Raw genomic sequence first — 56666 nt, forward strand, 5'->3', positions numbered from 1 at the left:
CGCGCCTCGCGTTCGTCTCGCCGCAATCTTCGCTCCGGAACACGGTCTCGCAACAGACCGCGACGCACCGATCGGCGACATGCGGGATGCGGCGACCGGCATAGCCGTATACAGCCTGCACGGGGCCACGAGACATTTCGATGCGGCGATACTGCAGCACATCGATGCGCTCGTCTTCGACCTGCAGGACGCGGGCGTGCGCTTCTTTACGTACGAAACAACCCTCGGATACGCGCTTGAGGCCGCTGCCGCGAATCATATTCCGCTGTTCGTGCTCGATCGCCCCGATCCGCTCGGGGCCGACCGCGTCGGTGGACCGATGCTCGACCCGGGACATGAGTCGTTCACCGGCTATTTTCCGTTGCCGCTGCAGCCCGGCATGACGATGGGCGAACTTGCCTCGTTGTTCAATCGCGAACGGGCGATAGGTGCGGACTTACGCGTGATCGCGATGCAGCGCTACGTCCGCTCGATGGGTTACGTCGATACCGGCCTCGCGTGGACGCCGCCGTCGCCGAACTTGCGCACGCTTTCGCAGCTCGATCTGTATCCCGACGTGGCGCTGATCGAAGGCGCAAACGTCAGTGTAGGCAGAGGCACGGCCCATCCGTTCGAATGGATCGGCGCGCCCTGGATCGATGCAGTCGCGCTGGCCGATGCGCTCAACGCGCAATCGGCCGGCGCCCACTTCGCGCCCGTGGACTTCGTTCCGACCGAATCGACATATCGCGGCGTTCAGTGTCACGGCGTCAGCATCGTGCGCGATAGCGGCTCGACCTCGGTCGGGCGGCTCGGTATCGCCTTGTTGATGGCCCTGCATACGCTTTATCCGAGCCAGTTCGATATGGCGGCAACGCGTGATTCGGTCGGCTCTGCCGAAGTTTGGCGGGCGATCGCGGACGGCGCGGACATCCGCGCGATCGAGGAGATCGAAGCGCGTCAACTGGCACCGTTCAGCGTACTGCGGCAGCGCTATTTGTCATATTGATCGGGGCAATCATGCGGGTGTCGCGGTCACGCCCGCGCTTGATGCAGGTCATGATCATCCGGCGTTCGAACGATAACCTGCATACATCGAAGGCTCATTGAACGAAGCCAGTGGTGAAACTCGAGAGCGACGCGTTGCCGCCGATCAGCGATCTGGTGCTGGCAGACCGATATCTGGCCGCCGGCGAGACAACGCGCAATCAGGTGTTCGAGCGCGTCGCAAGTGCGCTCGCGGCGATCGAACCTCCGGCTCGTCGAGGGAAGGTGGCGCGCCAGTTTTACGCGAACATGCTGCGCGGCACGATCGGCGCCGGACGCATCATGGCCAACGCGGGTACCGGCCGGAACGCGACGATGATCAATTGCTTCGTGCATCCGATCGGCTCGCCTTCGACCGGCGTGGCTGCACCGTCCCAGGCCGACATCGAGCGCGCACTCGAAGCGGCCCGTGTCACGCTCGCGATGGGCGGCGGCGTAGGGTACGACTTTTCGCCGATTGCGCCGGCCGAGTCCTGGGTCGAAGACCCATCGAACCGCACTCGCGACGTGTGCCGCTGGATCGACAGGTTCGACGACGCCTGCGTCGCGCTCTCGCGTCAGGGCACACGGCGCGGCGCACAAATGGCCGTCCTACGCTGCGATCACCCGGATCTGCCGGCCTTCGTCGAAGCGAAGCGCGGCCGCCGTCGATGGACGACCTTCAATACGTCGGTAGCCGTGACGGACGCATTCATGCGTGCGGTCGAAGACGATGGTCTGTGGTTGCTCCGCCATCGAGCGATGCCCGCCGCCGCATGCCTTGCGGCCGGCGCGCACCGGCTCGACGATGGCACCTGGTGCTACGCGGCGCTTCCAGCGCGGCAACTGTGGTGCAGAATCGTCGAATGCGCGTGCGACAGCGCCGAACCAGGCCTGTTGTTTATCGATGAAATCAATCGGTCGAACGATCTGGCTTCGATCGAAACGATCTGCGCGACCAACCCATGCGGTGAGCAGCCGTTGCCGCCGTGGGGGAGTTGCGTACTGGGGCCGATCGACTTGTCGCGGCTCGTGCGCCATCCGTTCGGCGTGGGCGGCTCGCCTCGATTCGATTTCGTCAAGCTCGGCCATTGCGTGCGCATTCAGGTTCGGCTGCTCGACAACGTGCTCGAGACGACACGCTGGCCGCTCGCCGAGCACGAGCGCGAAGCGCGCCAGAAGCGCCGTATCGGCGTGGGCGTCACCGGGCTTGCGGACATGCTGGCGATGATGCGTCTGGCTTACTCTGACGATGGCGCACGGCATCTCGCAGCCGCGATTGCCCGGTCGATGCGCGATCACGCGTTCGCGGCGTCTGCCGCGTTGGCTCGCGAACGCGGTGCTTATCCGGCGTTCAATCTGGATCGATGTTTCGCCCCAGGCGCCTTTGCGGCGCGTCTGCCGGAGACGGTGCGCGACGCCATCGCAGCCCAGGGGCTGCGCAACAGCCATCTGCTTTCGTTCGCGCCGACGGGCAGCGTGAGCCTCGCATTCGCGGGCAATTGCTCGAGCGGCGTGGAGCCTGCCTTCGACTGGGTGTATCGAAGGACCGCACGCATCGGCAAAAATCCTCCGCTTGTTTATCGCCTCGAAAACCGCGCCTATCGTCTGTTTCGCGAACTGCATGGCGCAAACGCACCGCTGCCCGCTTACTTCGTCAGAGCGAACGAGGTAGCGCCGGCAGATCACATTGGGATGCTCAGCGTAATGCAGCCCTTCGTCGACGCCGCAATTTCGAAGACCATCATCGTTTCATCGCGCACCGCGGCGGGCGAAATCGACGCGTTGTTCTTCCGCGCCTGGCGCGCGCGGTTGAAGGGCATCACCGTATTCAGGCCCGACGAAGCGCTCGATACGGTGCTCCTTGCGAAGGCGGACAAGCAACCCGAGGGCGGCGTGCGTTGTTTCGGGTGCTAGGGCGCCGTTGATGAAGGCAGCCGATGCACAACCGTACCGCTCCGACATTCAACCGCCCACCGCCGGCGCCAATTCGTATGAATCGCGATAAAGACGAATGACGTCGGCCGTATCGCAGAGCGCGGTCCCGGCTCTCAGCACAGCGGCGCTGCCGGCGGCAATTGCATAACGCAACGCCTGCTCGTGACTGGCTTCGTGATCGAGTGCCCAGATTATCGCGGCAAGAAAGCTGTCACCCGCACCGACAGCGCTGACGACGGTCACGGGTGGCGCAGGCAGCGCCACAACATGGCCCGCCGTTGCAAAGAACGCACCGCGGCTGCCGAGCGAAAGCGCAACGATGCGGGCGGCGCCGCGCTCTACCAGATGCTGCGCGGCTTCGCGCCACTGCGGCGGCTCAGCCAGCGGCGCATGGGCCAGAGCCCGCAACTCATCGAGGCTTGGCTTGACGAGAAAGACGCCAACGTCGAGCGCGGCGGCAAGCGCATCGCCCGACGCATCGAGCGCCATCCTTACCCCGTTCGTATGAGCCCAGCGCGCGACACGCGCATAGAAATCGTGCGGTACGCCCGGTGGCAGACTGCCGCTTGCCACAACATAGCGGGGCGCGGGATCGAGCGCCTCCAACTCATTGAGACAGCGACGCCATTCGAGCTCCGTCAGGGTCGGCCCCGGCATCACGAAGCGATACTCCTTGCGCGTCGAAGTCTCCAGCACCGTGACGTTTTCTCTCGTGCCGCCTTCGATGGCGATGCACTTTCCGTCCACCCGCTCGGCATCGAGCAGTTCGGCAAGACACGCACCGACCGCCCCACCGGCAAGATAAACCGCAAGGCAATTGCTTCCCAGACGCTTGAGAACGCGCGCCACATTGACGCCGCCACCGCCCGCGTCCTTGCGCGGCTCGCTGCATCGCAGCTTTACCGTATCGACGACATGGTCCACCGAAAGCGAAAGGTCGACGCTGGGATTGAGCGTGAGCGTGACGATATCGACCATGTTCGTTCTCTGGCTCGAACGCTAAGCGAGCGCCGAGTCGGCCTTGTCGCTCTGCCCGCCCGACGCCGGTGCGGGCCCGGCCGTGGGCTGCCCCTCGACGGGCTCTTCCATCAACCCGAGCAACGTGGCGTGGTCGATCACCTCGGATTCGAGCAAACGGCGCGCGATGCGTTCGAGCAATACGCGGCGTTCGGTCAACGTCTTCACCACACGATCGTGCGCATCGCTGAGCAGACGCCTGACTTCCTCGTCGACAAGCTGCGCCGTGTTTTCGCTATAGCGAATGCCTTCGACGCCGAGCGGTGTCGTCGCCGAGTTGACCGTTGCAAGCCCGAGCCTTTCATTCATGCCGCAGCGCTCGACCATATGACGCGCCATCAGCGTCGCTCGTTCGAGATCGTTCTCTGCCCCCGTGGAGACATCGTCGAACACGATCTCTTCGGCGACACGGCCACCCAACAGCGCATCGAGCCGATCGAGCAATTCGCTCTTGCGCAGAACATAGCGGTCTTCGGTGGGAACCTGCTGCGTGTAGCCGAGCGCCGCGACGCCGCGCGGAATGATCGACACCTTCTTGACCGGATCGCAATGCACACGGCTCTGCGCAACGAGCGCGTGTCCGGCTTCGTGATACGCAATCGTGATCTTCTCCTGCTCGTTCATCACGCGACTCTTGCGTTCCATCCCGGCCATCGCGCGATCGATGGCCTCGTCGAAGTCGGACATCTCGATCGCATCCTTGTCGAGCTCTGCCGCATGCAGCGCCGCTTCGTTGACGACGTTGGCCAGATCGGCGCCGACGAACCCCGGCGTACGCGATGCGAGCTCGCCGAGATCGACGTCCGCGGCGAGCTTCACATGCTTGGCGTGAACGGCGAGTATCTGCCGACGCCCGATGAGATCGGGCCGGTCGATCGCAATGTGCCGATCGAAACGGCCCGGCCGCAGCAACGCCGGATCGAGAATTTCCGGGCGATTCGTCGCCGCCATGATGATGACGCCCGAATTGGGCTCGAAGCCGTCCATCTCGACGAGCAGTTGATTGAGCGTCTGTTCACGTTCGTCGTTGCCGGAGGTCACGCTGGCGCCGCGCACCTTACCAAGCGCATCGAGTTCGTCGATGAAGACGATGCACGGCGCCGATTGCTGAGCCTGCCGGAACAGATCGCGCACGCGCGCCGCGCCCACACCGACGAACATCTCGACGAAAGCCGAACCGCTGATCGAATAGAACGGCACCGACGCTTCGCCGGCCACCGCCTTCGCAAGCAGCGTCTTACCGGTTCCGGGCGCGCCGACGATCAATACCCCCTTCGGGATCTTTCCACCGAGGCGGCGATAACGCTCGGCATTGCGCAGAAATTCGACGATTTGTTGTAACTCGGCTTTGGCTTCGTCGATACCCGCGATATCGCCGAACGTCACGCCCGTTTCCTTTTGCACGTACACCTGAGGTCGGCTTTTGCCGATGCCCATGAAGTCTTGGGCGGGGCCGCCGCGCTTCAGAAAGAAATTCCACGCCACGACGAGGATCAGCACAGGCGCGATCCACGATAGCAGCGTCGAAAGCCAGGTCGACTCGACGAGGCCACGGTAGCGAATACCGGCGCTGGACAATTGTTCGACGAGTCGGTCGTCGGCCACGCGCGTCGTCGTGAACCGGCGCGGCGGGGTTTGCTTGTCCAGCGCCGCCGCGTCCGAGGCACTCAGAATCTTCGCCGCGGCAGGCATCTTCACCGTGCCTTCTATTTGAGTCGAACCGATCTCGAGATCGTCGACCGCGCGCGCGGCCACGAGACGCTGAAAATCGCTGTAGCCGATCGTCACGGTTGATGCATGCAGCGCCACCATCATCACTTGCAGGACGATGAGCGCGAAGAGCGCCATCGTGATGATGGTGCCGACGGAGTCGGGCTTTCGTTCCATCAGAGCGCTCGATATTGGATCAGGGGCAGGCGATTCGCGCTCGAAGTCATTGGACGTCGAGATCGTCGATCACCGCATGCACGCCACGCGCCGCCCATGCTGCGCCGCGCACAGCCGCACGCTCGGCCAGCGAACCCACCTTGCCGGTCAGCGTCACCGTACCGTCGCGCACTTTAATGTCGATGTGCTTCGCCTCCCGCTCGGCGTGACGTTGCAGCGCGCGACTGATTTTTTCGGCGAGATCCTGCTGCGAATGCCCCGCGCTGACATCGATGAGGTTGGAGACGCCCAACACGCCACGCATATGGCCGACAGTCCGCTCGGCAAGGTGGGAGAGATGCGCGCTCGGCACGTTGCCGCGCAGCGTGACCCATCCCTTCTCCACCTGGACTTTGACGGCTTCCTCGGAAAGTCCCACCATCCAACGCAACATCGAACGCACTGCGCTGGCCGTGTCTTCGTCCGTATGGATGTCCGCTTGCGGTAGCCGCACTTCCATTTCGATCACAACGGCCTTGACGCCCGACACACGCTGCGCCGCTTGCTCGGCGGCCAATTTTTCGGCGTAGCTCGTCGGGTGCCCGGACAGCGTCACGATGCGGTCGTTGACCTGGACGCCGATATCGGCGATATCGATCGCGGGGTCGTATTCCAGTTCTTCCTCGACGTCCTGCTTCAGTTGCTTGTCCGTCTTCATCGCACACCTCGCCTTGTCTGGACAGCGTCGCTTTGCGCTGCATTCGGTTCATCATCATCGATCGCAATGGCGCGTACTCTGACCTGCGTCAAGAACGGCAGCCGGCGCACGGCAGCGTGTTCACGAGCGAGCGTTTCGATACCTGCGTTACCCCTTTTTCCGCTATGAGGCGATCAAGCGATTCACGACGTCGCGCACGCCGCACGTATTCCAGGCAACGCCTTCGGCCGCCCGCCGTTCAGCTAACGAGTCGACTGTTCCGCTGAGCGTGACGACGCCTTCGCGCACATCGATATCGATCTTCCCGGCCTCGGACTGCGCACGCCGCTTCAACGCCGCGTCTATCCTTGTTCGAATTTCCGTGGGATCTGCCTCGGCCCGCAGGGCGATCTTGTTGACGATGCCGACGACACCACGCGCGCGCCCCGCCGCGATTTCGGCTGCGCGGCGCTGGTGTCCCCAATCGAGCGTGCCTGTCAGCGTGACGCAGCCGCGCTGAACCGTGACGTGGATCGCGTTGCGAGGCAAACCGTCAGTCGAATCGAGCATCGCGCGCACAGCGTTCGCAGTGGCATCGTCGGACTGCGCCTCATGTGCAGGCGCTTTCACTGCGAGATCGATGGCGAATGCCCGGACGCCTTTCATCCGCTGAATGGCTTTTTCGACGGCGATTTTCTTGGCATAACTCGGCACGCTGCCGCTCAGGGTCACGACGCGGTCATGCACGGCGACATTGATCTGCGATGAGTCGACGGCCGGGTCCCAATGGAGTTCGTCAATTGCGTCCTGCTTCAGTTGCGCGTCGGTTTTCATCGTTGCTCCCATTCAGGCATCGGGTGATGCGGGCTGCAGACATTGCGATGATGAAATCTTGGAAGATCGCGGTGCGGGCGCATTGACGCTGATCAAAGCGCACGTGCTTCGGGCGCAGGCATCGGGGGAAGGTTCGAACGGAACGTTAAACGAGCCGCGGGAGGAACCACCCGGTTGCGAGCCGCGCCGCTTCGTCGAGCTTGCCTGGTTCTTCGAACAAATGGGTGGCGCCGGGCACGATCACGGTTTCGTGTTCGCACAGCAACTGCGCTGCTGCGAGTTGGTTCAGACGAATCACTTCCGTATCGAGCTCCCCGACGATCAACAGCGTCGGTGCCTTGACGAGCGGCAAAGCATCGCGCGCAAGGTCGGGCCGCCCGCCGCGCGATACGACGGCGTGGACCTCGCCGGGACGCTCGGCCGCCGCACACAGCGCCGCGGCCGCACCGGTGCTGGCGCCGAACAGGCCGACGCGAAGCGGTGCCAGCGCCGGCTGCGTGCGGAGCCAGTCGAGCGCGCCCGACAAGCGTCGTCCGAGCAATGGAATGTTGAAGCGGTATTCGGCGGTGATCGCATCGTGTGCATGCTCTTCGCCCGTCAGGAGATCGAAGAGCAGGGTTGCGAGGCCCGCGCGTTGCAAAATGTTTGCCACGTCTTGGTTACGCGGGCTCAACCGGCTGCTGCCGCTTCCGTGCGCGAACACGACAATGCCGCGCGCGCCGTCCGGCACGCAGACCAAACCCTGAAGCGCGACGAAGTCGCTCGCAATCGTCATCTCGGTAGTGCGCATTTGTTGCTCCTTGACACGCTTAAGGCATCGCGGCGCGTGGCTTGCTCGTCGAAAGATGCAACCGTAGTCTAGGATTCGTTCGATGCGGCCGGTTGATGCGGATCAAGCAGGGATGAACACTGATGAAGATCGCACGGCGTCTTTTCCTGCCGCCCACGACAACGAACGAAGCCCTCGTCGCGCTGCCAGCCCTATCGGCCGGCGCCATTGGGTCGATCGCCACGCTGGTTAGCGTGGCCAAAGATGCCTGCCAATCTCCGCTGATCCCCGTCGCCGTCACAACTCATGCGCCCTTGGCACTGACTGACGTCGATAGCTTCAACTTCACTTACGTCGAACCAGGGTATCAACAGATCGAGCGCAGCACCCCCCCATCGACGCGCAATGCTGCGCCCGTCGTCGCCGACGCCTGTTCCGAAGCAACGTAGACCACCATGTTCGCAACTTCCTGGGTTGTGGCGAAGCGCTGGATCAGCGTGGTCGGGCGCATCGTCTTCAAAAATTCCTGTTCGGCCTGTGCGGGCGTGATGCCTTGTTCCTGCGCGGTCGCCTTCATCCAGTTGGACAGAATTTCAGAGTCCGTCGGACCAGGCAGCACCGCGTTGACGGTGACGCCGCTGCCGGCCACCAGTTCAGCCAATCCGCGCGACACCGCGAGTAGCGCGGTCTTGGTGACGCCGTAGTCGATCATTTCCTTCGGGATGTTCACCGCCGATTCGCTGCTGATGAACACCACGCGACCCCAGCCGCGCGCCGTCATTTTCGGAATGTAATGCCGCGACAAACGCACGCCGCTCAACACGTTGAGCTGGAGCAGGTCGAGCCATTCCTGGTCGGTTTGGTCGAAGAAATTGTTTGGGTGCGCGGTGCCGGCGTTGTTGATCAGGACGTCGGCGTCCGGAGCGTGCGCGATCAACTTCGCACAGCCTTCCGCCGTGGCGACGTCGGCGGCGACGCCGGTCAATTCGGCGTTCGGCAGCCGCGCACGCATCTCGCGCAGCGCGGCGTCCACGCGTTCCTGCGTGCGGCCGTTGACCACGACTGACGCGCCCGCGTACGCCAGTCCTTCGGCGATCGCATGGCCGATGCCGGCGGTGGAACCGGTCACGATCGCCTTGCGGCCTTTGAGTTCAATATGCATGTCGTTCGTCTCCTGATCAATCGATGGATTGCATCAACCTGCCTTTTCCGCCACTTCCGCTTCCGCTGCGCGGGCGAGGCGTTCGACCCAATCCTGGTGATAGCGATACAACGCGCCGGGATATTTGTGCCCAATCACGTCGAGGAAAAACCCGCCTTGCTGCGTCTCTTCGGTCAGCACGTGACAGCCATCTTCCGTCGGCGTGATGACCCAGCCGTGATACGCACTCGAACCTGTCTCGTCGCCATCGACGGTCGTTGCCCACGCAAGCCGGCGATCCTGCACGCATTCGGTCACGGTCAAGCTCATCGGATAACCGACCGTGACGCGGTGAAAGCGCGTGCCCAGCTTCAGTTCCGTTTCGCCGGACAGGATTTTCACCTGACCTTCAGGCGGAAAATAACTCGACCACCGTTCAGCAAAGACGAGCAGTTTCCACACCACTTCCGCAGGCGCTTTCACGTCGATGTCGTTGAGCGCGTAGATGGCCGAGACGCGCGGGTCGTACTGCTCGGGCCAGATGACTTTGTCGATCATATTCTTGAGTTCCTGGTTAACCGAAAATGATCAGGCGCGAGAACGCTCTCGAGTGACTGCAACTTCGGCCAGATCCTCGAGCAGTTTTTCGTGGGTGAGCCAGAAGATGTCTGGCGCTTTCTTCGCCAGTTCGATCCAATGCGGACCTTGCATCGTTTCTTCCGTCCACAGATGGCAGCCGGCGGCGGTGGGCGTGATGATCCAAGCGTGATAGGCCCTGGAATGCTCGGCAATCTTCGGATAGCCGCCCCAGGCGATGCGCGTCATCGGTTCGAATTCCTGTACCGAGGCATAGACATCCTGCCCGGCCAGGTTCGTCTCGAAACGCGTGCCGGCGCCGAAGCGCGTGTGTCCATCGAGCAACTGCACCTGCTGCACGCCGGGATAGAAGCTGGGCCACGCGGCGGGATCGGTGAGCAACTTCCAGATCGTTTCCGGCGAAGCCGCGACCTCGAGTTCGTTGGTGAAGTGGATTGGGGAACGGCTGGGCGCCATTTCCTGCGGCCATTTGATGGCTTCGTACATGATGTTTCTCTTCGTATTTGCGTGTTCGATCGAATTCGACGGATGCCCCCGTCGCCTCAGTCCGGCTTGACCAGGTCCTGAAAAATCAGCGGTGCCCAGTTGCGTCCACGTGCCTGCACCAGCGCGCCGCCTTCATCCAGTGTCCCCAGCCACACCGGCGCGAAACCGAGGCGTTCGCACAGGGCAGCGACGAGCGGCACTGCGCTGTCGTCATCGCTGGCAAGAAACACGACCCGGCGCCCGCCTTTGACGCTCGGGTCGGCGGCCAGCAGACCGGCGGCCAGATGATTGAAGCCCTTCACGAACTTGGCGCCAGTGAAAGCCCTGGCGGTGACGGCGGAAGACGGTAAGCCGCCCAACTCGTCGACGGGCACACCGTAGGCGTTGGTCGCATCGACGAGCGTCTTGCCCTGCCAGTTCGGCAGCGCCCTGGCGATCGTCCGGTGCTCCCAGAACGGCACAGCAAGGAAGATGACGTCGGCTCGCAGCGCGTCCTGCAAGGTCTTGGGAATGACCGCCGGGCCGATGGCTTGCGCCTGTGTCGCCAGCGCTTCGGGCGCGCGACGGCTGGCGACGGCCACTTCAATGCCTTTGCGGGCGAAGGCCCGGGCGAGGGCCTGGCCGACCGCGCCGAAGCCGATGATCGAGTAAGACATAGAATTTCTCCCGCACGGGTGCTTGTGTGAGGAGTCATGCTATTTATTAACTCTTCAAATGTTAATCTAGCGATTCTTGATAAGACTTATTCCAAATCGACATGGATCGCTTCCACGAATTGAACGCCTTTATCGCCGTGGTCGAAACTGGCGGGTTTTCCGCGGCCGCGCGCAAGACTGGCGGATCGCAGTCCGCGATCAGTAAGGCGGTAAGCACGCTGGAAAAACGCCTCGGTGTGGCACTACTTCACCGCAGCACGCGAAAGGTGACGCTGACCGATCAAGGCCAGAAGTATTACGAGCGCACCAAGCCGCTAATCGACGAAATCCAGGTCGCGGACGGCGAACTGACCAGCAGTACGCTGGACGTTTCCGGTCTTGTCCGCATCGCCGCGCCTTCGACGTTCGGGCGCCTGCACGTGCTGCCGCTGATTCCCGAATTGCTGTCGCGCCATCCGGGCTTGCGCATCGATCTGGTGCTCTCCGACGCACTACGAGACATGGTGGAAGATCGGATCGATCTCGCGATTCGCTTGAGTGCGGTCAGCGACCCGGAGTCCGTTGTCCGACGCGTGGCCGGCACTGCGTTGATCTGCGCGGGCTCCCGTCGCTATTTCGAACAACACGGAACGCCGCAGACGCCCACGGATCTCGCCAATCACAATTGCCTGATCTACGGCGAGATGACCGAGTGGAACTTCACCGGGCCGGAAGGCCGCTTCAGCGTGCCGGTGCACGGTAATCTCGCCTCCAACAGTGCAGAAACGATCCTGGCCGGCGTGGTGGCCGGCGTCGGCATCGGCTTGTTCCATCGCGCTTCGCTGGTCGAGGAATTCCGTAATGCGGATGTTGTCACCGTGCTCGACGATTTCGTCAACGAACCACGCGACGTCAGCCTCGTCTGGCCCAAGCGCCGCTTCGTATCGACGCGCGTGCGCCGCGCGACAGATTTTCTGGCAACGGCACTCTCAGCGCGTATCTAGCAAAGCATTTAGATTCCCACCACGCAGATCGTGCCGCGTCGGGGTAGCCCCCGAAGCACCGCTGTTAAGCTCTGCTGCGTTGAACCGCCGCCGCAAACTCACGGCGAAATGCATCAAAGGGGTGCGTGATACGTTCGGGCGTATGACCGCCAGGGGTGTACGGGGGAACCAAGGCGGGGAATATCTGATGAAGGTTCCTCTTGCTTATACCCAGCAAGCATCTGTCTCGCAAGATCGTTCAGGCCCGACTGAATAGCGTGAGCCAGATTTATCGCCAACCAAGGGACATGCATTTGATTCGCCGCTCGCCCCGCGTCGCTGACGCCTGAAAGCGCTCACCTGCTGCGCTTGCCAGCAGTATTCTCACAGCTTTCCTGCCTCCTGAAAGTCCTCACCATCCTGAAAAAGCTCACCTATCCGCAAAATTTTGAGACGGCGAACGGATACCAGTTGAGCCGTCCACCGAAGTGAGTTTCGTATCTCCCGTTGATGCGTCCAAGCCAGATGACTTCATCGACCGAAAGGCAGACGAATGTGCAGTTGAGTTGAGCTGCGCCGACATCACGTACGGATCACCTCGGGAGCCTTATGCGACAAGCAAAGTCGCAACTTTCAATTGCGGATAACGAATTAAATATGCCACCGCAGAATGTAGATCTTGCCGAGTTCGTTGAGGTGATTTTCTAAAAGTCGCATCTTTTTTGTACTGCGATAAAACTTCAAAACCCGACCTTCAACTGAAACCCAACGGTGAACGGCAGGTTATCGGACGGAATGGGCGGTACGAGAATGAAGTTCATCCCCACGCGCTTATACGTGACCATCACGATTGGCGCGGCCACCGGTCCAATCGAATGATCGTGGCCGAAGCCGTAACTCCCGTAGTTGTAGCCGGAGATCAGGCCGCCCATGACAGCCAGGCGCACAAAGCCCCAATGCGCGAATTCGGGCGCCCAGACACCACCGCCGTACCATGACGGGTGAGAGAGCGAATTGCGGAATCCCCCCGCCGTCAACGCCCACTGGCCATTGAGCCAGCATTCCACCCCAAGGCCGGGATTGACGTCTTCGAACGATTTCTTCGGGTGGATGTGATGTGAGGCCAACATCGCGTCGACCCAGACTCCGCCGCCACACCAATTTGCCGCATAGGCCTGGGTCGAACCCATGGCAAAAAGACTCGCGCCGACCATGAGAGCTGACGCCGCCTTAACCGCGCGCAGGCCCGATCTGCGCGCCGCCCGTATCCTCAAACGCATGCCCGCTCCGTTTGCCGGCCGCCCGCCGGCATAGGTTGTTATTCATCGAGACTTTCGGCGTTCGCCGTTCGTCGCGCACTGTACTACAGCAATCCGCGTACGTGACGAATAGAGGCACGACTCGGGCGAAGAGGGCCGCCGCGCGCCGCACACCGGCATCAACGTCTCATTGCGAGCATGCAACGACTTCGGGCAACGCACGGCGCGATACGGCAATGCATCGCGTATCAAAGCCCCAGATCGGAGAGCCCCGGGTGATCGTCGGGCCGGCGGCCGAGTGGCCAACGGTACAACCGATCGCTTTCGCGAATAGGCAAATCGTTGATGCAGGCGAAGCGCCGGGCCATCAACCCGTGTTCATCGAACTCCCAGTTCTCGTTGCCATACGAGCGGAACCAATTGCCCGAATCGTCGTGCCACTCGTAGGCGAAGCGCACCGCGATACGGTTGCCGTCATGCGCCCATAGCTCCTTGATGAGGCGATAGTCGAGCTCTTTCGCCCATTTGCGGCTTAGGAATGCGACGATCCCTGCGCGCCCTGTCACGAATTCGGCGCGATTGCGCCAGACGCTTTGCGGTGTATACGCCAAGGCGACGCGCTCGGGATCGCGCGTATTCCAGCCGTCCTCGGCCGCTCGCACTTTCTGCTTTGCCGTCTCGAGCGTGAAGGGCGGCAACGGCGGCCGCGTTTCGTTAGGACTCCTATCGGACATGACGCTTCTCCTGGTTCGACGTTGATGCGCGCTTCGGTTTCGAAGCCGGGGGGTGCGGCGATGATGCCGCGAAATCGAGCAACTGCCGCGCGACTGCTTGCGCATCGCCCGCTGCATCGGCACAGCCGCTGACGAGCGCAACGCCGATTGCGCCGTCGACGAGCACCAGCCATTGGCGCGCGAGCGCCTCGGCCTGCCGCGCGTCGAGCCCGTGCTCTTCCGCAAATGCATTGCAGCGCTGCATGATGAAATGCAGCAGTGCCGCCTTATGCTCCCGGGCGACGACGCGGATCGGATCGTCAGGCGATGCAATTTCACCGGACGCATTCAAGAACGCACAGCCGTGAAAGCCCGGCATGCCAAACCACTCTCGTAGCAGGTCGAACATGCCGAGCAACTGCGTCCGCGGCGTTTTGCCGTTGCGCAGCGTACCTTCGACGAACCACGCCATCCAACGCCCGTGCCGCCGCTCGAGTGCCGCGGCCACGAGCGCATCTTTCGATTCAAAGTAGGTGTAAAAGCTTTTGCGCGTAGCCTGTGCGGCTCGCACGATGGCGTCGACGCCGGTCGCGTGAATGCCGCCCGCGTAGATCAACGCCTCCGTCGCATCGAGCAGTCGATCGCGTGCGCCGGGCGGTTTCACGTCCGGGTCGAGGTCGCGTTCTGCGCTGACGCCCGCGGTGGCGCGGGTAGACATGGCGTCGTGTGTCTTCATGGTCGCAAAGGTAGAACGATCATTCTCCTTTGTCAATTCGATTCGCGCATATAAGCTGTCGGACGAAAGGTGAGAACTTGCGGGACCCTACGCGAAACGGCGTGCGGACCGTTTCGAACAGAATCCAACAAGGGAACGGAAAGATGACACAGCTTCTGAAGTGGGGTGGCGCGTCGCGCACGCTGCTGCTGGCGGCCGTCTCGGCCAGCGTGCTTTCGATCGCAGCTTGCACGCCGCTACGCGTCGTGACACATACGGTCGGGACCGACGAAGCACAAGTGCCCATCGGCGCTTATGCCATGGACGCTGACCATTGGAGCATCACCTTCGATGTCGAACACCTGCAATACTCGCGCTACGTGATGCGGTTCGATCGCGCGCATGCACAGCTCCAGTGGAATAAGGGTGGACTTGAAGCGAGCACGGCCGACGTGACGATCGACGCAGCCAGCGTCGATACGAAAATCCCGTTGCTCGACAAGATGGTCAATGGGCCGGACATGTTCGACACAGCGACCTATCCGACCATTCATTTTGCCGGGAAGCGTTTCGTCCGCACGGGCCCCGCACGCGGCACATTGGAAGGCGACCTCACGATCCGCAACGTGACGCGCCCCGTGACATTGAACGTCACGTTCAACGGTTACGGCCGCAACCCGCTGACAAAGGCGGACACGCTGGGTTTTTCGGCCGTAGGTGCATTCAGCCGCGCGCAGTTTGGCTTGGCGACATGGTATCCGGCTGTCGGCAACGACGTTCACGTGCGAATCGAGGCGGAATTCGAGCGAACGCAGCAGCCGGCTTCCTAGCGCATGCGGGATTGCCCGCCCGAGCATCAGGCGGGCATGATTCGTTAGTAGAACTCACTCACTGTCGATCAAACGGTCCAGTCGAGAATCACCTTGCCGCTTTCTCCCGAGAGCATGGTTGCAAAGCCCTTCTGGAAGTCGTCCACGGCGAAGTGATGGGTGATGATCGGCGAAAGATCGAGCCCGCTTTGCAACATGGCCACCATCTTGTACCAGGTCTCGAACATCTCGCGGCCGTAGATGCCTTTGATCTCGAGCCCCTTGAAGATCACCTGATTCCAGTCGATGGCCGTTTGCGCAGGTGGGATGCCGAGCAGTGCCACCTTGCCGCCGTGATTCATCGCTTCGAGCATGCCGGTGAATGCGCTCGGCACGCCCGACATTTCGAGGCCCACGTCGAAGCCTTCGGTCATGTGCAGCTCGCTCATGACGTCGCGCAACGACTCTTTGGCGATGTTGACCGCGCGCGTCGCTCCCATTTTGCGAGCCAGGCCAAGCCGATATTCGTTGACGTCCGTGATCACCACATTGCGGGCTCCCACATGCCGTGCGATGGCCACCGCCATGATGCCGATAGGCCCGGCGCCGGTGATGAGCACGTCTTCGCCGACCAGATTGAACGACAGCGCAGTATGCGTGGCATTGCCGAACGGGTCGAAGATCGCGGCCAGATCGTCGGAGATTTCGTCGGGGATCTTGAACGCGTTGAAAGCCGGAATCACGAGGTACTCGGCAAACGCCCCTTCGCGGTTCACGCCGACGCCGACCGTGTTGCGACACAAGTGCCGTCGTCCTGCCCGGCAGTTGCGACAGAAACCGCACGTGATGTGGCCTTCGCCCGACACGCGATCGCCGATCGCGAAACCGCGCACTTCCTGCCCCATCTCGACGATTTCGCCGACATACTCGTGGCCCACATGCATCGGCACGGGAATCGTCTTCTGCGCCCAGTCGTCCCACTTCCAGATATGGATGTCAGTGCCGCAAATCGCCGTGCGCTTGATGCGGATCATGACGTCGTTGTGGCCGACTTCAGGCTTGTCCACTTGCGTCAGCGTCAATCCCGGCGCGCGTTCGAGTTTCGCGAGTGCTTTCATTTTCAAGTTCTCCTTAGACGATGCCGAGCGCGCGTCCTACGCGCGTGAATGCATCGACAGCGCGATCGATCTGTTCCGACGTATGCGCAGCGCTCATCTGCGTGCGGATGCGCGCGCGCCCCTTCGGAACGACCGGATACGAGAACCCGATCACATAGACGCCCTCTTTCAGCAGCGCATCGGCCATGCGCGAAGCGACGGAAGCATCGCCGAGCATGACGGGAATGATCGGATGCTGCCCCGGCACCAGCGTAAAGCCGGCCGCGCTCATCGCCTCCCGGAAATGCTCACCGTTCGCGCGCACACGGCGGCGCAGGCGATCGCCCTCGTCGCTCGTGAGCAGTTCGAGCACCTTGAGCGAAGCCGCTGCGATGCTCGGCGTCAACGTGTTCGAGAACAGGTAAGGCCGCGAACGTTGACGCAGCAGTTCGACGATTTCGCGACGTGCTGCCACGTAGCCGCCCGAAGCGCCGCCGAGCGCTTTGCCGAGCGTGCCCGTGATGATGTCGACGCGACCTTCGACGCCGCAAAACTCCGGCGTGCCGCGCCCGTGTTCGCCAATGACACCGACGGCGTGCGAATCGTCCACCATGACGAGCGCGCCGTAGCGGTCCGCCAGATCGCAGATGCCGGCGAGATTCGCGATGATGCCGTCCATCGAAAAAACGCCGTCGGTTGCGATGAGCTTGAAGCGTGCCCCGGCTGCATCGGCTTCTTTCAGCTTCGCTTCGAGATCGGCAAGATCGTTGTTCTTATATCGATAGCGCTTCGCCTTCGACAACCGGATGCCGTCGATGATGCTCGCGTGGTTGAGTTCGTCGCTGATGATGGCGTCGGCTTCGTCGGTCAACGTTTCGAATAATCCCCCGTTCGCGTCGAAGCAGCTCGAGTAGAGAATGCAGTCCTCCGTGCGCAGAAATGCAGACAACTCGCGCTCGAGATCCTTATGGACCGTTTGCGTGCCGCAGATGAAACGCACCGACGCCATGCCGAAGCCATCTTTGTCGAGACCTTCCTTCGCCGCCGCAATGAGGCGGGCGTCGTCGGCAAGGCCCAGATAGTTGTTCGCGCAAAAGTTGAGCACATCGTCACCGGCGGCCAAATGCACCATGGCCGATTGCGGGCTCGCGATCACGCGTTCGGATTTGTAAAAGCCGTCGGCTCGGATCTGGTCGACCGTGCCGCGCACGTGGGCGAGAAAGGAATCGCGCATGGGTTCGCTCCTGGCGGGAAAAAGCCGCTCGCGCCGGATAGCGGGCGATGCGGGCGTCTATTGCTGTTATAGTCGGTTGTCCGGTTATGCCGAACAATTCCAGTTTTTCGAACCAAAGTTCGATATAGCGAACAACTTTAAACGATCGAAATTCGAATGGCAAGTTCCGCCACCCGGCGCACCACGCCCCCGTCGCAGTCCCCGTCGCAGTCCCCGTCCCAGCCGCAGGCCGTTTCCGGCGCACCCTCGTCGATATCGGCGCCGCCGCGGGTCGGCGAGCAGATTCAACGATTGCGCACGGAACGGAAACTGACGCTCGACGACCTGTCGCGCGCAGCAGGCGTATCGAAATCGATGCTCTCGGAGATCGAGCGCGACAAGGCGAACCCGACGATTGCCGTTGCCTGGCGGCTGACCAACGCGCTCGGCGTGAGTCTCGATCAATTGTTTGCCGCACAGCGCGCGCCCGAGACGATTGCCGTCTCGGGGCCGCACGACATTCCGACGCTGGACGGGCACGACGCCAAATATCAGCTTCGCGTCTGGGGGCCGATCGAGCTGGCCGGAAAATTCGAATGGTACGAACTCACCCTGCAACCGGGCGGCGCGCTCGTGTCCAATGCGCACGAGCCTGGCACGCGCGAGCATTTGACGGTGCTCGCCGGGTCGATCGAAATCGAGGCGGACTCGGAAGTCAGGCGGCTCAAGCCCGCCGACACGGCACGCTATCAGGCCGACGTGCCGCATGCGATCCGTAACGCGGGAAAGAACGAAGCGAAGGCGTTGCTCGTCGTCATTCACGGCTGACGCCCGCTCGGAAGACGTGGTCGTCTACCTGTCCGCGTCCAGCGAAGTACTGTATATTTCCACAGTATCTCGATATCCTGGTGAGCGGCCATGAACGAACATGATCTTGCCGCGCTGCGCTTTCAGGCCGCGGCGCGCGACCTCGAACACATCGTCCGTCATATTGCGGGGCGCTATATCGTGCAAGGCGTCCCGCTCAGTTGGCGTCTTTTGCACGCCATCGAAGCCGAGGCTCTCGCAGACCTGGGTTTCGCCGGTCGGCATGATGCGTACGTGCTCGATCTGTTCAGGCGGCCCGAGCATATGACCTATCCGGAAACAGACGACCCGGCCACGTTCGGTAAATCGAACGCATTGCCCGCGGCATTCGCGTTCGCCGTTGCCGCATACGAGGAAGCGCAGATCGCCCAAGCGGCGGATGCGCCTCGTCGGCATGGCGGCCACCCACCGGGGGCCGGCTGGCGCGACTGAAGTCGACGCTCCCGAAAAAGCTCACGTCTGCGCTCCCGAAACATCTCACCTCTGTGACATTTGGCGCGACATTTGCGCCAACAATCAGACAATCATGCAGTCAGGTCCGGCGAATCGGTGCGGGTGGACGCGAGAAAGCGCGTCACCGCTTCGAGCCGCGACCGCTTGACGCCTGATGAGTGGTCGCATTCCGGGCACACCAGCTCGAAGCCATTGCCGGCTATCGCGAGTTCGGGCTCGCCGTCTTCGCACTTGGGGCAATGGGCGGGAACGTCGACGTGCGCGTCGAGGGCGGTGCCAAGTGTGGCCAGGTCAGAATCGTCGAAACGACCGCCCTTCGCCCACGACCGGATGAGACTTTCGAGTTCGGGCGACAATGCGCCTCTTTCTCGCGCAGCCGTCAGCTCGCCCGTCAATGCGTCGATCTCGTCGGACAGCTCGCGGACCTGAGCTTCGAGGCGATCGCCTCGGCCTTTGGCCGCACTCAGTTGTTGAATGAAATCGAACTCTTTGCGGCTGGCATCGCGAATGCCGGTTTGATAGGTGCTCGCCATGCTGCGCAACGAATCAAGTTCGACGAGCATTGGCTTGACGCGACGTTCCGCTTCTGCGATGGCATCTTTGATCTGGTCGGCGTAGTGCTCGGTGCTCTGGCGCAGCTCTTGATGCAATGCGTCGATACGTTCGCGCAACGATGCATTTGTCGCCTGCTCTGCTTCGAGCCGTTCTTCGAGCCGAAGCTTCTCGGTCTCGAGCCGCGCGACCGTTCCCTGTAGCGCTTCATTCGAACTCAGACCCAGTGCCGCCGACGCGCTCAACTGGCTTTCAAGTTCCCGTACGCGCGCGAGCGCAGCATCTGCGCGTGCCTCGCTGCGCTGCCACGCCTCGAGCGCCGCTTCCCGGCGAATCTCAGCCTCTTGAAGCGCGCTCTTGCCTTGGTCGAGCGATTGGGCCACCTGCTGGCGTTCGTCGTCGAGCGTCTGCCGGGCCTCGGCCATGGCATATTCGAACAAAGCACCGAGTAATTCGCCGGCTTTGTCTTCGAGCGATTGCGGGATAACGCCAGCGCCGACCCGGACGCGCGATGCATCGCGGATACGCTCCCAGAAATAATCGATGTCTTTCGGGATATCGCTTGCGCTACCTGTCTGGGTCAGATCTCGGACAGCTGCGCTCGATGGCCGAATCCCCAAATCGAAAAACAAGCGCTTGCAGGCGTGTAGCGATAACTCCCGACGGTGGGTGCCGCTCGCACGGAGCGATTCGAGTTCCTTTCGGATGGCGTTGCGCTCTTCGTCGATGGTCATGGTCGCTTCTGTTTGTTTGAAATGTAGTGATAATAACGAAATACGTGTCATATGGTACGGTTTTCGTTTATTGCTAGTTTGCAGCCTGAAGCAGTCCGGTCGGCGGTTATCTTGTGCCGTTTGAGCGTTGCAGAGGGTGCTTTTTCCGTGAAACAAAGCGAAGAACTGGATATAAATGATTGATTTGTTTACGAATTGTGGTTTCAACCTGGGTTCGCGACTTGTTTCACGGGACTGATCCGTTTTTGTGCGGTGTATTTTTCGGGGCTCGCGGGTCATGTCTTGAGAGTCATTGAAGTAAACACCCTTGAACCCTTGTTAAAGACGTTAACGCCACGGCAATCCCTTGCCCAGCAAGGCTTTCAGCCTGATCGAGTGAAGCTTTACGGGAGTCGAGGTGAGCTTGGGCGGGATGCGACCGTGATGGGGTTCGGGGACGAGCGTGAGCCATGACGGGAAGCGATGTGAGGGGATTCAGGAGGCATCGCTTTAGCGCTATGTCGTCACGGTGAGTATTTGCGGGAGCGGAGCGGCGCTCGAGCCTCACGTGCTGGTGGGGGGCGTCGACCGCAGTATTTGCAGCCGGTGAGATTTTTCGGGAGCCGCTAAAACGGTCCAATTGCATCCCCTTTCATGCGCCGGAAGGGGTGTGGTGAGTTCTTCCAGGAAAGAAGATGCGCCGGAAGTGAGTTTTTTCGGGAAAACCCTGGTCTTCCGGAGCCCGAATCGCGTCAAGGTGAGCTTTCTCGGGAGCATAAACATGGATGAGCAAAAGCCTGGGAAGCCGTTTCCTGGCTCGTCCCGCGCTGCTTGGTGTTTCAGGTGAGACTTTCCGGGATGAGTCCAGACGGTGTTGATTCCGGCCTCGAACCATTGGCACCGGGGTCTCATCGGTGAGCCTTTTCGGGATCTCGATTGGCGGCCGAAAGCGCGTGCCGCGCGAAGTTAGTCTCCACTTTCTCGGAAAGCTACGCCAATTCGGGTTGGTGAGTTGAGTGGGCTGCGTCGGGGTAAGGCAAAAGGTGAGTGTTTTCGGGGAGTACCGGAGCGCCGATTCCGCAAAGGCGACACTGCTGTGCGACCGGGTTCAGGTGAGGTAATTCGGGACCTGATTTGTGCGTGCAGCGTAAGAGGGGTTGCATCGCTAAGTATCGGATCCAGTTGAGAAATATCGGGGCGCTCTGGTTCAGGTGAGCCTTTGCGGGATGTGCGACGCGTGACGCGCGCGGCGAGGGGGCATCGTGATCTCCGCCTCTTGCGGTGAGGCTTTACGGGATGGACCGGCGGTTGACGATGTAGCTGGATCGTCTCTGTGGCCGGCGGCGCGGCGGCCTGGTTGGATCGACGGTGAGCCTTTTCGGGACTTCCTTGACCTGCGCGTGGAGCGAGGCGAAGTACCCCGATGAGGGTCTGGGCTGCGACGACGTCTTGAGAATCAGTTATGTGGCCGGCTGTTTGCCGGCCGCCGTCGCGGGGTCGATGGTGAAGATGAGGCCCGGTGCCGATCCTTCAGTGATCGTCGATCGACCACAGCTGAATTTATCGCCGAATCCCGTCGCGAAATCGCTACATCGGTGGCGGTGAGCGAATACGGGAGCGTGCCCGGAGCTGCCGGCAGCCATCGCAGCAATGGCGATTTCGCCGACGCCGCGTCCGACAACGAAACGGCGCCAACCATCAAATCGAGCATGGTGAGCGTTTCCGGGAGCAGTCCCAGGTGAGTTGCGACTGAGAAGCGCCATTCACCGCGAAGGGTGAGAGCGTACTTGTAGACGCCCATCACCGCACTCTGTATCCTGTCGAGAAATTTCCTTCTCGACCGACGCATGGCAACGAAGCGCGCGAAGAAAACCGATGTGGTGAGCCCAAGCTCCGCTGAATTGCGAAAAGCCGTCGAAGCGATCGCGATTCAGCCCAAGAGCGGCAAGATCACGCTCCTGACGCGAAAGCTGTTCAACGTCCTGCTGGCCGTGGCGCAGCAGGCTGACGAGTCGGGCGATACTTATCGCGCGCTGCTGTCGGATATCGTCGCGAACTCGGCATTTGATTCGAACGACACGGCCCTCGTGAAAGAGCACTTGCGGCGAATGGTGTCGGTCCAGGTCGAATGGAGCCAAGGCACGTCAAGCCAAAAGCCTGGCCGCAAGTGGGGCATCTCCACGCTGATCGCTGACGCCGAAATTCTCGAAGACCCTTCCACACGCCGCGTGTGGGTCGAGTTCTCGTTTGCGCCGAAGATCAAGAAAAAGCTGCTCGACCCTGTGCAATACGCACGCTTGAGCTTGCAGTTTCAAAGCCAGCTGCGCAGTAGTGCGGGGCTGGCGTTGTATGAGATCTGCGTCCGCTACCTCACGAATCCGAGCCACCTCACGATGCGCGAGTCGTGGGCGTGGTGGCGACCGATTCTTTCCGGTACGCCGGACACCGAGGCGGGCGACGAGGCGAAGCGCGAGTATAAGTACTTCAAGCGCGATTACCTGCGTCCCGCGATCGCGGAAGTGAACGCCGTGACGAACATCTTCGTGGAGCTCATCGAGCATCGCGAGGGGCGACGTGTCGCGGAGATCCAATTCAGAGTCACCGAACGCAAACAGCCGATGCTGGCGCTCGACGAGCATCCGAACGTATTCGACAGTACGTTGATCGATCGGATGGTCAAAATCGGCATCCCGCTGAAGGAAGCACAAACGCTGTACGCGGATAGCGAGGAGAACCGGATTCGGGCGGCGCTGCAGATGACGGAGCAGCGCATGCGCAGTACCTCGTTGCCACCCGTGCGCAGCGCGCCGGCGTTATTCAAGGATGCGCTCAAGAAGGGTTATGCCCCACCGATCGATCTTGTCGAGCAGCCGGCTGGTGGCACGGTCAAAGGCCTCTCCGGCACCGTGCCGGCCGACGAACTGAAAGCGCGATTGCTCGACGAGTACGCCGCATATCGCCGCAAGGAGGCACGTTCGCTGTATGAGGAGCAAGGTGAGTCGGAACAGGAGCTCGCACGCCAGTCGTTCGAAGAGGACATGCTTCCGCAGCTCGGTTCTCACCTACGTGAAGATTGGCGCCGCCGCGGCTTGAGTTCGAAGCTCGGCGAAACGGCCTTCCTCGACTGGCTCGCACGTAAGACGTGGGGCGAGCCCACCGACGGCGATTTGCTCGCGTTCACATTGAGTCAATCGCGGGCCGCTTGACGCCGCGCCCGCAGCAACACTTAGTCCGGCTGCAACATCTTCTCGATCTGCCGTAGCAACTCGTCCCGCTTTTCCCGCGTCAGCCCTCGCAACCGCAGTTCTATCCGGTCGTCGCCGTACGACTTCAGATCGCCCACCGCTACGCCACCGAGCTTGATCTCCATCCGCTGCGCGTAGCGTTGGCGCGTGGCCGGTCTCGAGGCCTCTTGCGGATTTGCGCGACCCTTGACGATATCGGCCACTTGCCGCGTGCTCAGATCGTCCGCGACGATGCGGTTGATCAGGCGCAGCGTGGCCTCGACGCCCCGCGCGGAATGATAGCGACCGACGTGATACGCCATATTCGAACCAAAGCGATCGGGCCTTGCCACCATTTCCTGCATGATTGATTCGGGTAGCTTCGCGAGCGATAGCGCGACGGCTACGGTCGATTCATCAAGCCCCAGGTGCTCAGCCAGCTCCTTTTGGCTTTGGAAGTGGTTCTCGTCGAGGAATCGCCGCCAGACGACGGCGTTGTCGAACACGGTCTGGGAATCACGCTGAACGTTGAGGTCGTAGCCGAGCTTGTAGCTCTCGATTCCGATCGGCAGATCGACGACGACAGCCTTGACCGTTTCCTTATTCGCCTCTTTCAAAGCGCGCACGCGCCGGCCGCCGTCGCTGACGAAATATGTGCCGTGATTGGCGTAGTCGGGAATAACGTGGATCGCCTGCTGCTGGCCTTGTTTGGCGAGGTTAACGGCCAGCTCGGCGATCGACGCCTTCAAATAAAAGTGACGCGGGTTGAACGGACTCGGCTTAATGGCCTTCAGATCGAGATCGATCACTTGGCCCGGCTGGTAGCTGTTTGCGAGCCTCCACTGCCGATACTCGGCAGACTCATGGACGTGCGTCGCTTCGTTCGAAGACCCGACCGCATGCAGTACAGTTTCAGCTCGCGCCGACGAGGTTTTGGTCGAAGGCTGCGTGTCGCTCGTGACGAGGTCGTCGATCGCGTTGAGCCGATCGAGGGCAGTGCGCTTTTCGCTGCTCGTTGTATCGGGACGCGCTTGGAAGCCTTTAGCGAACTGGGACGGTTTCATTGGGGATCCTTTATGCGCATAAAGTCAGGGGAGCATCGAGGCGATTTCGTCCGCGCAGGCGCGGATTTCCGCTGCAGCGAGCTTTGCGCCCCGATCGCTCATTTGCAGAACGGTTTGACCGAGTGCCATCGCCTGTTTATAGGCTTCGCGCGTCGGAATTTGCGTCTTGAGGAGCGGGAAGCCTAGTTCTTCCAACGCGCGCTTGAGTTCGCGCGTGAGCATCCGTTTTTCTTCGGTCTTGTTTAGCAAGAAGACGGCGCGAAGGTCTTCGTTCATCACCTGGGCCTGTTGGACAAGCTTGACCAAGCCAACGCTCGACCAGTAGTCGGCCGGGGAGGACGAAGTCGGGATGACAGCGACAGTCGCGGCCAATAAGACGACGCCCGATACTTTCTCCGTGATGGACGGGGGGCAGTCGACGACAATCACGTCGTAATCCGCAATGAACTTCTTGATCTCGCGGTGGATTTGGCCGCCGGCTTCGGACAGGTTGACGACAGGAAATGGAATACCGTTGTCGCCGTCGGCCGAGGCACTGGCCCAGTGAACCAGCGTGTTTTGTCCGTCCGCATCTACGACGAGAACACGCTTACCCCTTTCATGAAAAGCCGCGCCAAGATGCATGGCGATGGTGCTCTTGCCCACCCCGCCCTTCTGTTGAGTTACCGCGACGATTTCGGCTGCCAATTTTTTTCGCTCCTTAACAGATTGACGGATTCTACCTTGTAGATTTTCGATTTCAATCTTTTCGTCGTTACTTCACCACGAATTAGCCGTTCAGCCGAGGTTTATGCGCATAAACAGGACGCGCGGCGCCACTAGGGCTGCCGCTTTAACGCCGTGTTCCACTGTGATGACTGGTGGCCGCTTTTTCGTCATCTCCTCCTGAGAAACAGCGACGCAGGCAGTGGTCTCTGGTCGGGCGAACGGAGAATCGTTGGAGAAGGTGTTGCATCGGTCGAGGTGTGCTCATTAGACGGCAAGGGCTTTGAGCGCGCGGCGGCTCAAACGCGCGAGACATGCCGTCGCCGTCTCGGGCGTCGCGGAGCTTGCTCCTACGGAACTGGCAGATGTCAGCGGTATAGCTGCGGCTGATGTGTCGACCGGAGCGCGAGCCCGGGCGCGATAAACGTGGGCACAGCTACGTCGTCCGTTCCGTCACGCGCCGCTGCAAAGCGGTCGCTCGGCTTTATGCGCATAAAGTCCACCGAGCTCGGCGCGAGCGTCTGGTTTGCACATCGGTTCTGTGGGCGGTGCATGTGACGTGGACCAAGTTATTGGCCGCGCGCATTACGAGCGCAGAACCAGCAGGATGGCGATGGCGGCACCTGATGTCGCTGAGCATTCAGCAAACTCCGCGCGCAAGTAGATGGGCGTGGCAGGCAGTTCTTCTCTTCTGCCTCAGGCGAGCAGCCATTCTGGCCCGTCACATCGATGCGCATAACCCGGTGTTGCAGAGCGTGCCGATCAAAGACTGCAATAGCGAGTTCGAAGCACTGACGTAGTATGGAGTGCATGGTCGTCGTCAACGACGGCCTGCTGACAGCTTCACTCTTCCTCGTGCGGAGCACGGCGAGGTGACGCGGGCGCGACCGGCGCTTCTGAGCGGTCGGTGGCTCCCCGGTTTATGCGCATAAATCGATGGGATGGCGCGCGGCATGCATGGCGGCAACGATCGCCCGCAACAATCCACAGAACTCGCGCCCAGCGACGCATTAGCGAGGGCGACTACGCACCGCTTCCATTCGCACAGGGCAGGATGGGCGCAGAAATCATCATCAGCCCAACGCCAACGGCCCGATACAATACCTGCCTCCTGGCAATCCAACGAAACAACCGTCATGATCACCATCTATCACAACCCCCGGTGCTCGAAATCGCGAGGCGCGTGCGAACTCGTCAGCGAAACCCTGAACCAAGCTGGCGAATCTGTGGAAATTATCGAGTACCTGAAGGAGCCGCTGTCCGTTGAACAGCTTAAAGCGCTGCATCGCATGCTCGGCGGTTCTGTGAGAGATATGCTTCGCGATGGCGAAGCACCGTACAAAGATCTGGGATTGGATCGATCAACACTCACCGACGACCAACTGTTTGAAGCGATCGCGGCCCACCCCATACTGCTGCAACGCCCCATCGTTGTTCGCAATGGCCGTGCGGTAATTGCACGGCCTCCGGAACGCGTCGAGGCGCTGTTCAAATAACGGTATCGGTGCATCGAGGCCGGCCAGAGCGGTTTGTTGCAACGACTGGTCGTTTGATCACGCAACGGGCCGCCGCGTCGCTAGCTCGGTCGATGGACAAGGTGGTCAGCTTCGGCGCAACCCCGACGAAGTTGGCTTGCTGCGTCTGCGCTTCAAACACGCCACTTCGTGATCAAGCGTGGTTTCCTCGCACGCCGGCGATCCGGCCACGATGAAGAAAGCCTTGAAGCGACCAGCGCCCAACCCCATGGAAGAAAAGATAGGCGATCAACACTGCCCACAGCACATGGTCCTTGATCATGACGGGTTCCAGGCCCGGGTAAGACAGCACGGCAACGAGATTGACCACGAACAGTCCCGCCGCGGCAAATCGCGCTTGAAAGCCGAGCAGTAGCAGGACAGGGAAAATCAACTCACCGCCTGCGCCCATCACAGCGGCTACCGCCGGAGGTAGAACCGGCACATGATATTCGTTAGAAAACAAATAAAGCGTACTGTCCCAACTACGCAATTTGGTCAGACCGGATAAGAAAAACACGCGGAATAAATAAAGTCGTATCGCGAGCGCAAACAACGGCTGCAAGGTGATCGCAACGTCGTCGAGCCGGCGAAACAGGCTACATATCTTTTTCATGATCGGGTTCCTCAATAGCATGAACGAGTCGATGACTAAACAGCCGCGCGAGCAACGAACCCGCGTCGGCGCCACTGCTGGTGAACGCTGATTGGACGGCGTCTCCCTTCATCAGCGCAGTGATTGCCTCCGCTTCCGCTGGTCCAAGCGGTTCCCAACGCACGGCGAATCGCTCGCGCCAAATCAGTACCGATTGTCCGCCCGCCCCCAGATGTGCAGATGAGCCCCCGGTATGCATGCGCAGGATGTCGGCGATCGGCCAGCGGCTCGATCGCGCGAGATCGACGCATGGCACGAACCGAACCGACGCAGCGGCAAACCGCTCGGGTCCGAGCCTGGTCAGCGCCGAGCTTTCGATCGCATGGCAGTCTTCTGCGAAGTACGCGCGATGCAACCGCCAATCGACATCAGCGACATCGCCCAAATAGGGCAGCCCGGCGGCTGGCTCGAAGCCGCGCACGAACTCGGGCAGCTGCGCGCCGTCGTCGTGGAGGTTGGCACTCCGGGCCGGCGTGCGATCCACATAGGCACGCGCGAGCGCGCAAAAGTAGTCGCGGCCCACGAGCTTCACCACGTTGCCGAAGGCGTCGGCTAACGCGGCAATGCGGTTCAGCCGTACGTTGTTTCGGTAAACGCTGATGCGCGTCGCCGTCGCCGTCGCCGTCGTCGATGTCATGCCGACCGGCGCGTTGCGGTCGTCGCCGAGCGATGTCGCGAAAGCGTCAAGCAGAGCCGCGTAGTCGGGCTGGCCTAACATGTCGCCTCCTCGGCGGACCGTGACGCTTTCGCGGCCATGCGAGCGGTCGCGGCTTCCACGCGTGCCTCGACTTGCGCATACTCTTGCAGCAATTCATCCAAGGGCGGCAGGTTCGTATCGCGCTCAAGCAATACCGGTGTCGGGCCAAACCGATCGAGCGCCGCATCGAGCAGCGCCCAAACGGCATCGCAGACGGGCGCGCCGTGCGAGTCGATCGCGGTCGTGTCGAGCCATTCGAAGCCGGCAACGTGCATTTCGCGGATGCAGTGCCGAGGCAATCGCGCGAGCTCCGCGAGCGGGTCTACGCCAAGATTCAGCGCATTGACGTACAGATTGTTGAGATCGAGCAGTACGCCGCAGCCGGTCCGCGCGACGAGTTCGCCGAGCATTTCGGCCTCGGTGCATAACTCGCGTTCGAACGCGACGTACGCCGAGACGTTTTCGATCAAGATCGGTCGACCGAGCGCGTTCTGGGTGGCGTCTATGTGCCGGGCGACGAGTTCCAGCGCGCCTTCCACGCGTGGCACGGGCAGCAGGTCGTTGAAATAGCGACTGCCAGACCGATTCCAGCAAAGATGCTCGGAGACGAGCGCCGGCTCGATGCGAGCAACGAGCGCTGCCAGTTGTTTCAGGTAATCGCCGTCGGGCGCTTCGACGCTGCCGAGCCCCAGCCCCACGCCATGCAAACTGACGGGGTAGCGTTCACGCACGCGCTCCAGTGCCGCGACCGGCTCGCCGCCGCCGAAGTAGTTCTCGCTATGCGTTTCCCACCATCCAACCCGAGGTGTGCACCCGAGAACGGTAGCGACATGCGGCCCGCGCAGCCCGAGACCTGCGCCTATCAATGCCTGCTGGTTCAATGTCGTTGCTCCTTTGAGCCGGACGACCGCGTACTGGCGTGAGCGAGACGCGCGATCGTCCGTGGGCCGCCCGCTTGGAGCGGCTATCGTTGACTCGCGCGGTGATTACATGCCGGGCGTCAGCGAGCCGCCGAGTTGAGCGCAGGTTCCCTTTGCGACAGCCTTGAATTCGCCCTTGTCCATGCTCTTGGTGGCCTGACCGGCGCACGAATGGCTGTTGCCCTTGCAATCGTTCTGGCCGGCTTTCGCGACGCCATAGCACTTTTCCATGTCGGCGGCGAATACGGGGGTGGCGAGCGTCGCTCCCAGGGCTGCGGCGAAAGCGGCGGCGGCGATCCATTGCTTGTTCTGCTTGTTCATTCGATTCTCCAGAGATTGATTTTCAACAATGAGGAAGCCGATAGCGAGGCTTCGGTAGCGCGAGTCGGCTGCCCCACAGCGCTCTGCAGCCGATCGACGAGCCGGCATTGCGGTTGCCGGACCGGCGGTCGAAGCGGATGGATGACGCACGACTCTTGCTGCCTTCAATACGCTGGGGTTGGCGCAACGGATGCAATACAAAACGGAAAAATGCGGCGGTTGATCCCGGAGAGCTGATCGGGCGGTCACCGAAACGTCATGGATGTGTCGATTCGTAAGCGGGGCGGGATATTGACGACTTATCCACAGATTCTGTGGAAAAGGTTGTGGAAAGGCGGGGCAAGAAGCCCGGCCGGCCGGGCGTTTAGTGGGTTGCCGGAAAAACGGGCCGGCGAAGCGAAGCGTAGGCGGCTATGATGAAAAACCTGGCGGAACCCTCCGCTTTTTGGCGACGTCGTCCTCACACGTAGGAGCAATGACCATGGCTTACAAAATCGAAGTGGTTGTCGGCAGTCTACGGCGGGAATCGTTCAACAAGCAGCTGGCGCACGCGTTGGCCAAGCTCGCCAGCAGCGACTTCGAATTTTCTTTCCTGGACATCGGCTCGCTGCCTCTCTACAGCCAGGACTATGATGCCGATTTCCCCGACGTGGCCAAAGCGTTGAAGGCGCGCGTAGAAGCGGCGAACGGCCTGCTGTTCGTTACGCCCGAGTACAACCGCTCCATGCCGGGCGTGCTGAAGAACGCGCTCGATTGGGGCTCGCGGCCCTGGGGCGCGAATTCCTGGAAGGACAAACCGGCAGCCGTCTGCGGAATTTCCGTCGGCGCCACCGGCACGGCGCTGTCGCAGCAACATCTGCGCAACGTGCTGGCTTACTTGGACGTGCCGACCCTCGGTCAGCCTGAGATCTTCCTCAAGCACACCGATTCGTTCTTCGACGCCCATGGCGGTATCGCCAACGACGACACGCGCAAATTCCTCACGACGTTCGTCCAGCGCTTCGAAGCGTGGGTGAAACGCCACGCTTCGACGAAGTGATCGCTCACTTTGATTTAGGAGCCGGCTCGTCGCCACCGTAGTGCTCGGCATCCTGCAGGTATTCGTCGGGTACCGACGCCGGGCGCGCCGGGACGCTTTCGGGCGGTGGCGCCGGTTCAGTCGCACCCGTGGCAAAGACGGCGCCCATGCCGGGCGCTGAGCCGGCGGCGACGGCGGTGGCCGCAGCTTCCGTCGTCGCAGTGTGACCGGCGTTTGCCGCGTCGCCAGCCTCCTTGACAGGCGCAGGCGCCGCAGTGCCGCGGGCGTAACTACGTACGGAGGAGCCGGACCGTCTCGGCGTGGACGGGACGCCCGCCCTCAGACCGAGTTCTTCGAGTGGAGAATGAGCGCGGGTGGCTTCATCCCCGGGTGCGTGCCAGGTGGCCGCGCGCTCCTCGATATCCAGCGGGCCCATGGCTTCCAGTGTGGACCGCGTGAGTTGCGCGAGCGCATCGGTTGCTGCATCGACGCAGACCATCACGGCGCCGCGTCTGACGGCTTCGGCGTATTGCAGCGATACCGATTCGGGCGGCGCCGTCGTGAACAACGATTCGAAAAAGCGTTCGATGCTGGCCAGCAACCCTTCGTTAGCAGTCGGCGCTGAATCGACTGCCGACGTTGCATCGCTCGCATAGGTTGGCTCGCATCGGGCCTTGAGCACCACATCCTCTTGTGCGATACCGGCTGCGACGAGTGCATCGCGCGCCGCCTCGGCCTGGGGATAGGTGTCGAAAAACGCAAGAACGGTGTGTTGCATGATGACCTCCTCGAGGCGGGGCTGCCAAGGTTTGCCTATATCGGTAGTCAGACCCGATACGGGCATGCAAAACTCGCGCCGCCTGACTCAGGTCGCCCTGCCGTCCGCGTGGCTGCGGACTTCGCGCTTGCGCGCTATCTTCTGAAGCATGGATTCGAGCAGGCCGATATCAAAAGGTTTTGACAGCACGCGCACGTTGACATTCCTCGCACGCTCGAGCTCCTGCGCATATCCGGTAATAAGAATGACCGGAATCGGGGGCGCAAGCATCTGCGCCGCTTCGGCCAGGTCGATACCGTTGTTTGCGCCCGGCATGTGGATATCGGAGATAAGAACGTCGAAAGGCTCCTCAGCGCTCGACAGGTTCTCGGCGATCATGCGCAAAGCGGCGTCCGCGTTGTACGCGCACGTCACACGGTGTCCCATCATGCGTAACAGCGCCTCGGTCCCCGCCGCGACTTCGTCGTTGTCTTCGACTAACAGCACGTGCAGCTCGCCCGCCGGCTCGGCCTCGGCGGCATGCTGCGGAGCCGCGGCCGCTGCGCCAGGCGCCTCGGCCGCGCGCGGTAGGTAGAGCCGCACCGTGGTGCCGACGCCGGGGGTGCTGTCGATGGTCGCGAGGCCGCCCGAACGATCGCAGAACGCAAAAACCTGCGGTAAGCCCAATCCCGTTCCCATGCCTTTGGGTTTCGTCGTAAAGAGCGGCTCGAACGCATGAGCCAGCACGTCGGGCGCCATACCGGCACCCGTGTCCTCGAGCGAGATCTGCACGAATTCGCCTGTCAGCGCGAACCCGCTTTCCCGCTCGAGCCGAACGTTCGTGGCGCGCACGGTGCAGCGGCCGCCGCTCGGCATGGCGTCGCGAGCGTTGACGGCCACGTTGATGAGCGCGAGCTCCAGCTCCGCACTATCGACCTCGATCGGCCACACATCGCGGCCGATGTCGACCACGAGCGCGGCCTTCGCGCCTAGCGACATGCGCAAGAGCTCGCGGCTTGCCGTCATCCAGCGCGACAGATCGATCACCTCGCTGCGCAGCGGCTGCTTACGCGCGACGCCGAGCAATTGACGCGTCAGCGATTGGCCGCTTTTCAGTGCGCGTTCGATGGCGCTCAGTTCGCGATCGAGCGGTGCGGCGTCACGTCGCCGCGCGATCTGGACGTTCGTCGCAATGATCGTCAACAGATTGTTGAAATCGTGCGCGACGGTCCCGACCAGATTGCCGAGCGCTTCCATCTTGCGAGATTGCCGGTACGCCGATTCGATCGAGCGCCGCATCGATGCTTCCGCCTGCCAACGCTTCCACGCCTGCTTCTCCGCGGCGAGGCGTTTCAGCGACAGCACCAGCACGAACCAAAGCACAATCGAAGGAACGAAAATGGATGCCGCGGACACCAAGGCCCGTTTGTACCAGGCTGTCCAAATGGCCGCCTCGCTGTAGGCGCACGAAACGTAGACGGGATAGGCGCCTACCTGACGATAGGCAAGGATTCGTCCGCCGCGCGGCTCGCGCCTGCCGTCTTCGCCGGCAGTGCGCAGCACCCCGGAGCGGCTGCCATGGGCAAGCGCCGCAGCCAGTTCGCGCGGTGCCATGGCCGATCCGGAACCCCCCGGGTAAGACGCGAGCACCGCGCCGTCGGTGCGCGCCAGCATCAACGTCATGGCGCCGCGCTCGTTGCCGAGCAGCTCTCGATAGAACGACTCGAAGTATGAACGGCGCAGCGCGACCGAGACGAGCCCCGCGAATGCGCCGTTGGCACTGCGTCGCGCGATGCCCGTATTGAAAACGGCCTCGCCGTTACCCCCGTGCCAGGTCATGACCTTCGACACGTGTTCGAGAATGCGCCCGCCGCGGATGCCGACGAAATCGTCGCGCGTTGCGATCGAGGCATGGGGGGCCGGGTAGTAACGGCTATTGGCGAGCAGGGCGCCTGCGGGTCCGAAGATAGAGACCGATGCAACCTGCGGGTAGCCGCCGCCGATGGTTTGCAGCTTGTTGTGGATGTCGGCTTCGCGGGTGCGGATTGCTTCGTCGTCGAGCCCGCGTACGAGGTCGTCGACACGTTGGTCGAGCGTTTCGTTCAGATCGAACACTTTCAGCGCATGTTCTTCTGCGATGCGGGCCGTTCTGACCGTTGCATCGGTGGCCGAGGCCACGCGTGCCCGAAAATCGGAGTAGGCGACGGCAGCCGCATAGACGCCCGGAAGGACGATGGCGGCAGCAAGCAACACGATCAACGTGGTACGTCGGACGGAAAAGTCCGGCTCGGGCATAGCCGGCACGGGCGAGCCGTCCTGCCAATCTTCGGGCAACGCGTTCTTGGTCGCATCGTCGAGCCGTTGGCGGGTCATGTTCGTAATGGTTTCAATTGGGATGCGGTTACCGTTCATTCATCATAAGCGAGTTATTCCTGCGTCGGCTTTTGACGTTGCCAAAGACATATGACACGTCCGAACGTTCGCCCTAAAACAGCGACGAAACCGGAAGCGCAAACGTACACAAAAGAAAAATTACCGCATATTTTGCCAAATATGTGTGAATCATTTCTTCATACTGGTCAAACAAGCGGGCTTGCGCGATCGATTTCGAAATTGGAGAGTTGATTTTCCGCGGGTTTGCTCCGAGAATTTCGCTTCATTTTGACGCGACATGACGCGCTCGCTCTAGCGGGCGCACGCCGAAGTGCAAGCTTCGGCCGCTCTCGCGCACCGCGCTCCCGCATCGGTCGACAGCGACTGGATCGCGACCGCTTTGCGTACGCTGCCCGTGGACACGCTCCAGTCCTGCTAAAGAAAGGGTTCCGAGCCGCCGTTAACCCGATATAGACCGTTTTCGTTTTTCGCACCCCGCCATGCCTCTGCCGATTGTGATCGCCGATGATTCCCTGCTTGCCCGTAAGGTTCTGACGAAAGCCTTGCCGGCCGATTGGGATGTCGACATCGCGTACGCATCGAACGGTCGCGAGGCGCTCGCACTGTACCGGGAGGGCAAAGCGTCGGTGATGTTCCTCGACCTGACGATGCCGGACATGACGGGCTACCAGGTGCTGGAAGCGCTTCAGCACGAGGACTTGAATACGTTTGTGATCGTCGTATCGGCCGACGTGCAGCCGCTCGCTCAGGAGCGCGTGCGCGCGCTGGGTGCCGCCGCTTTCATCGCCAAGCCCGTGACCCCCGAGGCGATCCTGCCCATCCTCAAGGAGTACGGGTTGTATGCGTGAGCACGTGTTCAGCGAAGAGCAGCGCGACGCCTTGCAGGAAATCGCCAACCTGGCGATGGGACAGGCCGCGACCCGGCTCGCGCGGCTGCTCGATACGTTCATCGAGTTGTCCGTGCCGCGCGTTCGCGTCGTGGGCGCCGAGGACGCGGCGCGCACGTTGCGGGAGATGACGGGCATCGACGAAAGCGTAACGGCGGTCCGACAAGGCTTCCGTTCCGACATCAAAGGCGAGGCGCTCGTGATCTGCCGCAGTAGCGGGGTCGGCCATCTCTGCTCGCTCGTCAACGATCCGTACGTCAATTCTTCTTACGATTCCGTGAGCCAGTCAGAGCTCATGTTCGACGTGGCGAATGTGCTGACGGGCGCATGCGTCTCATGCATCCTCAATCAGCTCGACCGCACGCCGATTTTTTCGGCTCCCGGTTTGCTCGGCGAAAAGATTGCGCTCGAGGATGTCTTTCAGGCCGACGTGGTTGCATGGAAGGTCGCCCTTCTGCTGGAGGTGAATTTCGCGCTCGAAGATCAGACGTTTCGCGCGCACCTCGTCATGCTGATGGCCGAGGATTCGATTCGCCGAATGAACGAAGCGCTCGATGCGCTCCTGTCCAGCCTATGAGCGACACGATGGAGCAATCCCTCAGCGATCTGGTGATCGAGCGCGTCGGTTTTGGCATTTTCGTGCTCGATCGGGACATGAAAGTGCTGATGTGGAACCGGTTCATGCAGGACCACAGCGGGCAGCCGGCCGATGTCGTCGTCGGCAGGTCGATCTTCGATACGTTTCCCGAATTGCCGCGCGTGTGGCTGTCCCGCAAGATCGAAAGCGTTTTTCAGCTCGGCAGCTTCGCATTCAGCTCGTGGGAGCAACGTCCCTATCTGTTCAAGTTCGATCATGATCGGCCGATCACGGGCGGCGTGGACTTCATGCAGCAGGACTGCACGTTCATGCCGCTAACGCGCGGGCGGGAAGTTGTCGCCGTCTGCGTCACGATCTCCGACGTCACGCACGTCAGCGTCGTGCAGCGCGAACGCGAGGAAGCCGTCGAAAAGCTGCAGGAGTACGCGAACCGCGACGGCCTGACGGGGATCGCGAACCGGCGTTTCTTCGAAACGCGGTTGCGCGACGAATTCCTGCGTTGGCAGCGGTACGGCGGCGAGCTCTCGGTGCTGCTCTTCGATCTCGATCACTTCAAGGACATCAACGATCGCTTCGGTCACGCTGTCGGCGATACGGTGCTGCGCGTGATGGCGCAACGCGTCGCGGACGCCGTGCGGGTGCAGGACACGTTCGGCCGCTTTGGCGGCGAGGAGTTCGCGTTGCTGCTTCCCTGTACGCCGTTGGCCGATGCGATGATCGTCGCCGAAAAAATCCGCCTGACGATCAGCGAGACGCCCGTCGAGGCCGACGGCGTGCGCGTGCCGGTGACGGCGAGCGTCGGCGGCGCGGCGGCGCGCCCAGGGCTGCCGAGCTACGAAGTGCTCATCAACGAAGCCGACGCCGCGCTGTACAGCGCCAAACGTCAAGGGCGGAACCGCTCGGTCGCACTCGCCTGAGCGTAGAGTGGCCCTCTTGCACGCAGGGCCTGAATCGGCAACTGCGGGGCCGCGAGCGGCGCCAAATGAAACGTTGGTATACTTTTGGCCGTTTCCGGCTCCCTTGCCGGCGCGTCGCACCGCCAGTTGTACGATGCGGGTTGCGCGCACGCGCGACGGTGTCCTCGCGGCCCGCGGCAATCGGCAACGGTACAGCAACGATTTTCATTCGCCCTGCAGGGGCGCCACAGCGGAGTTCGCCTTGGCCGTTTCAAATCTCGTCGCGGACGAACCAGCACCCGACGCCGCAGCCGCAGCCGTGACGTCGGGCAGTTCGTTCTACCTCGCCATGCGCATCCTGCCTGCTGCGCAGCGCGACGCGATGTTCCAGATCTACGCGTTCTGCCGCGCCGTCGACGACATCGCCGACAGTGACGCGCCGCGTGCCGAGCGCAGTGCCGCGCTCGAGCGTTGGCGCGCCGACATCGACGCGTGCTACGACGGCGAGCCGCGCCAGGGCCTGGCTGCATTGGCGCGCCAGATTCGCGCGTTTGGTCTGCGTCGCGACGATTTCCACGCGATGATCGACGGCATGGCGATGGACGCCGCGGCCGATATTTGCGCACCTGACGAAGCCACGCTCGACCTTTATTGCGACCGCGTCGCAAGCGCCGCGGGCCGCCTCTCGGTGAGAGTTTTCGGGATGAACGACGAGGCAGGGCATACGCTGTCGCACCATCTGGGTCGCGCGCTGCAATTGACCAACATCTTGCGCGATATCGACGAAGACGCCGCGATCAACCGGTGCTATTTGCCGCGAGAGTTGCTTGCGCGTGAAGGTATCGCGGCCACGAACCCGATTGCGATCGCCGACGACCCGTCGCTGCCGCGCGTTTGCGCGACGCTGGCGCAGCGCGCGCTCGAGCATTTCGCTCGTGCCGACGCAATCATGGACGCCTCGCCACGCAACGTCGTGCGCGCTCCGCGCATCATGTCCGGCGTTTATCGCTGCCTGCTCGAACGCACGCTCGAACGTGGCTTCGACGTGCCCCGTACGCCCGTGGCGAAGCCGCGTCTGCGGCTCTTGTGGATCGTGGCGCGCTACGCGTTCTTTTGACCGGACGGCGCACGTTTGGCAGATCGCATGCGAGGTCGTGGCCGCGGCGCCTGACGCTCGCAGCATGGGCGGTTCGCAATAGTTTGAGAATTCGACGGACGAAGCCCGGTGCTTCGTCTTCAACGCATTAGAGATGCCAATGAACGACATTTCCGCCCCGTCCGCCGTGATGACGGCTTCGAGCCTGCCCGGCGCGGCCGATACGCGCGCCGCGCTCGACGTCTCCATTGCGCGCGCGACGAATGCCATCCTCGCCGACCAGCGTCCCGACGGGCATTGGGTCTACGAGCTCGAAGCGGACGCGACGATCCCCGCCGAATACATCTTGCTCGTCCACTATCTCGGTGAAACGCCGAACGTCGAGCTGGAACGGAAGATCGTGCGCTACTTGCGTCGAATTCAGCTGGCCGACGGCGGCTGGCCGCTGTTCACCGACGGCGCGATGGATGTCAGTGCGAGCGTCAAGGCGTATTTCGCGTTGAAGATGGCGGGAGAACGCGAGGATGCCGACCATATGCAGCGCGCCCGCGCCGCGATTCTCGGTGCAGGCGGGGCGCAAGCCGTGAATGTGTTCACGCGGATTTTGCTCGCGTTGTTCGGCGTCGTGCCTTGGAGCGCGGTGCCGATGATGCCTGTGGAAATCACGCTGCTGCCGCAGTGGTTTCCGTTTCATCTTTCGAAAGTGTCGTATTGGGCGCGTACGGTCATCGTTCCGTTGCTTGTGCTCAATGCGCGGCGCCCCGTTGCGAAGAACCCGCGCGGCGTTCGCATCGACGAACTCTTTCTCGGCGATCCCTCGGCGACGGGCTTGCTGCCGCGCGCCGGACATCAGAGCCGAGGCTGGTTCGCGTTTTTCCGCGTCGTCGACACGGTGTTGCGCAGCGTCGATGGGCTGTTTCCGAAGAAGACGCGCGAGCGCGCGATTGCGGCCGCGGTGGCATTCGTCGATGAGCGTTTGAACGGCGAAGACGGCTTGGGCGCGATTTTCCCGGCGATGGCCAATGCCGTGATGATGTACGACGCGCTCGGCTATGGGCCCGACTACCCGAACCGCGCGATCGCGCGCGCGTCGATCGAAAAGCTGCTCGCCGTCGGCGACGAAGAAGCGTACTGCCAGCCTTGCTTGTCGCCCGTTTGGGATACGTCGCTCGCTGCCCATGCGTTGCTCGAAACCGAAGAGGCGCGTGCTCAGGAGGCCGCGCTGCGCGGTCTGCAGTGGCTGCGTCCGCTGCAAGTGCTCGACGTACGCGGCGATTGGATTTCTCGCCGTCCAGACGTACGGCCCGGCGGCTGGGCATTCCAGTACGCCAACCCGTATTACCCCGACGTCGACGACACGGCTGTGGTGGCGGCTGCGATGCACCGCGCGGCGGCGCTGACGCGCTCGAACGTCGACCGCGAAGCGATCGCGCGAGCGCGCGAATGGATCGTCGGTATGCAAAGCAGCGATGGCGGGTGGGGCGCCTTCGAGCCCGAAAACACGCAGTTCTACCTGAACAACATCCCGTTTTCCGATCACGGCGCTTTGCTCGATCCGCCGACGGCCGACGTCTCGGGGCGATGCCTGTCGATGCTGGCTCAACTCGGCGAATTGCCGGGCAACAGCGAACCGGCGCGTCGCGCGTACGACTACCTGCTCGCGGAGCAGGAAAGCGACGGCAGTTGGTACGGTCGTTGGGGCATGAACTACATCTACGGCACATGGACCGCGCTGTGCGCGTTGAACGCCGCAGGCCTCGCGCATGACGACGCGAGGATCAAGCGCGCAGTAGCGTGGCTGATCTCGATTCAAAACGAAGACGGCGGTTGGGGCGAGGACGGCACGAGCTATAAGCTCGACTATCGCGGCTATGAACAGGCGGCGAGCACGGCCTCGCAGACAGCATGGGCGCTGCTCGGTTTGATGGCCGCGGGCGCAGTTCAGGAGCCGGCTGTCGCGCGCGGTATCGAATACCTGATGAAGACGCAGCGGGACCATGGCCTGTGGGACGAGACGCGCTTCACGGCCACCGGCTTCCCGCGCGTGTTCTACCTGCGTTATCACGGCTATCGCAAATTCTTTCCGCTGTGGGCGTTGGCGCGTTACCGGAACCTCAAGCGCGACGGCCGCGTGCGCGTAATCGTGGGACTTTGATGGCGATCGCTGCGGGTTTGCCGCTCGTAGTAGTGACAGGCATGGCGTTCGAAGCGCGCATCGCGCGCGGTCCGGGCGTCGAAGTCGTCTATGCGGCGCGCGCCGACCGGCTCGAACATGCGTTGCGGCAGGCGTTGGCGCGTGGCGCGTCGGGCGTGATGAGTTTCGGTACCGCAGGCGGCCTTGCCCCGGGTTTGTCGCCGGGCACCCTGATCGTTGCCGACGCTATCGAAGGACCTTCGGGCCGCGCTTCAACCGATCGCGCCTGGGCCGAGCGCATCGCATCGGCGCTGCGCGCCGCGCTGCCCGCAACGCCGATCGAGCGCGGCGTGCTCGCGGCGGTCGCAGCGCCTGTTATCACGCGAGAGCAGAAAGAAGCACTGCATCGAACGACGGGCGCGCTGGCTGTCGATATGGAATCGCACATTGCTGCAGCCCACGCCGGCGCGCTAGGGCTGCCGTTCGCCGTTTGCCGGGCGATCGTCGACCCGGCATGGCGCACTTTGCCGCCGGCCGCGACGGCCGGGCTGCGTGACGATGGCACGACCGCACTCGCGCCGATCTTGCGTGAACTTGCCGGTGCGCCTGCGCAATTGCCGGAATTGATCCGTCTGGCCTTCGATGCGCGCGCCGCGCGATCGTCGCTCGTGGCCGGCCGTGCGGCATTGCTTCGTGCAGGCGCATTGAGGGCGGTTTGACTGGCCCGCGCTACTTGCGCCACTACCGGGTTTCAGCTGATCTGCATTCGGACAGCCATCTCTTGATGGCGGCCTGAAAACGCTGGCAGCAACGTACCGGGCGCATCAGGACGCAATGAGCTTCAGCCTAACTCCCGCCGAAGCCCTTGGCCGTGGATTGAAGCACAGCGCCGCAGCTCGTTTTGTGACCGTCGAATGCAACGGCGCGGCCATCGACGACGAATTCGGAATCGCCTTCGACGATCGTGCAGTTTTGATGTCCGTCCATCGGACACGTGCAAGTGTCGCCGACGCATGCGACGGGGATGCCGTCCACCTCGAAATCGGACGCGCCTGTTATCACTTTGCCGCCGTGGCTGGTCGGATCACCGACGCGAATGACGTTTTTCATGACGAAGGCTCCCGGAATTGTTGTGAGCGAGATTATACGAAGGTTGGATGTCGCAAATTGCGACTATCGATGACAGTTCGATCATTTGCGCGGGTTCGACGAGCTGGCGAATCGGATCGACGCCGGTAGGTTCCGCGCTTCTCATTCCCACGTGCACGAAGGCTGCGGCTCAGTTCCGAAACGATCGACGTAGGTGATCTTGATCAACCCAACTTCGGCATCGAGAGCCCACCGAGCCCCCCAAGCCCGCCTTGAAGCAGATGGCCGATCGCCGGAACGGCGGCGCCAACCTGACCCGCATGCGACAGCACGCTTTGGGCTCCGGTGGGCAGCACTTTGGCCATCGCTTGCTCCGCGAAGCTCGACCCCTGGCTCATGGCCGTTCCCACCAACGACGACGCGCCACCGAACGCAGGCGAGGCCGAGCCCGCCCCGGAAGCGGCGGCGGCCGCGCCATTTGCAGACGGCATCAAGCCGCCGAGCGAATCCGCAATGCCGGCTGCGGCATCGCTATCAGCGCTGGCAGCCGCATCGCCACTATTGGCCTGCTCCGCAGCCGGCCATTTCGGCGTCTTGAACTTGCTCGCCGTCTGATCCTGCTTGCGCGGATCGTCGCCGAATCTGACCTGCACGACACCGGAGGGCAGCCCGCTGACGATCGTGTGCCCGGCCGCATCGAGCGCGCCCTTGTTCAACAACGCGCCGCTCGCGTCTAATACGGAGAACGCGCCGCCTTTCACAGCCGCTTCGTTCGCATACTTGTGCACCAGCTCCAATTGCCCCGGCGCATCGGGCCGGGAAGAGGGCAGGGGATAGCCCATGCTGGCCGGGCCGTTGAAAAGCCGCTGTGCGCCTTTGACATCGACCGTGCCGGGCCCATGAATCTCGATGTTGCCACCCGCGATCTTGATGTAGGCGCCGCCGCTGGTCAGCAGGATGCCCTGATCGGCGGCGATCTCGATCGAATCGGTCGACGACACGATCTTCACGCCCTTTTGCGCGCTCAGTTCGATGTTGTCCGATTGCGACTGAACTTCGATCTTGCCTTTCGCCGCGAACAACTTCATGCCGGCATTCTGCACAAACAAGCTCAGCTTCTCGCCGACGCTCGCAAGCAACGATTTCCCGGCCGCGATATGAAGGCTTTGGCCGCTCGCGAAATTCACGTGGTCCGTGGCCGCAACATGCACCGACTGTTGCGTGGACAAGCCGATGCCCGCCGGACTGCCGAACAGCATGACAGGCTGATCGAAGCCGTTCGCGCTGCCGGTTCCGCCGCCAGCCGTGCGACCGTCGCCCGATGCCGAGCCCGCCACGGCCCTTTGCGTCGCATCGGTGTAGGCGCGCATCGCGTCGTAGCCGTCTTTGAGGCTTTCCGCCTGGTGCTGCTCGCTGGCTTGCGACAGCGATTCGACGATGCTTTCCGCGTTGATCAACTGACGCTGCGAATCGCTGACGTCGAGCGGCTGGCTGCCCGACGCCTTTCCATACGTCGAAACGTATAGCCCCTGCCCGGCCCGAATGGCGCCGTATGCATTCGATTTCAAATCGAAACCGCTGCCGAGATACGCGCCGCGCGTATTGTTCGTGTGATCGACGAGATAGCCGAGATGCAAATGCGAATCGGCGCTCGTCGAATAAAGATGGATGCGGTTTTGCCCGGTCGCGTCGTCCATCACGAGTTGATTGAACCCGCTGCCCCCATACTCCTTCGATCGATAGCCCGACAGCAAACCGTTCGTATGCCAGACCGGCGGCGTCGCGCCCCCGTGCATGCGGCTCAGAATCACGGGGCGGTCGCAATCGCCCTGCATGAATCCGACAATCACCTCGTCGCCTTTTCTGAGCGGATAGTGGCCGCCGCGATCGCTTCCCGCGTCGGGGAAGGCGGCACGCACCCACACCGATGCGCCTTCGTCGCCTTCGTTGCGGCGATTCCAGGGAAACCAGACTTTCACGCGATTGAGCGCGTCGGTATAGATCTCCTCGTCGTTCGGCCCTGCGATGATGCCCGTCTGCAATTGCATGACGGGCTTCAGATGTTCGAGCGGGCTGCGAAAGGGGGTACGGCGCCGCTGCGCCTCGATCTCGACCTGGAAGAAGCCTTCGCTGCCGTCGGGATGCTTCACCGTTGCGCCGCCAATGCCGGCCGTCGCCGCATGATTGACTTCGGACTGCAGACTTTCCGGGAAGTCCGCGACACCGTCCATGCCGGGCAGGTTGTTGCGGATCGTCCAGGTCGTACCGATGATGGCGAACTCGCGGTCTTGCTCGGCCTCGCGATCGTGAACGGGGTGGCCCGTCAAAGTGAACCAATAGCCGGGGCTCGCGGTGCGCAAGCTGCCAATGCCGTGATAACGCTTCGCTTGCGACTGCCAGGCTTCAGTGCGCACGCTCGCCTGATGATCGCCGTGGTCGCGTACGCCCCACGTATAGGCGCCCGTGTAGTCGTACACCTCGCCTTGCGCGGGAATGGCTTCGCGTTTGTCGATCGCGCTCGTCACTGCCTTCGGCAAATCGGGCCGCTTGTAATCGAAGGTGCGCGTCGTCAGCGTCGCACTTTGAATCTGTTGCTGCTCTTTCCATTGCGTCAGGCCATCGACTTCCTCGCGCAAGCCCGTGCGACGAAACCCGACAGTCTTCGCTTCGAGTTGGGGCATCAAATACGCGTCGTCCGTTAATACGAGCGTGTGCGACTTACCATCTTGCGCCTGTTCGAAACGGCCGAATACACCCGCTTCTTCAAGGCTGCGATGCACGAAGTTCCAGTCGAATTCCCACTGCACACGATTCGAATACTGCGGCATCGGCTGGCGCAGATCGAATCGATAGGCGCCTTGCGCTTGCGGATGTTGGTCGAACACGTCGGAGATGATTTGCTCGCCCGTTTGCTCTTGCCAATCGCGCATATCACGGCGAAGGCGAAGAAAATACATCCACGAGGAAAACCGCAATTGGTAGTAAGTAAGCGGTCCATCGGCTCCCAGGCGACTGAACGCGTGAACATAGCCGTGATAGGGCAAATAGCCGCCGTCCGCTTTTTGCAGCCATAGCGTGACAGCCTGGCCGATCAGTGCATCGAGCTTGATCTCGTTGCCGTGGATCGAGGCCGCATCGACGATAAATTCGTAATCGCGCCCAAGCCTGGCATTGCCTTTTACTTGCAGCGGCGCCAGCCAATCGGCACCTAACGGTGTGTCGAGCTTGATAAGGCGATTGCGCCCGGCCGCCCCGTCATAGAGCGCATTGAGAAGCGTATTCGACGTCATTCCGCCATTCCTTTAGAGCATCGGGTGTGCGCTATCGGCAGCGCAAGCGAGGCGGTGATTTTAATTGACCTCCATGACAAAATCGATAGTCGATTCTTTCAACGTAAGCGCTGCGCTCGAAACAAGCGTTTTATCTGAGGCGTTAGTGAGTGAAACAGTGAAATCTCAGAAAAATCTGCTGAATCGTGGCGTGATCTGTGCTGATTAAGTAATTTTTGCGGAGCGTGAGTCTATTGCCGGCCGATGCCCGTCGACGAATATCGTCGCGTCGGTTAGCGCGATATCGATGGACGTGATCCTGGATTGCGCGCAGGTTGTCTGCGCGGGCTTTCCTCTATCGCTACGCCCCCATTGCTTTACGAATCATCTGCACCGCGGTGCCGAGCACAAACAGCAAGACGATGATACGAAACGCGTGCGGCGGCAGCTTGTCCCGTAGTGGCCGCGCGATGACCATGCCCGCGATCACGGGGATGCTCGCGGCGGCCGAGATGAGCAGGTCGGTGCTCGATGCATGAGCGCCGCTCTTGAACGCGAGCAACAGCGTCACGATCGAAACGACGAGAATGATGGCCATTTGCTTCGTGAAGACTTTCCCGCGCGCACCCGACGAGATCAGATAAATCGCGAGCAGCGGCCCCGGAATCGACGCAATGCTTTCCATGAGGGCGGCGCCGAAGCCGAGCACGAAGCCGACCGGTCGGACCCACACCGGCGCGAGCGAAAACTTCGGCGATGCAAGCAGCAACAGCGCGGCAAACGCGAGGAGGCCGCCTGCAACGGCCTGCGCGTGATGCGGTTCGAGCGATATCAGAATCGACACGCCAACGATATTGCCGAGCACCGTCCCTACCAGCGGCGCGATAATGCGCCGCGCCGTGGCGAGCGTCTCGCCTCCTTCCAAAGCCTGCGGGATATTGCCGAGAATGACGGGCATCGACAGCAGCAGCACCGCCTGCTTCACGGGCATCATTTGACTCAGAATCGGCATCGCGACGAGCGGCACGCCGATACTGACGATGCCTTTCACCATACCGCCCACGAGAAGCGCCGCGACAATGCCGGCGAGTGCATAAGGATCGAGCGCATGCAACGTGGAGCCCAACATACCCTGGAAGAAAGCCGTGTGAAACATGGTCGAGGTCTATCCGCTTTCTATTGTTTATTGCCTTCGCCGTTCGAAGGCGGTGCGCCCGCGGGCGCATTGATCGGAGGGACCGCCGAAGCCGCGGCGGCAGGTGCTGCCGCGCTTGCCCCGTTCGGCGCGGCCGGCGTTGCGCTGCTTTCGTCGTCGTCGCCGTAATTCGGCAGCGCAGGCGGCTTGCCCGAATCGGCGCCGAGCGCGGCGCGGCGCTGCTGCGTGTACGCATCGCGCACGAACGAATATTTATCGAGCGCCGCTTGTTCGAGAATGTTCGTCGCGCCTAGCATGTCGGATCGAGCGCTGACGAACTGCAACGCGTAGAGCGGCCTGCGCGAATCTGCCGGCGCGTAGATCAGCGGACTGAAGCGCGTGTCGACGGCAAGCCCCACGCCGTCGCGGAACGAACTAGGCCCAAAAATCGGCAGCACCAGATAAGGACCAGACGGGATGCCCCAATGCCCGAGCGTCAGGCCGAAGTCCTGATGATGCTTCGGCAGGCGGGCCGGTGTGGCGAAATCGATGAGGCCCCCGATGCCGAACGTCGTGTTCATCGCAAAGCGGATCAAATCCTCCGTGGCATCGGTGATCTTCAGTTGCAGCAACTCGTTCGCGATATTGTTCAGGTCGCCCAGGTTCGAGAAGAAGTTGCTGATCGCGGTGCGCAACGGATGCGGCGTGACCGCTTGATATCCCTTGGCGATAGGGACGGCAACCGTGCGATCGATCGTGTCGTTGACCTTGAAGATCGCGCGGTTCATCGGCTCCAACGGGTCGCCGGCCGTCCGCTTGTCCGGGCTCGCGCACCCGACCAAAAGCGCCGCGGCGATCAACGTCGCGGCCGAGGTTCGTAGGTTATCCATCGATTCCTTCTGGTTCTTTCTCTTGGGTGCGCGCGGCGCGGGGTTTGCCCATCAATACGGGCTGGAAGACGACGGCGCCGACGAGCGTGCAAGACAGCGCAAGCGCCAACAGCCGGCCCATGCTCGCCGTGCCGGGGTGGTGCGAGAGCCACAGGCTGCCGAATGCGGTGGCCGTCGTGGCTGCGCTGAACAATACCGCATGTGTGAGGCTCGAGGCGAGCAGGCTGGTCTGCCCCGAGCGCCATGCCATCACGAAATAAACCTTGAATGCGACGCCGACGCCGAGCATCAGGGGCAACGCAATGATGTTCGCAAAGTTCAACGGCATGTCGAACACGACGCAAAGCTCGAGCGTCACCAACGCAGAGACGAGCAGCGGAATCATCGTACGCAATACATCGCCGAATCGACCCAGCGTGACCCATAGCAACACGGTGATCGAAAGCACGGCCCAAGCGGCCGCCTGCAAAAACGCCTTGATGATCGTGTCGGCCGAATGCAGGATCGAAATCGGGCCGCCGATCGCGCCGGGCTCCGCTTGTTTTACAGCATGGGCGAAACGACGCAGCATGGCGTCGTCGTTCGCGTCGACGCCCGCTGGCACGCGTGGCGAGATCTGCACAAGCGCGCGGCCGTCGGGGGCGACCCAATCGCGCACGAGCGCCGGCGGCAGCGTGTCGCGCGTAATCGCGGACGGCTGCAGCAGCATCGTGAGCTGGTGCAACGCGAGCCGAAGCGGCGTCGCGAATGCCGCTTCGGCTCGCTCACGTGTCGCCGCGTCGGCCGCCGCCAGCTTCGCCAGCGATGCCGAAAGCCGTTTGGCTTCTTTTGCACCGGGGCCCGGATGATCGTCGGCCGCATACGCGAGCTGATTCGAAGCACGTTTCAACGCGGCTACGCGCTGTGCGTCGGTGGCAGGCGGCGCGCTCGGCTGCGTCAATGCGGGCAACAGTGTTTGCGCCGCTTGCGCGATCAGCGCGAGCTTCTGCGGTTGATCGGGCGGGATGAACGTCGTGAGTGTCGTCACGCGCCCTACCTCGGGCACGCTGCTCAAGCGGTGCGCCGCCGAATCGGCCGCGGTGAGCGAGGGCGCCAACACGGCGACATCGTTGATCGATGCCTCGGGCGAGTCTTTCAACGACAGCAGCGTCGCCATCGATTCCGTCGTCGGATCCTTCAGATGAAGCGGGTTGAAGTCGAAGCGCAAATGCAGCAGTAACGGCGTCGCGCCGAGCACGACGATGAGCGTGCCCAGCAAGATCGGCTTGCGGTGATCCTGCAGAAAATCGTCGACGGGCGCGAGGCGCGGAAAGCCGGGCCGCGACGCCTCGCCGGGCGGCGCCATCAACTTGAGCAGCGCGGGCAGCAGCGTCATCGTGCTGAAGTAGGCGACGATCATGCCCACGCCCGCGATGAGGCCTAGCTCCGAAACGCCGCGATAGGCCGTCGGCAGAAAAGAGAAGAAGCTGACGGCGACAGCTGCGGCGGCCAGTGTGAGGGGCAGGCCCATCGAATGCGCGGCGCCGACGAGCGCATGATCGAGCCGCGGGTCGCGGTGACGCTCTTCTCGATACTTGACGCCGTATTGGATCGCGAAATCGGCGCCAAGCCCGATGAACAGGACCATGAACGCGACCGAAATCATGTTCAACGAGCCGACCATCATGAGGCCGAGCGCGGCCGTAATCGGCAAACCGACGGCGAGGGTCACGAGCACGGCGAGAATCATCCGCTTCGAGCGCAGCGCCACCCAGAGAATCGCGAGCACGACGATCAGCGTGCCGATGCCATTGACGATCGCGCCGTCCTCGACCGAAGCAAATTCTTCGTCGGCGAGCGGCTGCTCGCCGGTCAGGCGCACGACGGCGCCGTAGCGCTTTTGCAAGTCGAGCTCGCGCGCCACGGCGCGGATCGTGTCCGATGCCTGCGCACCGGCTTGCAGCGCCCCGTAGTTCACGACCGGTGTCACCGTTACGAACGATCGCGCGGGTTGATGCGCCGCATCGGCATCGACGAGAGCCCGCCAGGAGAACGCCGCGTTCTTGCCGGCCAATACGGCGTCGACCGTATCGGCCGCGCGCGTGAGCAGCGTCGCCATGGCCGGAAGTTTGACCTGGCCTGATTCGAGCGGCAGGCCGAGCATCGTCGACAACGTCGTGGCGAGGCCCGTTACGCTCGGATCATGGGCGAGCGTATTGACGAGCGGACGGGCTTGCGAAAGTTGCGCCGTCGTACTTGCCACGCTATCGGTCGGCAAAAACAGCATGCCGTTGTGCTCGAACAGCGGACCGCCGCCTGGCTGCGAGACAGCCCCGACCGCGGGGCGGTGCGCCGGACTCGACAGGCCCGCGGCAAGCGCGTCCGCCGCGGCGTCGGCCATCTCGGGCGCGCCTGCCTCGACCACGGCGAGAATCGTCTGACTGCGATCGGGAAAGGCACGGTCCATCGCATCGCCGAGCGCCGACCATTGCGGATCGCTTTCGATGAGCTTGCTGATGTCGGTATTGATCTTGAAGTGTTGCGCCATGTAGACGCCGCTTGCGGCCGCCAGCACGAGCGAGAGCGCGACGATCCATATGGGTCGGCGCACCGAGAAGGCAACAAGACGAACAATGAGGGGCGTCAGCATGAATCGGGATCGGCCGGCAGCGGGAAGGCAGGGAGCAAAACGCCTAAGTATACCGGCGGACGGGCTCGGGCCGCGGGTTGCCTCGCAGGCCGGCGCGGAACCGCACGGCGACCGCATGCGTCGAAGCTGAGGATGCACAGGCGAGGGTCGTTATACTGCCGAAATCGCTGGCGGAGTCGCTGACGGAATCGCTTCGCGGGTTTTTTCCGGCTTGCTTCCCGACGCGCTGTCCCCAACTTCGTCCGGTTCGCCCAACGGTCTTTCGTGCAAGTTCAGGCACGAGCGATGCTGTCGATCCCCTTTCAATCGAGTCCCTACCTTCCATGAAACGTTACCTCTTCGCATTCTTTACGGCGGCATTCGTAAGCGCAGCCGCATGGGCCCAGACGGCGCCTGTCGACGTCGTCAGACAAGCGGTCACCGGCACCGTCGATACGATGAAGCAAGACCCGGCCGCACGCGGCGGCGACATGTCGAAGATCGTGCAGATCGTGCAGACGCACTTTCTGCCGGCCACCAACTTCGAGAGGACCGCGCGCATTGCCGTGGGCGATGCCTGGAAGCAGGCGACGCCCGCCCAGCAGCAGGAACTGACGAAGCAATTCAAAGTCCTGATGACGCGCACCTACGCGGCCTCGCTGGCGCAACTCGGCACGCAGGATGCGCGGTTTTCGTTCAAGCCGGAGCAGGCGACGCCTACGGATGCGTTCGTGACGTCCACGGTTACGACGCCAGGCGACAGCCAGCAGGTGGGCTACCGTCTCGGCAAGGTGGGCAGCGACTGGAAGATCTACGACATCGACATGTCCGGTGCGTGGCTCATCCAGGTCTATCAGAATCAATTCAAGGCGCAGCTTGCCCAAGGCGGCATCGACGGCCTGATCAAATACCTCACCGCGCACAACGCGCGCAGCGAATAGCCGGCACCGGGCCGGCGTCGATCAACGCCGGCGTCGCTCGACGGCGAATTTGATCAGTTCGGCCTGCCCCTCGATTTCGAGCTTGCGTTTGATGTTGAGCCGGTGGGTCTCGACGGTGCGCACGGAAAGCGAATAGCGCTCGGCAATCTGCTTGCTCGAGAGCCCTTCGGCCAGCGCATCGAGGATTTCGCCCTCGCGCGGGGTGAGGCGCTCCACGGGTGTCTGCATGGCGCTCGCCTGGATCATGCGGGCGGCGATGCCCGCGCTGAAGAACGTGCGATTTTGCAGCACGGCTGAAATCGCATGCACGATCTCCGTGGCCGGCGAATCCTTCAACACGTAGCCGCTCGCGCCCGCTCGCACGGCCTGCATGACGTATTCGATGTTGTCGTGCATCGACAGCATCAGCACGCGCACCGCGGGAAAACGCTCGTGGAACACGCCGGCCAGCGCGATTCCGCTCATTCCGTTCATGCCGACATCCATCAACGCAAGATCGGGCGACAGCGTTTGCGCGAGCGCGAGCGCCTCCTCGGCATTACCCGCTTCGCCGGCCACGATGAGGCCGGGCACGCCCTCCAATCGAAGACGCAACCCGTCGCGTACGAGCGGATGATCGTCGACGAGGATGATGTTGGCGGAACGGGAAGAAGCGGGCGCGTTCATGTCGGATGCTTGTCCTGCGAAGGTTCAATGGGCCTTGCGAGTATCGGATGCGGGAGCGGCGCGGACGCGGAGACCAGCGTAAGTCCTGGTTGCGAGGCTATCGTCAGCGTACCGGCAACGGCCTCGAGCCGCTCGCGCATGTTGCGCAAGCCGATACCGCCGCGTGCATCGGCTTGCACGCGTTCGATGTCGAAGCCCCGCCCATCGTCGGCGATGGCGAGCGTCACCGTGTGCTCGGCGACAACGAATGCGAGCGTCACGTGCGCAGCCTGCGCGTGCCGCACGATATTCGTCAACGCCTCCTGCGCAACGCGGAACAAGGCGGTGTTGACGGCCGCCGGCAACACGGCCGCGCGCGAAGCGGCGTCGGTCTCGACGCGCATCTCGATGCCCGTTTCTTCGCTGAGTTCGCGCGTCAATTGTTCGAGCGCCGCGGCAAGACCGAGATCATCGAGCATCGACGGGCGCAGCGCATGCGAAATGCGCCGCACTTCGCGCAGCACATGCGAAAGGCGTGTTAGCGCAGTGCCGAGCGCCGCTTCCGCGCTCGGCACGCGCCGCTCCGGATGGCTCGCATGTTCGAGACGCGCGAGCGCCGATTCGAGCAACAGCTTGACCGACACCATCATTTGGCTGATGCCGTCGTGCAGTTCGCGCGAAAGCCGTGCGCGTTCGTGCTCCTGCGATTCGACAACCTGCTGCGCCAGCCGCTTGAGCTTGGCATCGGCGCTGCGATATTCGGAAACATTCAAAAATAGCGCACAGGCGGCGATGACGCCGAACCCAGCCAGTGCAATTGCACCGATCCACGTCATCGTGCGCGTGATATTGGCCGATGCGCTCGTATCGATTCGGGCCAGCGCTTCAGTGACGCCGTCGAGATAGATACCGGTGCCGATCATCCAACCCCAACGCGGCAACGGTACGACGTAACCTAGTTTCGGTTCGAGTCGATTCGTGGACGGACGATGCCAAAGGTAGCGTACGTAGCCTCCACCCGCATTGGCCGCCGAAATGAGCTGCTGAATCGTCAGCGAACCCTTAGGATCCCTAAGCAACCACCAGTTGTGGCCGACGAGATCGGGTTCGCGCGGGTGCATCAGCGAATCGCCTTGCATGTCGTAGACGAAGAAGTAGCCGTCGGGCCCGAAGTCCATGCGCTGCAGCATGGCGAGCGCTTCGCGCTTGCGCGCCTCATCGTCCTGCGCATTGCCGGTAGCGTTATAGAGCGGCTCGATGGCCGTCACGGCAAGATCGACGTAGTGCTTGAGTTCGGTCCGCTTGCTCGAGAGATAGGCGGCCTCGAACGTCTCGCGTTGGGCCTTGGCGAGCGCGGCCGCTTGCAGACGCACGCCGATGCCGATCCCTACGATCGCTACGACGAATGGGACGATCGCCAGCAAAAAGATCTTTGTTTTGATCTTCATGGTCGATAGCGGCGCGCTGTTGTGTCAATCATCTGAACCAATGCAACGGCGCATTGCCGTAAAGCAAACGGCGCGGCCCATTGGGACCGCGCCGTTTCGGGTTGTGCGAAGGGGTCCGCCCGCGCCGATGCTCAGTGCGCCGCCGCCGTACGCGTGTTTTTCGCGTTGGCTGCGCGCCCGATTTCTTCGAGTTTGATCTCGACGTGGCGCGAGAAGACGTATTCGGCCGGCCGCTGCTTGTCGAGCGGAATGTCCTTGGCGAAGGCGCCTTCGATCTTCGGGCCGCGCATGCTGACGCCCAATGCCTTCAGCGGATGTGCAACCGTATCCATGACGGCCGTTGCTTCGAAACCGCTATGGACCATGCAATCCGCGCACTTTTCGTAGTTGCCGGTGCCATAAGCGTCCCAGTCCGTTTCTTCCATCAGTTCCTTGAAGGTCTTTGCGTACCCTTCGCCGACGAGATAGCACGGACGCTGCCAGCCGAACACCGTGCGCGCCGGGTTGCCCCATGGCGTGCAGTGATAGGTTTGGTTGCCGGCGAGGAAATCGAGGAACATCGCCGACTGGCTGAACGACCAGTTCTTGCCGCGATTGCCGCGCTTGAAGATTTCGCGGAACAACTGCTTGGTTTTATCGCGGTTGAGGAAGTGCTGCTGATCGGGCGCGCGCTCGTAAGCATAGCCGGGCGAAACCGTGATGCCGTCGACCCCCATCGGGCCGAGCGTATCGAAGAACGCGGCGACGCGTTCCGGCTTCGCATCGTTGAACAGCGTGCAGTTGATGTTGACGCGAAAGCCCCGGCGCTTGGCCTCGCGAATCGCGGCGACGGCCTTGTCGTATACGCCGTCTTGCGACACCGAATGGTCGTGCATCGCCTGGTCGCCGTCGAGGTGAACCGACCAGACGAAGTACGGGCTTGGCTGATAGTCGTCCATCTTCTTTTCCATCAGCAGCGCGTTCGTGCAGAGATAGACGAACTTCTTGCGTGCGATGATGCCCTTCACGATGGTGGGCATTTCCTTATGCAGCAGCGGCTCGCCGCCGGCGATCGACACCACCGGGGCGCCGCACTCGTCCACCGCGCCGAGGCACTCTTCCACCGACAGCCGTTGATTCAGGATCGGATCCGGGTAATCGATCTTGCCGCAGCCGTTGCATGCGAGGTTGCAACGAAAGAGCGGCTCGAGCATCAGCGCGAGCGGATAGCGTTTGTTGCCGCTGAGATGCTGGCGCGTGATGTAGGCGCCAACGCGAAGTTTCTGCAAAAGCGGGATGGACACGGCAAACTCCTTAAACTTGGCGTGCGTCGGCAGGCTCGATGAGCTTTGCCGGCAGCTTGAATTCGACTTTTTCTTCGCGGCCCGACATCGTCGAAACTTCGACGGGGCCCAGTTTGCGCAGCGCGCTGATCACGTGTTCGACCATTTCTTCCGGCGCCGATGCGCCAGCCGTGATGCCAACCGTCTGCGCATTGGCGAACCATTCGGGCTTCAGTTCCGAGCCGTCGGCCACGAGGTAGCTCGGTACGCCGGTTTCGGCGCCGATCTCGCGCAGGCGATTCGAATTCGAGCTGTTGGTTGCGCCGACCACGAGCAACACGTCCACTTGCTCGCTCAATTCGCGCACTGCGGCCTGCCGGTTTTGCGTGGCGTAGCAGATATCGCGCGTATCGGGGCCGACGATATTGCTGAAACGCCGCGTGAGCGCTTCGATAATGCCGCGCGTATCGTCCACGGACAGCGTGGTTTGCGTCACGTAGGCGAGCGGCGTGTCCTCGGGCAGATCGAGCGTGGCGACTTCGGCCTCGCTTTGCACGAGTAGCACCTTGCCCGGGATCTGGCCGATCGTGCCTTCGACTTCGGGGTGCCCGGCATGGCCGATCAGGATCAGCGTGCGGCCGGCGGCCACATATTGGCGCCCTTGCACATGCACTTTCGTGACGAGCGGGCAGGTGGCGTCGAGCACATCGAGCCCGCGGGCCTGCGCGTCGCGTTCGACGCTTTGCGCTACGCCGTGCGCGCTGAAAATGGCGACCGCGCCGTGCGGCACTTCATCCAATTCCTCGACGAACCGCGCGCCTTTGCTGCGCAGATTCTCGACGACGTGCCGGTTATGCACGATTTCGTGTCGCACGTACACGGGGGCGCCGTGCCGTTGTAATGCGCGATCGACGATTTCGATCGCACGTACGACGCCCGCACAAAAGCCGCGGGGTTGAGCAAGGATGACTCGCATTGATGGCGAACTCCGACCTGACCGGGCGACCGAGCCGCCGGCGATGAGCGGCGTGATGGCCCCGATTCCAAACCTATTATTAGAAAGCGGCCGCGATAGCCGGCAAACCAACCCAAACGCGCATTCTAACGCTATCGGGCCGCGAACGCTTTCCGCAAGGCACACAGGCGTTGCGAAATACCAGCATGTCCGGCGGCCGCGGGCCGGGTCGACGGATCAGGGGCGGCGGTCGCGCCATCCCCGGCGGCAAGCCGGTAGACTAGCGAACCGCGCGCATTTGGTTGCGGTTTGCTTTCGCCAATCCTTTCAAATTCATTTCGTCGCATGTTATTCGGCCTGTCGATCCTCTCGCTGATCATTTGGTGCGTCCTGCTGTTCGCGCGGGGCGGGTTTTGGCGTACGCGCTGCGCCCCGTCCGTCGCCGTCGATACGATCGAGACCTGGCCGGCCGTGGTGGCGGTCGTGCCAGCACGCAATGAAGCCGACGTGATCGGCCCGGCGGTGACGTCGTTGATCGAGCAGGCATATGCCGGGCCGTTCCATGTCGTCGTCGTCGACGATCACAGCACGGACGGCACCGCGGACGCGGCTCGTGCGGCTGCCTTGGCGCTCGGCAAGCCCGACCGGCTGACGGTCATCGCGGCCGAGCCGTTGCCCGCGGGGTGGTCCGGCAAAGTCTGGGCGCAGTCTCAAGGCGTGGCGGCCGTCACCGGACGCGGCTTGCCGGCCGATTACCTGCTGCTGACGGACGCGGATATCGCGCACCCGGCAGATGCCGTCACCGAACTCGTTGCGCGCGCAACGATCGAGCAGCGTGATCTCGTTTCGCTGATGGTGCGGCTGCGTTGCGATTCCTTCTGGGAGAAGGCGCTGATTCCGGCGTTCGTGTTTTTCTTCGCGAAGCTTTATCCCTTCAAGTGGGTGGGCAATCCGCGCAACAAGACGGCGGCCGCGGCCGGCGGCTGCATGCTCGTCAAACGCGCGGCACTCGAAGAGGCCGGCGGGATGGCGTCGATCCGCTCGGCGCTCATCGACGATTGCTCGCTCGCGGCGCGCATCAAACACCGTGGGCAAGGCGGTCATTCGATTTCGCTCGACGTTGCGGCGAAGAGCCATTCGCTGCGCCCGTATGACGGCCCCGGCGAAATCTGGAACATGATCGCGCGCACGGCCTTCACACAATTGCATTATTCGCCGTGGCTGCTTGCCGGCACCTTGGTGGGCATGACGGTGATCTATCTCGCGCCACCCGTCGTCGCAATCGTGCTTGGCCCGCTCGGCTGGCCGGCATGGCTTGCGTGGGGCGCAATGTGCTGCGCCTATGCGCCGATGCTGCGTTACTACGGCCGCTCGCCCTGGTGGGCGCCGGCTCTGCCGCTCGTCGCGTTGTTTTACGTCGGTGCGACCGTTGCATCCGCCGTGCGTTATTGGCGCGGCAAGGGCGGCCAGTGGAAGGCGCGCGTCCAAGCGCCGGCGCGGGGCAATTGAACGCCGCTCCGATGGCTGCCGTTGCTGCTATTTCTGTGTCAGCAACATGTAAAGCTGAATCGCGGCGTCGGGGGAGAACGCGAACGGCACCCAGCCGTGGCCCGTATGCCGCGCAAACAAGAGACGGTCGCCGTTTGTCTGCTTTTGCATGGCCATGACGGGGTTTTTCGTGGAGGCGAAACGCCAACCCGGCGCAAGCGCCATCGGCGGCTCGGGCTTCATCGACGCGCGCGCGTTCGCGAGTTCCTCGATCAATTGACCGATCTGCTCGGGGCGCAGCGTAACGGTTTGCGCGCCGATGCTCAACGTCAGCTCGTTGTGCGAAGGACGCGCGACGCGTAGCGTCGGCTGTGCCTCCGGTCCTGCGGACGGTTCGGGCGCTGCGTTGGCTTCGGTTTCGGTTTCGGGCAAGGCTTCGGCCCTGGCCTGCCCGGCGGCGGCCTGCGCAAGCCGAAGGAGCTCACTGAGCCGATCGACCTGTGCGTCGATCGCACCGATCTGTTCTTCCAGGTTCATACGACGACGGCTATCTCAAGCAAAGAGACGCGATTCTACCGGGTGCGCGCCGACTGCATTCGCGCGCGAGGCCGTCGAGTTGTAACAAAATGCACGCGCCGCGGTCGGCCATGCGTCAGCCTTGCAGGTAACCGGCTTCGCGAAACCATTGCAACGCATCGCGCAGCCCGTCGAGATAGGGCCGCGCGCGGTAGCCCAGTTCGCGCTCGGCCTTGGCCGACGAGAAATACATTTTGTTCTTCGACATCTTGAGCCCATCGACGGTCACGAACGGTTCGCGCCTGGTGAACTTGGCCACGCATTCGGCGCCGAACGCCAGCGGATAGAGCGGCCAGCGCGGCAGGCTGATCGACGGCGCTTTGCGGCCGGTTTCCTGCGCGATATCGGCAAGCATCTGTTGCAGCGGCAGGTTTTCGCCGCCGAGGATATAGCGCTCGCCAATCGTGCCGCGCTCGAGTGCGAGCAGATGACCGCGCGCCACGTCATCGACATGCACGAGGTTCAGGCCCGTATCGACGAATGCAGGAATTTTGCCGAGTGCCGCTTCGAGGATGATGCGGCCCGTCGGCGTGGGGCGCACGTCACGCGGCCCGATCGGCGTCGACGGATTGACGATGACGGCGGGCAGGCCCTCCCGCTCGATCATGCGTTCGACGGCGCGCTCGGCCAGCACCTTGCTGCGCTTGTAGACACCGATCGCTTGAGCGGCCGTCAGCGGCGCCGTTTCGTCAGCTACACGGCCTTCGCTCGTGACTTTGAGCGTGGCCACGCTGCTCGTATAGACGATGCGCTCCACCCCTTGCGCGAGCGCGGCACGCATCGTCGCTTCGGTGCCTTCGAGGTTGGCGCGCTCGATCTCGGAGGGATCGGGCGCCCACAGCCGATAATCGGCCGCTACGTGAAAGAGATGGCGCACGCCGCGTAGCGCGTCGCGCATCGACGATTCGTCGCGCATGTCGCCGACGACGATTTCGGCATCGAGCGATTCGAGATTCTTGCGCGGACTCGTTGCGCGCACGAGCACACGTACGCGCATGCCGCGCGCGAGCGCCGCCCGGGCGACGGCGGAGCCGACGAAGCCCGATGCGCCCGTGACGAGCACGAGATCGCTGGAAGATTCAGTCATGGTATGGCGCTTGCGCGATGGTTCGCTGCGTTCG

Annotated in this window: 50 protein-coding genes and 2 pseudogenes (1 of these 52 cut by a window edge); 17 read left to right on the forward strand and 35 right to left on the reverse strand. The window is 62.4% G+C overall.

The window, feature by feature from the left end; all coding sequences use genetic code 11:
• Positions 1–988, forward strand: the final stretch of a protein-coding gene (locus tag C0Z19_RS07980) for a serine hydrolase (protein ID WP_102609364.1). The gene continues 1388 nt to the left of window position 1, outside the view; only the last 988 of its 2376 coding nucleotides appear in the window; its start codon lies off the left edge, out of view; its stop codon occupies positions 986–988.
• 113 nt (positions 989–1101) lie between these two features.
• Positions 1102–2922 carry an adenosylcobalamin-dependent ribonucleoside-diphosphate reductase gene (locus C0Z19_RS07985; RefSeq protein WP_175084009.1) on the forward strand — a complete coding sequence of 607 codons (1821 nt, stop codon included), beginning with the start codon at positions 1102–1104 and terminating at the stop codon, positions 2920–2922.
• A 48-nt stretch (positions 2923–2970) separates the two neighbouring features.
• Here the strand turns inward: C0Z19_RS07985 and C0Z19_RS07990 are convergent, their stop codons facing one another.
• From C0Z19_RS07990 to C0Z19_RS08030, 9 genes are all read right to left on the reverse strand, one after another.
• On the reverse strand, positions 2971–3921 hold the full coding sequence (locus tag C0Z19_RS07990) for a 1-phosphofructokinase family hexose kinase (RefSeq protein ID WP_102609259.1): 951 nt from the start codon (positions 3919–3921) through the stop codon (positions 2971–2973).
• Between the two features lie 21 nt (positions 3922–3942).
• Positions 3943–5847 carry an ATP-dependent zinc metalloprotease FtsH gene (ftsH, locus tag C0Z19_RS07995; RefSeq protein ID WP_102609260.1) on the reverse strand — a complete coding sequence of 635 codons (1905 nt, stop codon included), beginning with the start codon at positions 5845–5847 and terminating at the stop codon, positions 3943–3945.
• 46 nt (positions 5848–5893) lie between these two features.
• Positions 5894–6544 (reverse strand): BON domain-containing protein, encoded by a 651-nt coding sequence (locus C0Z19_RS08000; protein ID WP_102609261.1) that lies wholly within the window; start codon positions 6542–6544, stop codon positions 5894–5896.
• 162 nt (positions 6545–6706) lie between these two features.
• Positions 6707–7357, reverse strand: coding sequence for a BON domain-containing protein (locus C0Z19_RS08005; protein ID WP_102609365.1), 651 nt, complete (start codon positions 7355–7357; stop codon positions 6707–6709).
• A 145-nt stretch (positions 7358–7502) separates the two neighbouring features.
• Positions 7503–8147: a dienelactone hydrolase family protein gene (locus tag C0Z19_RS08010; protein WP_102609262.1), complete on the reverse strand. Its 645-nt coding sequence runs from the start codon at positions 8145–8147 to the stop codon at positions 7503–7505.
• Positions 8148–8493: 346 nt separating this feature from the next.
• Entirely contained in the window at positions 8494–9288 is a 795-nt protein-coding gene (locus tag C0Z19_RS08015) for an SDR family NAD(P)-dependent oxidoreductase (RefSeq protein WP_102609263.1), read from the reverse strand.
• Positions 9289–9321: 33 nt separating this feature from the next.
• The gene (locus C0Z19_RS08020; RefSeq protein WP_102609264.1) at positions 9322–9825 is read right to left on the reverse strand and encodes an SRPBCC family protein; all 504 of its coding nucleotides are present in this window, start codon (positions 9823–9825) and stop codon (positions 9322–9324) included.
• A gap of 30 nt (positions 9826–9855) precedes the next feature.
• Positions 9856–10350 (reverse strand): SRPBCC domain-containing protein, encoded by a 495-nt coding sequence (locus tag C0Z19_RS08025; RefSeq protein ID WP_102609265.1) that lies wholly within the window; start codon positions 10348–10350, stop codon positions 9856–9858.
• Between the two features lie 56 nt (positions 10351–10406).
• A complete protein-coding gene (locus tag C0Z19_RS08030) occupies positions 10407–11006 on the reverse strand; it encodes an NADPH-dependent F420 reductase (protein ID WP_102609266.1) in 600 nt (199 codons plus the stop codon).
• Positions 11007–11107: 101 nt separating this feature from the next.
• On the opposite strand from C0Z19_RS08030, the gene C0Z19_RS08035 reads away from it, so the two are divergent.
• On the forward strand, positions 11108–11989 hold the full coding sequence (locus C0Z19_RS08035) for a LysR family transcriptional regulator (protein WP_102609267.1): 882 nt from the start codon (positions 11108–11110) through the stop codon (positions 11987–11989).
• 719 nt (positions 11990–12708) lie between these two features.
• Here C0Z19_RS08035 and C0Z19_RS08040 read toward each other — a convergent pair.
• The 3 genes from C0Z19_RS08040 to C0Z19_RS08050 form a co-directional block, all read right to left on the reverse strand.
• The gene (locus C0Z19_RS08040) at positions 12709–13182 is read right to left on the reverse strand and encodes a hypothetical protein (RefSeq protein WP_175084008.1); all 474 of its coding nucleotides are present in this window, start codon (positions 13180–13182) and stop codon (positions 12709–12711) included.
• A gap of 293 nt (positions 13183–13475) precedes the next feature.
• Positions 13476–13961, reverse strand: coding sequence for a nuclear transport factor 2 family protein (locus tag C0Z19_RS08045; protein WP_102609269.1), 486 nt, complete (start codon positions 13959–13961; stop codon positions 13476–13478).
• Positions 13951–14658: a TetR/AcrR family transcriptional regulator gene (locus C0Z19_RS08050; protein ID WP_102609366.1), complete on the reverse strand. Its 708-nt coding sequence runs from the start codon at positions 14656–14658 to the stop codon at positions 13951–13953. The genes C0Z19_RS08045 and C0Z19_RS08050 overlap by 11 nt, the downstream gene beginning before the upstream one ends.
• A gap of 161 nt (positions 14659–14819) precedes the next feature.
• On the opposite strand from C0Z19_RS08050, the gene C0Z19_RS08055 reads away from it, so the two are divergent.
• Positions 14820–15485, forward strand: coding sequence for a YceI family protein (locus C0Z19_RS08055; RefSeq protein ID WP_102609270.1), 666 nt, complete (start codon positions 14820–14822; stop codon positions 15483–15485).
• Between the two features lie 68 nt (positions 15486–15553).
• Here the strand turns inward: C0Z19_RS08055 and tdh are convergent, their stop codons facing one another.
• A complete protein-coding gene (gene tdh, locus C0Z19_RS08060; RefSeq protein WP_102609271.1) occupies positions 15554–16582 on the reverse strand; it encodes an L-threonine 3-dehydrogenase in 1029 nt (342 codons plus the stop codon).
• A 13-nt stretch (positions 16583–16595) separates the two neighbouring features.
• Positions 16596–17795, reverse strand: a complete 1200-nt coding sequence (locus C0Z19_RS08065; RefSeq protein WP_102609272.1) for a glycine C-acetyltransferase — start codon at positions 17793–17795, stop codon at positions 16596–16598.
• A 156-nt stretch (positions 17796–17951) separates the two neighbouring features.
• Between C0Z19_RS08065 and C0Z19_RS08070 the strand changes: the two genes are divergently transcribed.
• Complete coding sequence (locus tag C0Z19_RS08070) at positions 17952–18602, forward strand: helix-turn-helix domain-containing protein (protein WP_102609273.1); 651 nt, start codon at positions 17952–17954, stop codon at positions 18600–18602.
• 90 nt (positions 18603–18692) lie between these two features.
• The gene (locus C0Z19_RS08075; RefSeq protein ID WP_102609274.1) at positions 18693–19073 is read left to right on the forward strand and encodes a DUF2471 family protein; all 381 of its coding nucleotides are present in this window, start codon (positions 18693–18695) and stop codon (positions 19071–19073) included.
• 92 nt (positions 19074–19165) lie between these two features.
• Here C0Z19_RS08075 and C0Z19_RS08080 read toward each other — a convergent pair whose 3' ends face one another.
• Positions 19166–20380, reverse strand: coding sequence for a DNA-binding protein (locus tag C0Z19_RS08080; RefSeq protein ID WP_102609275.1), 1215 nt, complete (start codon positions 20378–20380; stop codon positions 19166–19168).
• 1826 nt (positions 20381–22206) lie between these two features.
• Between C0Z19_RS08080 and C0Z19_RS08090 the strand changes: the two genes are divergently transcribed.
• A complete protein-coding gene (locus C0Z19_RS08090; RefSeq protein WP_102609277.1) occupies positions 22207–23565 on the forward strand; it encodes a replication initiation protein in 1359 nt (452 codons plus the stop codon).
• Positions 23566–23585: 20 nt separating this feature from the next.
• Here the strand turns inward: C0Z19_RS08090 and C0Z19_RS08095 are convergent.
• The 3 genes and pseudogenes from C0Z19_RS08095 to parA all read right to left on the reverse strand — a co-directional run.
• Positions 23586–24446 (reverse strand): annotated as a pseudogene (locus C0Z19_RS08095) (ParB/RepB/Spo0J family partition protein); the annotation flags it as partial.
• 89 nt (positions 24447–24535) lie between these two features.
• A pseudogene (locus C0Z19_RS29155) lies at positions 24536–24647 on the reverse strand (ParB/RepB/Spo0J family partition protein); the annotation flags it as partial.
• Between the two features lie 24 nt (positions 24648–24671).
• Positions 24672–25334, reverse strand: coding sequence for a ParA family partition ATPase (gene parA / locus C0Z19_RS08100; protein WP_102609279.1), 663 nt, complete (start codon positions 25332–25334; stop codon positions 24672–24674).
• A 1154-nt stretch (positions 25335–26488) separates the two neighbouring features.
• On the opposite strand from parA, the gene arsC reads away from it, so the two are divergent.
• Entirely contained in the window at positions 26489–26848 is a 360-nt protein-coding gene (gene arsC, locus C0Z19_RS08105) for an arsenate reductase (glutaredoxin) (RefSeq protein ID WP_102609280.1), read from the forward strand.
• Positions 26849–27020: 172 nt separating this feature from the next.
• Here the strand turns inward: arsC and C0Z19_RS08110 are convergent, their stop codons facing one another.
• The 4 genes from C0Z19_RS08110 to C0Z19_RS08125 all read right to left on the reverse strand — a co-directional run bounded on the left by C0Z19_RS08110 (position 27021) and on the right by C0Z19_RS08125 (position 29459).
• Positions 27021–27503, reverse strand: a complete 483-nt coding sequence (locus tag C0Z19_RS08110; protein WP_233196051.1) for a DoxX family protein — start codon at positions 27501–27503, stop codon at positions 27021–27023.
• Positions 27466–28239: an HvfC/BufC N-terminal domain-containing protein gene (locus tag C0Z19_RS08115; protein WP_102609282.1), complete on the reverse strand. Its 774-nt coding sequence runs from the start codon at positions 28237–28239 to the stop codon at positions 27466–27468. Before C0Z19_RS08115 ends, C0Z19_RS08110 begins: the two co-directional genes overlap by 38 nt.
• The gene (gene bufB, locus C0Z19_RS08120) at positions 28233–29099 is read right to left on the reverse strand and encodes an MNIO family bufferin maturase (protein ID WP_102609283.1); all 867 of its coding nucleotides are present in this window, start codon (positions 29097–29099) and stop codon (positions 28233–28235) included. The genes C0Z19_RS08115 and bufB overlap by 7 nt, the downstream gene beginning before the upstream one ends.
• 105 nt (positions 29100–29204) lie before the next feature.
• Positions 29205–29459 (reverse strand): BufA1 family periplasmic bufferin-type metallophore, encoded by a 255-nt coding sequence (locus tag C0Z19_RS08125; protein ID WP_102609284.1) that lies wholly within the window; start codon positions 29457–29459, stop codon positions 29205–29207.
• Between the two features lie 481 nt (positions 29460–29940).
• Here C0Z19_RS08125 and C0Z19_RS08130 point away from each other — a divergent pair, with 481 nt between their 5' ends.
• Positions 29941–30498, forward strand: a complete 558-nt coding sequence (locus C0Z19_RS08130; RefSeq protein ID WP_102609285.1) for an NADPH-dependent FMN reductase — start codon at positions 29941–29943, stop codon at positions 30496–30498.
• 4 nt (positions 30499–30502) lie between these two features.
• Here C0Z19_RS08130 and C0Z19_RS08135 read toward each other — a convergent pair whose 3' ends face one another.
• Together C0Z19_RS08135 and C0Z19_RS08140 are read right to left on the reverse strand one after the other, a co-directional pair.
• Positions 30503–31255, reverse strand: coding sequence for a hypothetical protein (locus C0Z19_RS08135; protein WP_102609286.1), 753 nt, complete (start codon positions 31253–31255; stop codon positions 30503–30505).
• Positions 31256–31342: 87 nt separating this feature from the next.
• Complete coding sequence (locus C0Z19_RS08140; RefSeq protein ID WP_102609287.1) at positions 31343–33607, reverse strand: hybrid sensor histidine kinase/response regulator family protein; 2265 nt, start codon at positions 33605–33607, stop codon at positions 31343–31345.
• A 500-nt stretch (positions 33608–34107) separates the two neighbouring features.
• Here C0Z19_RS08140 and C0Z19_RS08145 point away from each other — a divergent pair, with 500 nt between their 5' ends.
• From C0Z19_RS08145 to C0Z19_RS08170, 6 genes are all read left to right on the forward strand, one after another.
• A complete protein-coding gene (locus tag C0Z19_RS08145) occupies positions 34108–34476 on the forward strand; it encodes a response regulator (protein ID WP_102609288.1) in 369 nt (122 codons plus the stop codon).
• A complete protein-coding gene (locus tag C0Z19_RS08150; RefSeq protein WP_102609289.1) occupies positions 34469–35092 on the forward strand; it encodes a chemotaxis protein CheC in 624 nt (207 codons plus the stop codon). Before C0Z19_RS08145 ends, C0Z19_RS08150 begins: the two co-directional genes overlap by 8 nt.
• 8 nt (positions 35093–35100) lie before the next feature.
• Positions 35101–36030 carry a GGDEF domain-containing protein gene (locus tag C0Z19_RS08155; protein ID WP_102609367.1) on the forward strand — a complete coding sequence of 310 codons (930 nt, stop codon included), beginning with the start codon at positions 35101–35103 and terminating at the stop codon, positions 36028–36030.
• A 241-nt stretch (positions 36031–36271) separates the two neighbouring features.
• The gene (gene hpnD, locus C0Z19_RS08160) at positions 36272–37126 is read left to right on the forward strand and encodes a presqualene diphosphate synthase HpnD (RefSeq protein ID WP_102609368.1); all 855 of its coding nucleotides are present in this window, start codon (positions 36272–36274) and stop codon (positions 37124–37126) included.
• A gap of 139 nt (positions 37127–37265) precedes the next feature.
• Positions 37266–39260 carry a squalene--hopene cyclase gene (gene shc, locus C0Z19_RS08165; protein WP_102609290.1) on the forward strand — a complete coding sequence of 665 codons (1995 nt, stop codon included), beginning with the start codon at positions 37266–37268 and terminating at the stop codon, positions 39258–39260.
• A complete protein-coding gene (locus C0Z19_RS08170; protein ID WP_102609291.1) occupies positions 39260–39958 on the forward strand; it encodes a phosphorylase in 699 nt (232 codons plus the stop codon). Before shc ends, C0Z19_RS08170 begins: the two co-directional genes overlap by 1 nt.
• Positions 39959–40085: 127 nt before the next feature.
• Here C0Z19_RS08170 and C0Z19_RS08175 read toward each other — a convergent pair whose 3' ends face one another.
• The 5 genes from C0Z19_RS08175 to hpnN all read right to left on the reverse strand — a co-directional run bounded on the left by C0Z19_RS08175 (position 40086) and on the right by hpnN (position 48251).
• Complete coding sequence (locus tag C0Z19_RS08175; RefSeq protein ID WP_102609292.1) at positions 40086–40349, reverse strand: PAAR domain-containing protein; 264 nt, start codon at positions 40347–40349, stop codon at positions 40086–40088.
• Between the two features lie 203 nt (positions 40350–40552).
• The gene (locus tag C0Z19_RS08180; protein ID WP_102609293.1) at positions 40553–43618 is read right to left on the reverse strand and encodes a type VI secretion system Vgr family protein; all 3066 of its coding nucleotides are present in this window, start codon (positions 43616–43618) and stop codon (positions 40553–40555) included.
• Between the two features lie 340 nt (positions 43619–43958).
• Positions 43959–44753: a sulfite exporter TauE/SafE family protein gene (locus C0Z19_RS08185; protein WP_102609294.1), complete on the reverse strand. Its 795-nt coding sequence runs from the start codon at positions 44751–44753 to the stop codon at positions 43959–43961.
• A 20-nt stretch (positions 44754–44773) separates the two neighbouring features.
• Positions 44774–45622, reverse strand: coding sequence for an MlaA family lipoprotein (locus tag C0Z19_RS08190; RefSeq protein WP_102609295.1), 849 nt, complete (start codon positions 45620–45622; stop codon positions 44774–44776).
• The gene (gene hpnN, locus C0Z19_RS08195; protein ID WP_102609296.1) at positions 45615–48251 is read right to left on the reverse strand and encodes a hopanoid transporter HpnN; all 2637 of its coding nucleotides are present in this window, start codon (positions 48249–48251) and stop codon (positions 45615–45617) included. Before hpnN ends, C0Z19_RS08190 begins: the two co-directional genes overlap by 8 nt.
• Positions 48252–48574: 323 nt before the next feature.
• Here hpnN and C0Z19_RS08200 point away from each other — a divergent pair, with 323 nt between their 5' ends.
• The gene (locus C0Z19_RS08200; protein WP_102609297.1) at positions 48575–49171 is read left to right on the forward strand and encodes an MlaC/ttg2D family ABC transporter substrate-binding protein; all 597 of its coding nucleotides are present in this window, start codon (positions 48575–48577) and stop codon (positions 49169–49171) included.
• 21 nt (positions 49172–49192) lie between these two features.
• On the opposite strand, the gene C0Z19_RS08205 is transcribed toward C0Z19_RS08200, so the two are convergent.
• The 4 genes from C0Z19_RS08205 to ispH form a co-directional block, all read right to left on the reverse strand.
• On the reverse strand, positions 49193–49837 hold the full coding sequence (locus C0Z19_RS08205; protein ID WP_102609298.1) for a response regulator: 645 nt from the start codon (positions 49835–49837) through the stop codon (positions 49193–49195).
• Positions 49834–51264, reverse strand: coding sequence for a cache domain-containing protein (locus tag C0Z19_RS08210; RefSeq protein ID WP_102609299.1), 1431 nt, complete (start codon positions 51262–51264; stop codon positions 49834–49836). Before C0Z19_RS08210 ends, C0Z19_RS08205 begins: the two co-directional genes overlap by 4 nt.
• A gap of 131 nt (positions 51265–51395) precedes the next feature.
• Positions 51396–52547 carry an adenosyl-hopene transferase HpnH gene (hpnH, locus tag C0Z19_RS08215; RefSeq protein WP_102609300.1) on the reverse strand — a complete coding sequence of 384 codons (1152 nt, stop codon included), beginning with the start codon at positions 52545–52547 and terminating at the stop codon, positions 51396–51398.
• 10 nt (positions 52548–52557) lie between these two features.
• Positions 52558–53502 (reverse strand): 4-hydroxy-3-methylbut-2-enyl diphosphate reductase, encoded by a 945-nt coding sequence (ispH, locus tag C0Z19_RS08220; protein WP_102609301.1) that lies wholly within the window; start codon positions 53500–53502, stop codon positions 52558–52560.
• 324 nt (positions 53503–53826) lie between these two features.
• Here ispH and C0Z19_RS08225 point away from each other — a divergent pair, with 324 nt between their 5' ends.
• Positions 53827–54990: a glycosyltransferase gene (locus C0Z19_RS08225; RefSeq protein WP_102609302.1), complete on the forward strand. Its 1164-nt coding sequence runs from the start codon at positions 53827–53829 to the stop codon at positions 54988–54990.
• Positions 54991–55017: 27 nt separating this feature from the next.
• Here the strand turns inward: C0Z19_RS08225 and C0Z19_RS08230 are convergent, their stop codons facing one another.
• Complete coding sequence (locus C0Z19_RS08230; RefSeq protein ID WP_102609303.1) at positions 55018–55506, reverse strand: hypothetical protein; 489 nt, start codon at positions 55504–55506, stop codon at positions 55018–55020.
• 115 nt (positions 55507–55621) lie between these two features.
• Entirely contained in the window at positions 55622–56632 is a 1011-nt protein-coding gene (gene hpnA, locus C0Z19_RS08235; RefSeq protein WP_102609304.1) for a hopanoid-associated sugar epimerase, read from the reverse strand.
• Positions 56633–56666: the final 34 nt, after the last annotated feature.

This window comes from Trinickia soli, from assembly GCF_002879855.1.
GTDB classification, from domain to species: Bacteria; Pseudomonadota; Gammaproteobacteria; order Burkholderiales; family Burkholderiaceae; genus Trinickia; species Trinickia soli.

Excerpts from the sequence above, each read along its gene's own strand:
- C0Z19_RS07990 (WP_102609259.1), bottom strand. The coding sequence starts at position 3,921 with ATGGTCGATATCGTCACGCTCACGCTCAATCCCAGCGTCGACCTTTCG.
- ftsH (WP_102609260.1), bottom strand. The coding sequence starts at position 5,847 with ATGGAACGAAAGCCCGACTCCGTCGGCACCATCATCACGATGGCGCTC.
- C0Z19_RS08000 (WP_102609261.1), bottom strand. The coding sequence starts at position 6,544 with ATGAAGACGGACAAGCAACTGAAGCAGGACGTCGAGGAAGAACTGGAA.
- C0Z19_RS08005 (WP_102609365.1), bottom strand. The coding sequence starts at position 7,357 with ATGAAAACCGACGCGCAACTGAAGCAGGACGCAATTGACGAACTCCAT.
- C0Z19_RS08010 (WP_102609262.1), bottom strand. The coding sequence starts at position 8,147 with ATGCGCACTACCGAGATGACGATTGCGAGCGACTTCGTCGCGCTTCAG.
- C0Z19_RS08015 (WP_102609263.1), bottom strand. The coding sequence starts at position 9,288 with ATGCATATTGAACTCAAAGGCCGCAAGGCGATCGTGACCGGTTCCACC.
- C0Z19_RS08020 (WP_102609264.1), bottom strand. The coding sequence starts at position 9,825 with ATGATCGACAAAGTCATCTGGCCCGAGCAGTACGACCCGCGCGTCTCG.
- C0Z19_RS08025 (WP_102609265.1), bottom strand. The coding sequence starts at position 10,350 with ATGTACGAAGCCATCAAATGGCCGCAGGAAATGGCGCCCAGCCGTTCC.
- C0Z19_RS08030 (WP_102609266.1), bottom strand. The coding sequence starts at position 11,006 with ATGTCTTACTCGATCATCGGCTTCGGCGCGGTCGGCCAGGCCCTCGCC.
- C0Z19_RS08035 (WP_102609267.1), top strand. The coding sequence starts at position 11,108 with ATGGATCGCTTCCACGAATTGAACGCCTTTATCGCCGTGGTCGAAACT.
- C0Z19_RS08040 (WP_175084008.1), bottom strand. The coding sequence starts at position 13,182 with ATGGTCGGCGCGAGTCTTTTTGCCATGGGTTCGACCCAGGCCTATGCG.
- C0Z19_RS08045 (WP_102609269.1), bottom strand. The coding sequence starts at position 13,961 with ATGTCCGATAGGAGTCCTAACGAAACGCGGCCGCCGTTGCCGCCCTTC.
- C0Z19_RS08050 (WP_102609366.1), bottom strand. The coding sequence starts at position 14,658 with ATGTCTACCCGCGCCACCGCGGGCGTCAGCGCAGAACGCGACCTCGAC.
- C0Z19_RS08055 (WP_102609270.1), top strand. The coding sequence starts at position 14,820 with ATGACACAGCTTCTGAAGTGGGGTGGCGCGTCGCGCACGCTGCTGCTG.
- tdh (WP_102609271.1), bottom strand. The coding sequence starts at position 16,582 with ATGAAAGCACTCGCGAAACTCGAACGCGCGCCGGGATTGACGCTGACG.
- C0Z19_RS08065 (WP_102609272.1), bottom strand. The coding sequence starts at position 17,795 with ATGCGCGATTCCTTTCTCGCCCACGTGCGCGGCACGGTCGACCAGATC.
- C0Z19_RS08070 (WP_102609273.1), top strand. The coding sequence starts at position 17,952 with ATGGCAAGTTCCGCCACCCGGCGCACCACGCCCCCGTCGCAGTCCCCG.
- C0Z19_RS08075 (WP_102609274.1), top strand. The coding sequence starts at position 18,693 with ATGAACGAACATGATCTTGCCGCGCTGCGCTTTCAGGCCGCGGCGCGC.
- C0Z19_RS08080 (WP_102609275.1), bottom strand. The coding sequence starts at position 20,380 with ATGACCATCGACGAAGAGCGCAACGCCATCCGAAAGGAACTCGAATCG.
- C0Z19_RS08090 (WP_102609277.1), top strand. The coding sequence starts at position 22,207 with ATGGCAACGAAGCGCGCGAAGAAAACCGATGTGGTGAGCCCAAGCTCC.
- arsC (WP_102609280.1), top strand. The coding sequence starts at position 26,489 with ATGATCACCATCTATCACAACCCCCGGTGCTCGAAATCGCGAGGCGCG.
- C0Z19_RS08110 (WP_233196051.1), bottom strand. The coding sequence starts at position 27,503 with ATGCTATTGAGGAACCCGATCATGAAAAAGATATGTAGCCTGTTTCGC.
- C0Z19_RS08115 (WP_102609282.1), bottom strand. The coding sequence starts at position 28,239 with ATGTTAGGCCAGCCCGACTACGCGGCTCTGCTTGACGCTTTCGCGACA.
- C0Z19_RS08125 (WP_102609284.1), bottom strand. The coding sequence starts at position 29,459 with ATGAACAAGCAGAACAAGCAATGGATCGCCGCCGCCGCTTTCGCCGCA.
- C0Z19_RS08130 (WP_102609285.1), top strand. The coding sequence starts at position 29,941 with ATGGCTTACAAAATCGAAGTGGTTGTCGGCAGTCTACGGCGGGAATCG.
- C0Z19_RS08135 (WP_102609286.1), bottom strand. The coding sequence starts at position 31,255 with ATGCAACACACCGTTCTTGCGTTTTTCGACACCTATCCCCAGGCCGAG.
- C0Z19_RS08140 (WP_102609287.1), bottom strand. The coding sequence starts at position 33,607 with ATGACCCGCCAACGGCTCGACGATGCGACCAAGAACGCGTTGCCCGAA.
- C0Z19_RS08145 (WP_102609288.1), top strand. The coding sequence starts at position 34,108 with ATGCCTCTGCCGATTGTGATCGCCGATGATTCCCTGCTTGCCCGTAAG.
- C0Z19_RS08150 (WP_102609289.1), top strand. The coding sequence starts at position 34,469 with ATGCGTGAGCACGTGTTCAGCGAAGAGCAGCGCGACGCCTTGCAGGAA.
- C0Z19_RS08155 (WP_102609367.1), top strand. The coding sequence starts at position 35,101 with ATGGAGCAATCCCTCAGCGATCTGGTGATCGAGCGCGTCGGTTTTGGC.
- shc (WP_102609290.1), top strand. The coding sequence starts at position 37,266 with ATGAACGACATTTCCGCCCCGTCCGCCGTGATGACGGCTTCGAGCCTG.
- C0Z19_RS08170 (WP_102609291.1), top strand. The coding sequence starts at position 39,260 with ATGGCGATCGCTGCGGGTTTGCCGCTCGTAGTAGTGACAGGCATGGCG.
- C0Z19_RS08175 (WP_102609292.1), bottom strand. The coding sequence starts at position 40,349 with ATGAAAAACGTCATTCGCGTCGGTGATCCGACCAGCCACGGCGGCAAA.
- C0Z19_RS08180 (WP_102609293.1), bottom strand. The coding sequence starts at position 43,618 with ATGACGTCGAATACGCTTCTCAATGCGCTCTATGACGGGGCGGCCGGG.
- C0Z19_RS08185 (WP_102609294.1), bottom strand. The coding sequence starts at position 44,753 with ATGTTTCACACGGCTTTCTTCCAGGGTATGTTGGGCTCCACGTTGCAT.
- C0Z19_RS08190 (WP_102609295.1), bottom strand. The coding sequence starts at position 45,622 with ATGGATAACCTACGAACCTCGGCCGCGACGTTGATCGCCGCGGCGCTT.
- hpnN (WP_102609296.1), bottom strand. The coding sequence starts at position 48,251 with ATGCTGACGCCCCTCATTGTTCGTCTTGTTGCCTTCTCGGTGCGCCGA.
- C0Z19_RS08200 (WP_102609297.1), top strand. The coding sequence starts at position 48,575 with ATGAAACGTTACCTCTTCGCATTCTTTACGGCGGCATTCGTAAGCGCA.
- C0Z19_RS08205 (WP_102609298.1), bottom strand. The coding sequence starts at position 49,837 with ATGAACGCGCCCGCTTCTTCCCGTTCCGCCAACATCATCCTCGTCGAC.
- C0Z19_RS08210 (WP_102609299.1), bottom strand. The coding sequence starts at position 51,264 with ATGAAGATCAAAACAAAGATCTTTTTGCTGGCGATCGTCCCATTCGTC.
- ispH (WP_102609301.1), bottom strand. The coding sequence starts at position 53,502 with ATGCGAGTCATCCTTGCTCAACCCCGCGGCTTTTGTGCGGGCGTCGTA.
- C0Z19_RS08225 (WP_102609302.1), top strand. The coding sequence starts at position 53,827 with ATGTTATTCGGCCTGTCGATCCTCTCGCTGATCATTTGGTGCGTCCTG.
- C0Z19_RS08230 (WP_102609303.1), bottom strand. The coding sequence starts at position 55,506 with ATGAACCTGGAAGAACAGATCGGTGCGATCGACGCACAGGTCGATCGG.
- hpnA (WP_102609304.1), bottom strand. The coding sequence starts at position 56,632 with ATGACTGAATCTTCCAGCGATCTCGTGCTCGTCACGGGCGCATCGGGC.